The sequence below is a fragment of the Azospirillum sp. UENF 112521 genome (genome assembly GCF_058780665.1).
The window spans coordinates 285,670-341,327 of record NZ_JBSNCI010000005.1; the positions used below are offsets into that span (position 1 = coordinate 285,670).

The 55,658-nt window shown below is 67.8% G+C and carries 52 protein-coding genes (1 of these 52 running past the window's edge); 21 read left to right on the forward strand and 31 right to left on the reverse strand.

Features of this window, described 5'->3' with window-relative positions; all coding sequences use genetic code 11:
• The 3 genes in view from ACWPN8_RS26230 to ACWPN8_RS26240 are tightly spaced (at most 52 nt apart) and all read right to left on the reverse strand, a layout consistent with a single transcriptional unit that may run on beyond the window.
• Positions 1-319: the 5' portion of an ABC transporter ATP-binding protein gene (locus ACWPN8_RS26230; protein ID WP_492242876.1), read on the reverse strand. Its footprint begins 500 nt before the window's first position; only the first 319 of its 819 coding nucleotides appear in the window; its start codon is at positions 317-319; the stop codon falls past the left edge of the window.
• Between the two features lie 4 nt (positions 320-323).
• Positions 324-1,145, reverse strand: coding sequence for an ABC transporter permease (locus ACWPN8_RS26235; RefSeq protein WP_492242877.1), 822 nt, complete (start codon positions 1,143-1,145; stop codon positions 324-326).
• Between the two features lie 52 nt (positions 1,146-1,197).
• Positions 1,198-2,214 (reverse strand): ABC transporter substrate-binding protein, encoded by a 1,017-nt coding sequence (locus ACWPN8_RS26240; RefSeq protein WP_492242878.1) that lies wholly within the window; start codon positions 2,212-2,214, stop codon positions 1,198-1,200.
• A 223-nt stretch (positions 2,215-2,437) separates the two neighbouring features.
• Here ACWPN8_RS26240 and ACWPN8_RS26245 point away from each other — a divergent pair, with 223 nt between their 5' ends.
• The gene (locus tag ACWPN8_RS26245; protein WP_492242879.1) at positions 2,438-3,139 is read left to right on the forward strand and encodes a GntR family transcriptional regulator; all 702 of its coding nucleotides are present in this window, start codon (positions 2,438-2,440) and stop codon (positions 3,137-3,139) included.
• A gap of 29 nt (positions 3,140-3,168) precedes the next feature.
• Here ACWPN8_RS26245 and mnhG read toward each other — a convergent pair whose 3' ends face one another.
• The 8 genes from mnhG to ACWPN8_RS26285 all read right to left on the reverse strand — a co-directional run bounded on the left by mnhG (position 3,169) and on the right by ACWPN8_RS26285 (position 10,755).
• Entirely contained in the window at positions 3,169-3,585 is a 417-nt protein-coding gene (gene mnhG / locus ACWPN8_RS26250) for a monovalent cation/H(+) antiporter subunit G (protein ID WP_492242880.1), read from the reverse strand.
• A complete protein-coding gene (locus ACWPN8_RS26255) occupies positions 3,582-3,863 on the reverse strand; it encodes a K+/H+ antiporter subunit F (RefSeq protein ID WP_174469222.1) in 282 nt (93 codons plus the stop codon). The genes mnhG and ACWPN8_RS26255 overlap by 4 nt, the downstream gene beginning before the upstream one ends.
• Entirely contained in the window at positions 3,860-4,360 is a 501-nt protein-coding gene (locus ACWPN8_RS26260; RefSeq protein ID WP_492242881.1) for a Na+/H+ antiporter subunit E, read from the reverse strand. Before ACWPN8_RS26260 ends, ACWPN8_RS26255 begins: the two co-directional genes overlap by 4 nt.
• A complete protein-coding gene (locus tag ACWPN8_RS26265; RefSeq protein WP_492242882.1) occupies positions 4,357-5,985 on the reverse strand; it encodes a monovalent cation/H+ antiporter subunit D in 1,629 nt (542 codons plus the stop codon). The genes ACWPN8_RS26260 and ACWPN8_RS26265 overlap by 4 nt, the downstream gene beginning before the upstream one ends.
• The gene (locus tag ACWPN8_RS26270) at positions 5,982-6,326 is read right to left on the reverse strand and encodes a Na+/H+ antiporter subunit C (protein ID WP_098738499.1); all 345 of its coding nucleotides are present in this window, start codon (positions 6,324-6,326) and stop codon (positions 5,982-5,984) included. The genes ACWPN8_RS26265 and ACWPN8_RS26270 overlap by 4 nt, the downstream gene beginning before the upstream one ends.
• On the reverse strand, positions 6,326-9,292 hold the full coding sequence (locus ACWPN8_RS26275; protein ID WP_492242883.1) for a monovalent cation/H+ antiporter subunit A: 2,967 nt from the start codon (positions 9,290-9,292) through the stop codon (positions 6,326-6,328). Before ACWPN8_RS26275 ends, ACWPN8_RS26270 begins: the two co-directional genes overlap by 1 nt.
• Positions 9,293-9,354: 62 nt before the next feature.
• Positions 9,355-9,852, reverse strand: coding sequence for a PTS sugar transporter subunit IIA (locus ACWPN8_RS26280; protein WP_109452495.1), 498 nt, complete (start codon positions 9,850-9,852; stop codon positions 9,355-9,357).
• Between the two features lie 21 nt (positions 9,853-9,873).
• A complete protein-coding gene (locus ACWPN8_RS26285) occupies positions 9,874-10,755 on the reverse strand; it encodes a universal stress protein (protein WP_492242884.1) in 882 nt (293 codons plus the stop codon).
• A 235-nt stretch (positions 10,756-10,990) separates the two neighbouring features.
• On the opposite strand from ACWPN8_RS26285, the gene ACWPN8_RS26290 reads away from it, so the two are divergent.
• Complete coding sequence (locus ACWPN8_RS26290) at positions 10,991-12,652, forward strand: ATP-binding protein (protein WP_492242885.1); 1,662 nt, start codon at positions 10,991-10,993, stop codon at positions 12,650-12,652.
• The gene (locus ACWPN8_RS26295; protein ID WP_492242886.1) at positions 12,649-13,287 is read left to right on the forward strand and encodes a response regulator transcription factor; all 639 of its coding nucleotides are present in this window, start codon (positions 12,649-12,651) and stop codon (positions 13,285-13,287) included. The genes ACWPN8_RS26290 and ACWPN8_RS26295 overlap by 4 nt, the downstream gene beginning before the upstream one ends.
• 10 nt (positions 13,288-13,297) lie before the next feature.
• Here the strand turns inward: ACWPN8_RS26295 and ACWPN8_RS26300 are convergent, their stop codons facing one another.
• From ACWPN8_RS26300 to ACWPN8_RS26330, 7 genes are all read right to left on the reverse strand, one after another.
• Entirely contained in the window at positions 13,298-14,047 is a 750-nt protein-coding gene (locus tag ACWPN8_RS26300) for a hypothetical protein (RefSeq protein WP_492242887.1), read from the reverse strand.
• A gap of 55 nt (positions 14,048-14,102) precedes the next feature.
• A complete protein-coding gene (locus tag ACWPN8_RS26305) occupies positions 14,103-15,485 on the reverse strand; it encodes an L-serine ammonia-lyase (RefSeq protein WP_492242888.1) in 1,383 nt (460 codons plus the stop codon).
• Between the two features lie 63 nt (positions 15,486-15,548).
• Positions 15,549-16,823 carry a serine hydroxymethyltransferase gene (glyA, locus tag ACWPN8_RS26310; RefSeq protein WP_492242889.1) on the reverse strand — a complete coding sequence of 425 codons (1,275 nt, stop codon included), beginning with the start codon at positions 16,821-16,823 and terminating at the stop codon, positions 15,549-15,551.
• A gap of 15 nt (positions 16,824-16,838) precedes the next feature.
• Complete coding sequence (locus ACWPN8_RS26315) at positions 16,839-17,393, reverse strand: sarcosine oxidase subunit gamma (protein ID WP_492242890.1); 555 nt, start codon at positions 17,391-17,393, stop codon at positions 16,839-16,841.
• A gap of 11 nt (positions 17,394-17,404) precedes the next feature.
• A complete protein-coding gene (locus tag ACWPN8_RS26320) occupies positions 17,405-20,404 on the reverse strand; it encodes a sarcosine oxidase subunit alpha (protein ID WP_492242891.1) in 3,000 nt (999 codons plus the stop codon).
• Positions 20,401-20,745 (reverse strand): sarcosine oxidase subunit delta, encoded by a 345-nt coding sequence (locus ACWPN8_RS26325; protein WP_492242892.1) that lies wholly within the window; start codon positions 20,743-20,745, stop codon positions 20,401-20,403. The genes ACWPN8_RS26320 and ACWPN8_RS26325 overlap by 4 nt, the downstream gene beginning before the upstream one ends.
• A 10-nt stretch (positions 20,746-20,755) precedes the next feature.
• Complete coding sequence (locus ACWPN8_RS26330) at positions 20,756-22,009, reverse strand: sarcosine oxidase subunit beta family protein (protein ID WP_492242893.1); 1,254 nt, start codon at positions 22,007-22,009, stop codon at positions 20,756-20,758.
• A 114-nt stretch (positions 22,010-22,123) separates the two neighbouring features.
• Between ACWPN8_RS26330 and ACWPN8_RS26335 the strand changes: the two genes are divergently transcribed.
• The 6 genes from ACWPN8_RS26335 (at position 22,124) to ACWPN8_RS26360 (ending at position 27,175) form a co-directional block, all read left to right on the forward strand.
• Complete coding sequence (locus tag ACWPN8_RS26335; protein ID WP_492242894.1) at positions 22,124-23,137, forward strand: GlxA family transcriptional regulator; 1,014 nt, start codon at positions 22,124-22,126, stop codon at positions 23,135-23,137.
• A 191-nt stretch (positions 23,138-23,328) separates the two neighbouring features.
• Positions 23,329-23,859 (forward strand): YbaK/EbsC family protein, encoded by a 531-nt coding sequence (locus tag ACWPN8_RS26340; RefSeq protein ID WP_492242895.1) that lies wholly within the window; start codon positions 23,329-23,331, stop codon positions 23,857-23,859.
• A 41-nt stretch (positions 23,860-23,900) separates the two neighbouring features.
• The gene (purU, locus tag ACWPN8_RS26345) at positions 23,901-24,764 is read left to right on the forward strand and encodes a formyltetrahydrofolate deformylase (RefSeq protein ID WP_492242896.1); all 864 of its coding nucleotides are present in this window, start codon (positions 23,901-23,903) and stop codon (positions 24,762-24,764) included.
• 19 nt (positions 24,765-24,783) lie between these two features.
• Positions 24,784-24,960: a hypothetical protein gene (locus tag ACWPN8_RS26350; protein ID WP_492242897.1), complete on the forward strand. Its 177-nt coding sequence runs from the start codon at positions 24,784-24,786 to the stop codon at positions 24,958-24,960.
• Between the two features lie 73 nt (positions 24,961-25,033).
• Positions 25,034-26,308 (forward strand): MFS transporter, encoded by a 1,275-nt coding sequence (locus ACWPN8_RS26355; RefSeq protein WP_492242898.1) that lies wholly within the window; start codon positions 25,034-25,036, stop codon positions 26,306-26,308.
• 201 nt (positions 26,309-26,509) lie between these two features.
• Positions 26,510-27,175 carry a substrate-binding periplasmic protein gene (locus ACWPN8_RS26360; RefSeq protein WP_492242899.1) on the forward strand — a complete coding sequence of 222 codons (666 nt, stop codon included), beginning with the start codon at positions 26,510-26,512 and terminating at the stop codon, positions 27,173-27,175.
• 137 nt (positions 27,176-27,312) lie between these two features.
• On the opposite strand, the gene fae (ACWPN8_RS26365) is transcribed toward ACWPN8_RS26360, so the two are convergent.
• From fae (ACWPN8_RS26365) to ACWPN8_RS26375, 3 genes are all read right to left on the reverse strand, one after another.
• The gene (gene fae, locus ACWPN8_RS26365) at positions 27,313-27,846 is read right to left on the reverse strand and encodes a formaldehyde-activating enzyme (RefSeq protein ID WP_109096720.1); all 534 of its coding nucleotides are present in this window, start codon (positions 27,844-27,846) and stop codon (positions 27,313-27,315) included.
• Positions 27,847-27,884: 38 nt separating this feature from the next.
• On the reverse strand, positions 27,885-29,600 hold the full coding sequence (locus ACWPN8_RS26370) for a methyl-accepting chemotaxis protein (protein WP_492242900.1): 1,716 nt from the start codon (positions 29,598-29,600) through the stop codon (positions 27,885-27,887).
• A 146-nt stretch (positions 29,601-29,746) separates the two neighbouring features.
• Positions 29,747-30,637 carry a glycine betaine ABC transporter substrate-binding protein gene (locus ACWPN8_RS26375; protein WP_109096722.1) on the reverse strand — a complete coding sequence of 297 codons (891 nt, stop codon included), beginning with the start codon at positions 30,635-30,637 and terminating at the stop codon, positions 29,747-29,749.
• A 596-nt stretch (positions 30,638-31,233) separates the two neighbouring features.
• Here ACWPN8_RS26375 and ACWPN8_RS26380 point away from each other — a divergent pair.
• The 11 genes from ACWPN8_RS26380 to pabB all read left to right on the forward strand — a co-directional run bounded on the left by ACWPN8_RS26380 (position 31,234) and on the right by pabB (position 45,551).
• Positions 31,234-32,514, forward strand: a complete 1,281-nt coding sequence (locus tag ACWPN8_RS26380) for an aromatic ring-hydroxylating oxygenase subunit alpha (RefSeq protein ID WP_492242901.1) — start codon at positions 31,234-31,236, stop codon at positions 32,512-32,514.
• A 44-nt stretch (positions 32,515-32,558) separates the two neighbouring features.
• Positions 32,559-33,680 carry an FAD-binding oxidoreductase gene (locus ACWPN8_RS26385; protein WP_492242902.1) on the forward strand — a complete coding sequence of 374 codons (1,122 nt, stop codon included), beginning with the start codon at positions 32,559-32,561 and terminating at the stop codon, positions 33,678-33,680.
• A 65-nt stretch (positions 33,681-33,745) separates the two neighbouring features.
• Positions 33,746-34,942: a GlxA family transcriptional regulator gene (locus ACWPN8_RS26390; RefSeq protein WP_492242903.1), complete on the forward strand. Its 1,197-nt coding sequence runs from the start codon at positions 33,746-33,748 to the stop codon at positions 34,940-34,942.
• A 167-nt stretch (positions 34,943-35,109) separates the two neighbouring features.
• Positions 35,110-37,155: an oxidoreductase gene (locus ACWPN8_RS26395; RefSeq protein WP_492242904.1), complete on the forward strand. Its 2,046-nt coding sequence runs from the start codon at positions 35,110-35,112 to the stop codon at positions 37,153-37,155.
• Between the two features lie 50 nt (positions 37,156-37,205).
• The gene (locus ACWPN8_RS26400) at positions 37,206-39,122 is read left to right on the forward strand and encodes a DUF3483 domain-containing protein (protein WP_492242905.1); all 1,917 of its coding nucleotides are present in this window, start codon (positions 37,206-37,208) and stop codon (positions 39,120-39,122) included.
• Positions 39,119-40,348 carry an electron transfer flavoprotein subunit alpha/FixB family protein gene (locus ACWPN8_RS26405; RefSeq protein WP_492242906.1) on the forward strand — a complete coding sequence of 410 codons (1,230 nt, stop codon included), beginning with the start codon at positions 39,119-39,121 and terminating at the stop codon, positions 40,346-40,348. Before ACWPN8_RS26400 ends, ACWPN8_RS26405 begins: the two co-directional genes overlap by 4 nt.
• A complete protein-coding gene (locus ACWPN8_RS26410; protein WP_492242907.1) occupies positions 40,341-41,138 on the forward strand; it encodes an adenine nucleotide alpha hydrolase family protein in 798 nt (265 codons plus the stop codon). Before ACWPN8_RS26405 ends, ACWPN8_RS26410 begins: the two co-directional genes overlap by 8 nt.
• A 67-nt stretch (positions 41,139-41,205) precedes the next feature.
• Positions 41,206-42,489: a glycine betaine/L-proline ABC transporter ATP-binding protein ProV gene (proV, locus tag ACWPN8_RS26415; RefSeq protein ID WP_492242908.1), complete on the forward strand. Its 1,284-nt coding sequence runs from the start codon at positions 41,206-41,208 to the stop codon at positions 42,487-42,489.
• A 3-nt stretch (positions 42,490-42,492) separates the two neighbouring features.
• Positions 42,493-43,377, forward strand: coding sequence for an ABC transporter permease (locus ACWPN8_RS26420; protein WP_492242909.1), 885 nt, complete (start codon positions 42,493-42,495; stop codon positions 43,375-43,377).
• 116 nt (positions 43,378-43,493) lie between these two features.
• Entirely contained in the window at positions 43,494-44,096 is a 603-nt protein-coding gene (locus tag ACWPN8_RS26425; protein ID WP_492242910.1) for a GNAT family N-acetyltransferase, read from the forward strand.
• A 3-nt stretch (positions 44,097-44,099) separates the two neighbouring features.
• The gene (gene pabB / locus ACWPN8_RS26430) at positions 44,100-45,551 is read left to right on the forward strand and encodes an aminodeoxychorismate synthase component I (RefSeq protein ID WP_492242911.1); all 1,452 of its coding nucleotides are present in this window, start codon (positions 44,100-44,102) and stop codon (positions 45,549-45,551) included.
• A gap of 104 nt (positions 45,552-45,655) precedes the next feature.
• On the opposite strand, the gene ACWPN8_RS26435 is transcribed toward pabB, so the two are convergent.
• The 4 genes from ACWPN8_RS26435 to ACWPN8_RS26450 form a co-directional block, all read right to left on the reverse strand.
• Positions 45,656-46,729 carry an HAD family hydrolase gene (locus ACWPN8_RS26435; protein ID WP_492242912.1) on the reverse strand — a complete coding sequence of 358 codons (1,074 nt, stop codon included), beginning with the start codon at positions 46,727-46,729 and terminating at the stop codon, positions 45,656-45,658.
• A 236-nt stretch (positions 46,730-46,965) separates the two neighbouring features.
• On the reverse strand, positions 46,966-47,448 hold the full coding sequence (locus ACWPN8_RS26440) for a GreA/GreB family elongation factor (protein WP_492242913.1): 483 nt from the start codon (positions 47,446-47,448) through the stop codon (positions 46,966-46,968).
• Positions 47,449-47,458: 10 nt separating this feature from the next.
• Entirely contained in the window at positions 47,459-48,523 is a 1,065-nt protein-coding gene (locus ACWPN8_RS26445; RefSeq protein ID WP_492242914.1) for a hydantoinase/oxoprolinase family protein, read from the reverse strand.
• The gene (locus ACWPN8_RS26450) at positions 48,516-49,508 is read right to left on the reverse strand and encodes an ATP-grasp domain-containing protein (RefSeq protein ID WP_492242915.1); all 993 of its coding nucleotides are present in this window, start codon (positions 49,506-49,508) and stop codon (positions 48,516-48,518) included. The genes ACWPN8_RS26445 and ACWPN8_RS26450 overlap by 8 nt, the downstream gene beginning before the upstream one ends.
• Here ACWPN8_RS26450 and ACWPN8_RS26455 point away from each other — a divergent pair.
• Positions 49,507-50,250 (forward strand): HisA/HisF-related TIM barrel protein, encoded by a 744-nt coding sequence (locus ACWPN8_RS26455; protein ID WP_492242916.1) that lies wholly within the window; start codon positions 49,507-49,509, stop codon positions 50,248-50,250. The genes ACWPN8_RS26450 and ACWPN8_RS26455 overlap by 2 nt on opposite strands.
• Here the strand turns inward: ACWPN8_RS26455 and fae (ACWPN8_RS26460) are convergent.
• From fae (ACWPN8_RS26460) to ACWPN8_RS26485, 6 genes are read right to left on the reverse strand one after another with little or no spacing between them, the layout of a single operon-like run.
• Positions 50,229-50,717, reverse strand: coding sequence for a formaldehyde-activating enzyme (gene fae, locus ACWPN8_RS26460; protein ID WP_244592669.1), 489 nt, complete (start codon positions 50,715-50,717; stop codon positions 50,229-50,231). The two genes, ACWPN8_RS26455 and fae (ACWPN8_RS26460), sit on opposite strands and share 22 nt — an antisense overlap.
• Positions 50,612-51,688: a triphosphoribosyl-dephospho-CoA synthase gene (locus ACWPN8_RS26465; protein WP_492242917.1), complete on the reverse strand. Its 1,077-nt coding sequence runs from the start codon at positions 51,686-51,688 to the stop codon at positions 50,612-50,614. The genes fae (ACWPN8_RS26460) and ACWPN8_RS26465 overlap by 106 nt, the downstream gene beginning before the upstream one ends.
• A complete protein-coding gene (locus ACWPN8_RS26470; protein ID WP_492242918.1) occupies positions 51,685-52,602 on the reverse strand; it encodes an ATP-grasp domain-containing protein in 918 nt (305 codons plus the stop codon). Before ACWPN8_RS26470 ends, ACWPN8_RS26465 begins: the two co-directional genes overlap by 4 nt.
• Before the next feature lie 13 nt (positions 52,603-52,615).
• The gene (gene mch, locus ACWPN8_RS26475; RefSeq protein ID WP_492242919.1) at positions 52,616-53,581 is read right to left on the reverse strand and encodes a methenyltetrahydromethanopterin cyclohydrolase; all 966 of its coding nucleotides are present in this window, start codon (positions 53,579-53,581) and stop codon (positions 52,616-52,618) included.
• Entirely contained in the window at positions 53,556-54,734 is a 1,179-nt protein-coding gene (locus ACWPN8_RS26480; protein ID WP_492242920.1) for an ATP-grasp domain-containing protein, read from the reverse strand. Before ACWPN8_RS26480 ends, mch begins: the two co-directional genes overlap by 26 nt.
• Positions 54,716-55,618: an NAD(P)-dependent methylenetetrahydromethanopterin dehydrogenase gene (locus tag ACWPN8_RS26485; protein ID WP_492242921.1), complete on the reverse strand. Its 903-nt coding sequence runs from the start codon at positions 55,616-55,618 to the stop codon at positions 54,716-54,718. Before ACWPN8_RS26485 ends, ACWPN8_RS26480 begins: the two co-directional genes overlap by 19 nt.
• Positions 55,619-55,658 lie beyond the last annotated feature (40 nt).

Below are 55,658 nucleotides of genomic sequence, written 5' to 3' on the forward strand. Positions count from 1 at the left end.
CCTTCAGCCGCAGGTGGAAGGCGACATTCTCCCACACCGGCAGCCAGGGCATCAGGTTGGCCTGCTGGAAGACCATGCCGCGGTCGGCGCCCGGGCCGTCCACCGGCTTGCCGCCGACCGTCACGCTGCCGCCGGTCGGCTTCTCGAAGCCGGCGATCATGTTGAGCAGCGTGGACTTGCCGCAGCCCGACGAGCCCAGCAGGCACAGGAACTGGTTGGGTTCCACCGACAGGCTGACGTCGTCGATGGCCAGCAGGTCGCGCTTGCGCTTGGCATCGCGGAAGATCTTGGTGATGTTCTTCAGCTCGATGGAGGCCATGGCGTCAGCCCTCCCGGCTTTGCAGGGTGGATCCGTGCTGCCAGTGCAGCGCCACGGACATCAGGAGCTTGATGAGGCCGTCGGTCGCGTAGCCGAGCAGGCCGATGCTGGCCATGGCGGCGAGCACGAGGTCGTAGCGCAGGAAATAGTAACTGTCCCACAGCACGTACCCGAGCCCGCTCTTGACCGCGACCATCTCGGCGGTGACGGTCAGCATCCAGGCGGCGCCGATGCCGATGCGCAGGCCGGCGAAGATGCTGGGCAGGGCCGCCGGGAACACCACATGGCGCAGAAGCTGCTGTTCGGTGGCGCCCATCATCGCGGCGGCGCGGATCAGGTTGCGGTCGGCCGTCTTCACCCCGTGGATGGTGTTCATCAGGATGGGGAAGAAGGCGCCGAGGAAGACCAGGAAGATGGCCGGCTTGTTGGCAATGCCGAACCAGATGATCGCCACCGGAATCCACGACACCGGTGGAACCGGGCGCAGCATCTGGATCGTCGGCTCCACCGTCCGCTCGACCCAGCGCCACCAGCCGATGGCGATGCCCAGCAGGATGCCGCTGGCCGCCGCGATGGCATAGCCGGCGGCAACCCGCATGGCGCTGGACAGCGCATCGGCGAACCAGCGCCCGCTGTTGGCCTGTGCGGTCTCGTCGAAGCCGAAGACCCAGTCGCCCCACGCATGCAGGACCACCGTCGGCGGCGGCAGCAGCGCCGCGGGCAGAAGGCCGGACCGCGACACGGCCTCCCAGACCACGAGGATGACGAGGGGAACGACCGCCCTTTCCCAGGCGAACCGCTCCCAGATTTTTCCTATCGCCGTCATGAACCGGACTCCTGTCCCATGAAATACCTGACCGGGTGCAACCGGCCGCCGATCAGAAGCCCAGCTCGGTCTTCGGCTTGGCCGTGACGGTTTCCAGGAAGCTGTAATCGAGGTTCTTCTCGGCCGCGGCGGAGACGTCGTGGCTGATGTATTTCAGGTCACGCATCATCGCGGCGATGGCGAGCGTGCTGTCCTTGTGCATGGCATAGTCGGGCGAGGCATTCTTCAGCGCCTCCGCGGCGACGGTCTTGTCCATGCCGGTGTATTTGTTGATGGTGTCGACCCAGGCACCCCGGTCCGCCTTCAGCTTGTCGACCAGCGCCACGACGGACGCGACGGTGGCCTCGACCGCCTTGGGATGCTCCTTGATCACGTCGGAGCGGGTGACGATCAGGTTGGTCAGGTTGCCGGCGGCCTGGTCGTAGGGGAGCGTGAAGTGCCGGCCGGTCCCGCTGCTGCGGATCTGCGAGGCGAAGGGCTCCACCGTGCAGATCACGTCGACCTCGCCACGCTGGAGGGCGGCGGCATGGTCGGACGGGTTCGGGATGTTGACGAACTGCACGTCCTTGTTGGCGTCGATCCCGTTCTTCAGGAAGGCGCCGCGCATGTGGATGTCCTGCGCATTCCCGCGCGAGGCGGCGACGCGCAGCGGCTCGCCCTTCGCCTTGCGGTCGGCGATCAGCGCCTTCAGCCCGGCCCAGTCGTCCGGCTTCAGCTCGATCCCCTTGGCGGTCAGGATCTCGAATCCGCCATTCACCTGGCCGGAGATCGCCACCACGTCGAACCCCTTGTCGAGGGCGGTGATGTAGTGGAGGTAGGTGACCTGCGCCACGTCGATGCTCTTGGACACCAAAGCCGTCAGCACGTCGTTGCCGGAATTGAAGTTGATGGCCTCGATCTTCACGCCCTTCGCCAGATCGGGCGTCAGCGCCATCGGCAGGCAATGGGCGCATTTGGCGAAGCCCAGCTTCACCGCGTCGATGTCGGCGGCCTGGGCGGTCGCAGCCGCCGCGGACAGGGCGAGGACCACGCCGGTGACAGCGCCAAGCGTGAAGGATCGAAGCGACATGGGCAGGATTCCCTGATGCGATTGCGATATCCCATCAGTCGCAAGCATCGTGCCAGATTGTATACAATATGGCGATTTCAGATTTATCTATTAATATCAATGATATATGAGTTTTTGTAAATCAGAAGCGCTCCGCGACTCTCTTGCCTTATTTTTAAGCGCATGGCATCGTTTGCGCATACATGCACAATCATTCAGCACCAAGGGCATCGCCGGATCGACCATGGACACCGTGAAAACCGTCAAGCCCTCCGCCGGGCCGATCCGCCGGGAAACGCTGCATCACGGCGCCGTCGCGGAGCTGCGGGCGATGATCCTGTCCGGCGAATTGCGGCCGGGCAGCCGCGTGCCGGAGGTCCAGCTGTGCGAACAGCTCGGGGTCTCCCGAACGCCTTTGCGGGAGGCGTTGCGCGTCCTGGCGGCGGAGGGGCTGGTGGAGCTTCGCCCGCACCGTGGCGCCGTGGTGACGCCGATCGACCCCAAGGAGATTGCCGCCGTTTTCGAGGTGATGGAGGCGCTGGAGGCGCTTGCGGGCGACCTTGCCTGCCGGCGGGGCACGGTCGAGGAATTCGCCGAACTCGACCGGCTCCACAACCAGCTTCACGCCCAGTTCGATGCCGGCGACCGGCTGGCCTATTTCCTGACCAACCGGCAAATCCACGCCCGGATCGTCGCGATGGCGCGCAACCCGTCCTTGGACGCCACCTATGCCGGTTTCGCTTCCAAGATTCTCCGGGCACGGTCGCTGGCCAATTACGATGAGGAGCGCTGGCGAGACTCGCTGAACGAACATGAGGGAGTCATGGCCGCATTCCGGCAGCGCGACGCAGCGGTTGCCGGCAGCCTCCTGGCCGCCCACAGCCGGCAAACCGCAGAGGCCGTCCTCGCCGCACTGAACGGCTGCGACGCAGAACTGCAAACCTGATCAGTGCGATGCGGTCCCCGCAGGCGGCCTCACACAGCCTGCCCGCCATCCGGACCCGACTGGGACTGCGGTGTGCCGGAAGCGCGCGCGTCCTGGCCCGAGGGCGGCGGCGGCACCTCGTCGCTTCCCTCGCTGCGGTCGCGGTAGAGGGCGGCGCGGGCCAACAGCATCAGGGTGATCGGGGTGGTGACCACCATCAGGGCGGTGATCAGCACCTCGTGCAGGATCGCCCTAAATTCCAGGACGGAGAAGACCAGCATCGAGGCCAGAAGGATGCAGCCGATGCCCAGGGTCGAGCCCAGCGTCGGCGCATGGACCCGCTGGTAGAAGCTGCCGAAGCGCAGCAGCCCGACGGTTCCGATCAGGGTCAGTAAGGCGCCGGCCAGCAGCAGCAGCGCGGCGGGAATGGCAGCCCAGGCGGGGAGATCGGCCAGATGGTTGTTCATTCGATGACCTCGCCGCGCATCAGGAACTTCGCCAGCGCCGCCGTCGACACGAAGCCGAGCAGGGCGATGATCAGAGCGGCCTCGAAATAGAGGATGCTGCCGTTGCGGATGCCGAAGGTCAGCAGCAGCATGGTCGCCGTGACGTAGAGGGTGTCCAGACCCAGAACCCGGTCCTGTGCCCGCGGTCCCCGCAGCACCCGGAAGGTCGCAAAGGCCATGGCGACCACCAGCATGATCTGGGTGAGGAAGATCGTTCCCATCAGCAGGGTCAGGATCATTCGAACAGCTCCATCAACCGTGTCTCGTAGCGGCCCTTGATGGTGTCGATCCACTCCTGCTCGTCCACCAGATCGAGGATGTGCAGGAGGATGGTGTTCCGCCGCCGGTCATAGGCGACCCACACCGTGCCGGGGGTGGCGGTGACGATGCAGGCGAGCGTCGCCAGCCCGTAGGGTGCCCTCAGGTCGAGTGGGATGCGCAGGAAGCCGGACACCCGGCCGCCGCCGCCCGGCCGCAGGATGATCTTGGCGACCGCCCAGTTGGAGCGCAGGATATCGACCAGCACGACACCCAGCAGCGACAGCGCGGCCTGCGGACGGCGGAAGCGTCCGCCCGGCAGGTCGAGCACGCACAGCGTCGCGGCCGTCGCCACCGAGAGTACGCCGCCCAGAATGATGGTGCCCGGGGCCACGCTCTCGGTCAGCAGCAGCCACACCCCCAGCAGCGTCGCCGTCATCATGGGATAGGGCAGCAACCGCCTCATCAGCCGTCTCATCGGGCACCTCCGGCCGTCGGGCCTGCCGTTGGAATACCGGACAGCACGGCACCGTTGTAGTTCTGCGGAGCATGGAGCGCGCGCGCGGTGTCCTCCATGTAGCGCATGGCCGGTCCGGCCTGGATGGTCAGCGCCAGATTGAGGGCGAGCAGCAGCAGGACGGGCGCGATCTCGGCCACCCGCACCCGCGGCACCTCGGCGGCCGGCGAGGCCCAGAAGGCATCGATGCCCACCCGGGTCATCGCCACCACCGTCGCCAGTCCCGACAGCACCAGTGCCGCCAGCAGAATCCATGTGGTGACGGGAACCACCGGCCCGGCCGCCAGCAGCGGCGAGAGGATGGCGAACTTGGCGAGGAATCCCGACAGCGGCGGCAGGCCGGCCAGCAAAAGCGCGCTGGACATGAAGCCGATGCCGAGGATCGCCATCGTTGCCGGAATGGGGACGCCGGCCCCGCCGCCACCCGCGCCGTCGTCGGCATCCTCGTCGTCGCCCTCGCCGAAGGCCTCGCGGGTCACCGCCAGCACGTCGGCGCCGACGCCCCGGCCGCGCTCCACCAGTTCGATCAGCAGGAAGAAGCCGGCGACCGCCATCACGGAACTGGTCAGATAGAACAGGACCCCGCCGGTGACCGCCATCTGGCCGGCGCCGATGGCGGCCAGCAGGGTGCCGGACGACACCAGCACGGTGGCGCCGGCAAGCCGCGCCATGTTCTGCGTCGCCAGCACGGCGATGCAGCCGAAGCCGATGGTCAGCAAGCCGCCGATCAGCAGGACCGTGCCGCCGAAGCCGCTCGACGCCCCTGCCCCGTCGCCGAACACCAGCAGCCACAGCCGCAGCACGGCATAGATGCCGACCTTGCTGAGGATCGAGACTATGGCGGCCGACGCCGAGCCCAGGGTGGAATAGGTGTTGGGCAGCCAGAAGCCCAGCGGCCACATCCCCGCCTTGATCAGGAAGGCGAGCCCCAGGATCGCCGCACCGGCTTCCAGCAGCCCGCGGTCCTCGGAGGCCAAGCTGGCGACGCGGCCGGCGAGGTCTGCCATGTTGAGGGTGCCGGAAACGCCGTAGATCATGCTGACGCCGATCAGGAACAGCAGCGACGCCGACAGGTTGATCGCGACGTAATGCAGCCCCGCCCGCACCCGCGCCAGCCCGGAGCCATGCAGGGCAAGGCCGTAGGAGGCTGCCAGCATGATCTCGAAGAAGACGAACAGGTTGAACAGGTCGCCGGTCAGGAAGGCGCCGTTCAGCCCCATCAGCTGGAATTGGAACAGCGGGTGGAAATGCGCCCCCGCCTTCTGCCAGCGCGGCAGCGAGAAGGTCAGGGCGGCGACGCCCAGAATCCCGGTCAGCACCAGCATCAGGGCGGCGAAGCGGTCCAGCACCAGCACGATGCCGAAACTCGCCGGCCAGTCGCCCAGGCGGTAGACGCGGACGACGCCGGTCCCCGAATCGGCGACGGTCAGGGCCAGGATCGCCAGGCCCAGCAGCGTCAACGCCGACGCCATGCCGATCACCGCCTTCAGCGTGCGCTGCCGCTCGTCGATCAGCATCATCACCGCCCCCGCCAGCAGGGGCACGACGATGGGGGCAATCGTCAGATGGTCCATCCAGCCGCTCACCGGCCGCTCTCCTTTCCGTCGACATGGTCGGTGCCGGTCAGGCCGCGGGCGGCGAGCAGCACGACGAGGAACAGGGCGGTGGTGGCGAAGCCGATGACGATGGCGGTCAGCACCAGCGCCTGCGGCACCGGGTCGGCATGCATGGCGAGCGTTCCGGCCCGGCCGCCCTCCAGGATCGGCGCAGCGCCCGTGCGCAGGCCGCCGGTGGAGAAGATGAAGAGGTTGACGGCATAGGAGAGCAGCGACAGGCCGACGATCACCTGGAAGGTTCGGGGCCGCAGCAGCAGCCACACGCCGGAGCCGGTCAGCACGCCGATGCCGAGCGAAAGGATCAGTTCCATCAGTCGTCTCCCACGGCAGTCTGTCCCACGGCGGTGGCAGCCGGTTCGGGCACCGCCGGAACCTCCGGCGGACGGGGGGCGGCGGCGCGGTGGCCGCGCAGCGATTGGCGGGCCAGCGCGATCAGAATCAGGATGGTGGCGCCGACAACCAGGGCGAAGACGCCGATGTCGAACAGCAGGGCGCTCGCCACCGGGACCTTGCCCAGCACCGGAATCTGCGAATAGGCGAAGTAGCTGGTCAGGAACGGCCGGTCGAACATCCAGGCGCCGAACCCGGTGCCGGCGGCCAGCAGCAGGCCGATGCCCATCCAGCGCATCGGCAGCACGCGCAGCCTCGCCTCGACCCACTGGGTGCCGCCGAACATGTATTGCAGGATCATGGCGATGGCGACGGTCAGGCCGGCGGCGAAACCGCCTCCCGGCAGGTCATGGCCGCGCAGCAGCAGGAACAGCGCCACCAGCAGGATCACCGGGAACAGCAGCCGGGCGATCAGCGACGGGATGAACAGCCAGTCGGCCACGGTGTCGCCGTCCTTGCGGTCGGGCCGCGAGGCGTCGAAGGCGCTCTGGTCGCGCTGCTGCTCGGGAACGTCGACGCTGTCCGACGCCGGGCGGAAGCGGCGCAGCAGGGCATAGGCGGTCATCGCCACCACCCCCAGCACGGCGATCTCGCCCATGGTGTCGAAGCCGCGGAAATCGACGAGGATGACGTTGACGACGTTGGTGCCGCCGCCCTCGCTGTAGGCCAGCTCCAGGAAATGGCGGGCCAGCAGTTCGGGAGGGAAGCGCGTCATCACCCCGAAGGCCAGCCCGGCCATGCCGGCCCCGGCGGCGGTGGCGATGCCGAGGTCGCGCAGGCGGCGGGTCAGCGTGACCGCCTCCGACCCGCGGCTGCCGGGGATGTCCATCCGCTTGGGCAGCCAGCGCAGGCCCAACAGAAGCAGGATGGTGGTGACCACCTCCACCAGCAGCTGGGTCAAAGCGAGGTCGGGGGCCGAGAACCAGACGAAGGTGACGCAGACGACCAGCCCGGTGCCGCCGAGCAGGATCAGCGCCGCCAGCCGGTGGAACTTCGCCTGCCAGGCCGCACCCAGGGCGCAGGCGGCCCCCAGCAGCCAGATCAGCGCCAGCACCGGGTCGATGCCCGACGGCACCAGATTGCCCGGCCCCACCCCGCGGGTCCACACGGTCCAGCCGGCGGCAAGCACCGCGGCGATGACCACCAGCCGCAGCTGCGGCTGAAGGCGGCGGGTGCCGAGCACGCCCTCGGCGGTGCGGGCCAGCCGCCAGGACAGGAAGACCATCGTCCGCTCGAACATGCGCCGCCCTTCCAGGCTGCGGATCAGCGGCGGCCCCTCGATCCCCTTGGCGAGATGGCTTTGCAGCAGCCGGTAGAGAATCAGCCCGGCGGCGAAGGCGGCCATGCTCATCACCAGCGGCAGGTTGAAGCCATGCCAAACCGCGAGGCTGTATTCCGGCGTCGCAGCACCCAGGGCGGCGCGGGCGGCCATGTCGAGATAGGGGCCGACGGTGGCGGCCGGCAGGATGCCGATGACGATGCAGGCCAGCACCAGCACCTCGACCGGGAAGCGCATCCAGGCCGGCGGCTCGTGCGGCTTGTGCGGCAGGTCGACCGGGTCCGGCCCGAAGAAGGTGCCGTGGATGAAGCGCAGCGAATAGGCGACGCTGAAGGCGCTGGCCACCATCGCCGCGACCGGCAGCACGTCGAAGAAGATCGGCAGCGGGTCCTTGGCGGACAGCGCCTCGGCGAAGAACATCTCCTTGGACAGGAAGCCGTTCAGCAGCGGCACGCCCGCCATCGCGCCGGCGGCGATCAGGGCGAGGCGGGCGGTGAAGGGCATGAATCGATTCAGCCCCGACAGGCGCCGGATGTCGCGCGTTCCCGTCTCGTGGTCGATGATGCCGGCGGCCATGAACAGCGAGGCCTTGAAGGTCGCGTGGTTGATGACGTGGAAGATCGCCGCCACCATCGCCAGTTCGCTGTTCAGGCCGAGCAGCAGGGTGATCAGGCCGAGATGGCTGATCGTCGAATAGGCCAGCAGTCCCTTCAGGTCATGCTGGAAGATGGCGACATAGGCGCCGAGCAGCAGGGTGGCGAGGCCGGCGGAGCCAACGATCCAGAACCACGCCTCGGTCCCCGCCAGAACCGGCCACAGCCTCGCCATCAGGAAGATGCCCGCCTTCACCAGCGTCGCCGAATGCAGGTAGGCCGACACCGGGGTCGGCGCCGCCATGGCGTGCGGCAGCCAGAAATGGAAGGGGAACTGCGCGCTCTTGGTCAGGGCGCCGAGCAGGATCAGCACCAGGGCCGGCAGGTAGAGCGGATGGGCGCGGATGAGGTCGCCGGCCGCCAGCACGGCATCGAGTTCATAGCTGCCGACGATGTGGCCGAGGATCAGCACGCCCGCGAACAGGCAGAGGCCGCCGGTCGCCGTGACCGTCAGCGCCATGCGCGCGCCGTCGCGCGCCGCGGCGGTGTGATGCCAGTAGCCGATCAGCAGGAAGGAGAAGAGGCTGGTCAGTTCCCAGAAGAAGGCGAGCTGGATCAGGTTGCCCGACAGCACCACCCCCGTCATCGATCCCATGAAGGCGAGCAGGAAGGCGAAGAACCGCGGCACCGGATCCTCGGCCGCCATGTAATAGCGGGCGTAGACCACCACCAGCACGCCGACCCCGAACACCAGCCCGGCGAAAAGCCAGGCGAAGCCGTCCATCCGCAGGGAGAAGTCGAGGCCCAGCGACGGCATCCATCCGGCGGTGAAGCGGAGCACGCCGCCGGCCGAAACCGTCGGGTAGGCCGCCCACACCATCGCCAGCCCAAGCAGCGCCACGCCGCCGGCCAGCCACGCCGCGGCGTTGCGCGCATGGGTGGGCAGCAGTCCGGCGGCAACCGCGCCGGCGAAGGGCAAGGCGATGGCGATCAGGAGCGGAAGTGCGTCGGGCATGAAATCCTACGGCAGACTGGCGGCAGACTGGAGGCACACTGGAGCGGCGGCGATGGATGGAGTCAGAAGCCAGGCGTTCCGTCGTCGCAATCCCGGTCGTCCTCATCCTGGGCAACGGCCTGGATGACGATCTGGGCCGCGTCGTCGGCGGTCTTGGCACCGCGCAGACGGCGCAGCGACTGCGGATCGCGCAGCGCCCCGCAGATTTCCGCCATGGCCGCCAGCAGCCCCTTGCGGTTCGATGCAGGCCAAAGCGCGAGGAAGACCAGATCGACCGGCTCGTCGTCGCGCGCATCGAAATCGACCGCGCGCTGGAGACGGGCGAACAGGACGACCGGGGCCGCGAGATCGGCAAGCTCCGTGTGGGGAAGCGCCACACCCCTGCCGAGCGCGGTGGAGCCGATCTTCTCCCGCGCCTGCAAGGCCTCCAGGATCTCGGGCGCCGGACGCCCGCTGCGGCTGGCAGCCTCCGCCGCCAACTGGTCGAGCAGCGCCGCCTTGTTGCCGGGCGCGGCATCGAGGATCACGCTGGACACGGAAAAATGGTCAGTGATGGTCATCCGGTTCTCCATTCAGGCCCATCAGGGGCAATGTGTGGGTGCGGGCGCCGGGGACCAGCCGGAGCCCGCACCCATATCCACGCCACCGATCAGCACGTCGCAGGGCAGGGCGTCGATCACCTCGGACGCCGTGCTGCCCAACAGGGCACGGGCAACGCCGCTGCGCCGGGCCGAGCCCATTGCAACCAGATCGTACCGCCCCTGCCGGGCCAGACCGACGATCCGCTGTCCGGGAGAGCCGGTCAACAGGATCGTCTCCACCTCCATCCCACCCGGCGGCCCAACCGGCGGCCCTTCCCCCCGGGAGCCGAGCACGGTCCGGAAATCGTGCTCGACCTGTGCCTTGTCCAGTGCCGACGCGTCCGGCAGGTCGGCGACATGCAGCAGGTGGATGCATCCCTCCTCCATCAGCATGCGCACCGACTCCACCGATGAGCGCGACCGTTCGGAAAAATCGACCGGCACCAGCGCCCGCAGATAGGGCTGGAGCGGCTTGTCGCGCACGATCAGCATCGGCGTTCCGTCGGCAATCGCAATGCGCTCGACAGTGGAGGCCAGGAACAGGTCCGCCACACGGTCGCGCTGGTGCAGGCCGACCACCAGAAGGTCGGGTCGCCACAGGCCGGCATAGCCGGCGACCCGGTGCTCCACCGCGTCGCCGCGCACCGCGACCGCCTGTGCCCGGATGCCGGCCCCGCCGCTCGCGGCCAGGATGTGGCGCTGCAACTCCCCTTCAACATGGTGCAGCGGCAGGCAGCCATAACGGCCGCCGCTGCCGTCGACAACATGCAGCGCCGTCAGTTCCGCATCGAACCGCTGGGCGAGCTGAACGGCGCGCTCCAGGGCGCGGTCCGATTTCGGTTCCAGGTCGGTTGCCAGCAGAATGCGCTTGAGGCTTGCCATCGTGACGGTTCCGGTTGCTTGGGGTCTCCGGTCCTTTTGTTCCGGTGCGGTCCGTTGCCTGGCGGAAATCGCTCCGCAGGAAACAACTCAATGATCGGAAGTCGGCGGCAGTCTGTCCATGCCGGGAAATACGGACCCGAAGGGGCCGCACCCGATACTGTAGGATGTCCGTAGTAATACGGGCCCGGCGATTTCGCCTGATGCAGTCGGAGCGGGTTGGCGTTACCATCGCCCTATGTCGCAGATTGCCCGCCGCAAATGGATGCTCGTTCCGGCCTATCTGGCCGCCCACCTGTTCCTGGATTGGATCAGCTTCATCCATGCGGTCTCGTCCATCAACATCACGCCGTGGAACCCGCCGGCCGGGCTGATGATGGGGGTGTCCGTGCTGTTCGGCGTCCGCGCCGTGCCCCTGGTCTGGCTGGCGCTGACCGCCGCCGACCTCGTCGTCCGCGATCTGCCCATAACGCTCATGCCCATGACGCTGTGGGCCCCGTTCTTGGCCAACGGCGTCGTCGCCGCGGGCTATGGGATCGCAGGATGGCTGCTGGGCCGCGCGATCGATCCGGGGCTGTCCCGGCTGCGCGACATCGTCCTGCTGCTGGGCGGCAGCGCCGCGGCGGTGCTGGGCATCGGCCTGTGCTTCATCGCCATCCACACCGCGGCCGGGCTGTTCGAGTGGACGAACTTTCCGGAGGTGCTGCTGCGCTATTGGACGGGCGAAGTCATCGGCATCGCCGTTCTGACACCGCTGGTGCTGATCGGCCGGCGGATGCCGGCCCTGCGCTGGTCCTGGAGCGGGGCGGCGGAGACGCTGGCGCAGGGGACGCTGATCGGCTTCACCCTTTGGCTCGATTTCGGCCCGCTGGCTTCCTCGCAATACGAGCATTTCTATCTGCTGTTCCTGCCCGCCATCGGAATCGCCGTGCGGCATGGGCTGGCCGGCGCTGTGGTCGCCTCGGTCGCCACGCAGGCCGGGCTGATCGCGGCCATCCAGGCGACCGGCGTCGACACCGACCGCATGGCTCATTTCCAGCTGTTGATGCTGACTCTGGCCGTCACCATCCTGCTGCTGGGCGCCGTGGTCAGCGAGCGCCGGCGGGCGGAGGATCGGCTGCGGGTGCGGCAGTCCGACCTCGCCCACGCCTCCCGCCTGATCGAGGCGGGCGAGATGACGGCGGCACTGGCCCATGAGTTGAACCAGCCGCTGGCGGCGACCATGGGCTATGCCCGCGCCGCCCGCAAGGTGGCGCGGATCGAAGGGGCCTCTCCCCGCCTGACCGAGATCCTCGACAAGACCGTCACCCAGGCGGAGCGGGCGGACCGGGTCATCCGCAGCCTGCGCGATTTCGTGCGCAAGGGCGCCAGCGACCGCACCCCGCTGCCGGTCGCCACGCTGATCGCCGACTGCCTGACGCTGGCCGGCCCGCTGGCCAGCCGCCATGCGGTGGAGATCGTCGCTGAGGTCGACCCTGCCCTCCCCGCCATCGGCGGCGACGCGGTCCAATTGCAGCAGGCGATTCTCAACCTCGTCCGCAATGCCGCGGAAGCGATGGGCGATGGTCCGGACGGCGGGCCGTCCGCCCAGGCCTATCCGGCCCGGCGCCGCATCGTGATCTTCGCCTCCCCCGCTGCGCAGCCCGGCTTCGTCGCCATCGGCGTGCGCGACACCGGACCCGGCCTTGCCGAGGTGGTGGAGCGCAACCTGTTCGCCCCCTTCGTCACCACCAAGCCGACCGGCATGGGGCTTGGGCTGTCCATCGTCCGCACCATCGTCGAGAACCATGGCGGCACCCTGACCGCAAGAAGCGGAGCGTATGGCGGCTCCATTGACGGTACCGTGTTCCAGTTCACCATTCCCGCCCATGGCGCGGGCAAAGACGGAGAGCCCGCATGACGACCGAGACGCCCGCCGCCGGAGCCACACCGGTGGCTTTCGTGGTGGACGACGACGAGGCCGTTCGCGATGCCCTGGCACTCCATCTCGATCTGGCCGGCCTGACCGTACGCTGCTGCGCGTCGGCTGCCGAATTCCTGGAGACGGCGTCCCCCGACCAGCCGGGTTGCGCCATTCTCGACATCCGCATGCCGGGCATGGACGGGCTGGATTTGCAGCAGGAGATGATCCGACGCAGGCTGACGCTGCCGGTGATCGTCATCACCGGCCATGGCGACGTCACCGCCGCGGTGCGCGCCTTCCGGGCCGGGGCGGTGGATTTCCTGCAAAAGCCGTTCGACGAGGATCTGCTGATCGAGCGGGTGCAGGAGGCGTTCGCGCGCGACCTCGCCGCGCGCAGCGCCGATGCGGAGGTCGGCGACATCCGCCGCCGCCTCGCCCTGCTCAGCCCGCGCGAATTGGAGGTGATGGAAATGGTCGCCCAGGGCCTGCCCAACAAGACCATCGCCAGCCGCCTCGCCATCGGCATCCGCACGGTCGAAACCCACCGCGCCCGCGTGCTGGAAAAGATGGAGGCCCGCAATGCCCCGGAACTGGCGCTGATGCGGATGAAGCTGGGTGAGCGGTTGGAGTGACGCTTCGCGTTCAAAGAGCGAACAGCACGGCTCCAGGCGTATGATCGAGCAGAGCGGCCAGCCGCCACTCGAAGGCGATCTTACCCCACAAGCGGACCGGACGCTCCACCACCAGAAGGTCGTCTCCGGCGGCGAGGCTGGCGGCGCTCCGCGCATCGGCGGTCGGCCGCACCGTCGAATGCCGGACCGGACACCGGCAGTCCAGCCACCGCAGCCACTCGTCCGTCCGAGCCGGACCGGTGCGCTCGTCGAGGATCAGGTGAATTGACGCGATGGCCGGAAAGAGCCGCCGGACGATGCCAAAGGTTTTCAGCGCGCGTGGCGGCCCGTCCGCCAGGATGGCGATGCTCCGGCCCAGGCGGGACGGTGTCTCGCGCGGCGCCACCAGAACCGCGCCGAACCGCCGCGCATCGGCTGTCCAACAGGATGCTTTGCCGGACTGCGACCTGCCGACAACCAGCAGATCGAACCTCCCGAGCGGCGGATCGTGGCTCAGGTCGAGCGCTCCCTCACCGGGGAACAGGGCCGCAAGGCGGCGTGTCCGGAGAGCGGCGGCCCGCAACAGCGCGTCGCTGCCGTGGTCCTGCCTGAGGACATGAAGATCCATGAAGCCGCGTGCACACAGTCCGGCGCCCGGTCCGCGATCCGGAGGGCCGGCCGTGACGGTCACGCCCCGATTCATCGACAGCAGCCAGCCGCAGGCCAGCACCGGCTCCAACTCGCCATCCAATGCCGCAAATATCCGGATGCCGTTGCCCATGGGATCGACCTCGGCTGAAGGCTGAGAGGCTGGCGGCAAGGGGAAGCGCAGGGCGTCAGCACTCCGGCAGGTTCACAGCGAGCCCGCCCAGGCTGGTCTCCTTGAACTTGGTGCTCATTTCCTCGCCGGTCTGCCGCATCGCCTGGATGCAGTTGTCGAGCGGCATGAAGTGCTGGCCGTCGCCGCGCAGCGCCAGGGACGCCGCGGCCACCGCCTTGGTGGCGCCGATGGCGTTGCGCTCGATGCAGGGCACTTGGACCAGACCGCCAACCGGGTCGCAGGTCATGCCGAGGTGATGCTCCAGCGCGATTTCCGCGGCATTCTCCACCTGCTCCGGTGTTCCACCCAGCACGGCGCACAGCCCCGCCGCAGCCATGGCGGCGGCCGACCCGACCTCGCCCTGGCAGCCGGCCTCCGCCCCGGAGATCGACGCATTGTGCTTGATCAGGCCGCCGATGGCTGCGGCGGTCAGCAGGAAATCGGCGACCTTCGCCGGCTCCGCGCCGGCGCAATGGTCGAGGTAATAGCGGATCACCGCCGGCACGACGCCGGCCGCCCCGTTGGTCGGCGCGGTCACCACCCTGCCGCCGGCCGCATTCTCCTCGTTGACCGCCATCGCATAGATGGCGAGCCAGTCGGACGCGACGTGGGGCAAACTCGAATTGGCTCCGCGCTCGCGCAGAAGCTGCTGGTGGATGGCCTTGGCCCGCCGCTTGACCTTGAGACTGCCGGGCAACTGGCCATCCAGGCTGAGGCCGCGCTCGATGCAGCCGTTCATCGCCGCCCAGACGGCGCCGAGCTTCTCGCCCACCTCGGCGGGGGAGCGGACGACGATCTCGTTGGCGCGCTTCATCTCAGCGATGGACGCACCGCTCTCCCGCGCCATCCGCAGCATCGCCGCCGCGTTGTGGAAGGGATAGGGCCAGCCGACGCACTCGGTCTCGAACGCCGCCGGCGGAGCTTCCCGCTCCGCCGCCGTGACGACGAAGCCGCCGCCGATGGAGTAGAAGATTTCCGACAGCGTCACCTTGCCTGCACCGTCCAACGCCTGGAAAACCAGCCCGTTGGCATGGCCCGGCAGCGGCGGCCCGAAGTCGAAGACCAGATCGGTTTCCGGATCGAAGTCCAGCGCCGGCAGGCCGGCGGGGTGCAGCCTCCGGGTCCGCCACAATTCGGCGATCCGCTCCTCGGCTTCATCGACATCGAGACTGTCCGGCCGGTAATCGAGAAGCCCGAGCAGCACCGCCCGGTCCGTCGCATGGCCCTTGCCGGTGAAGGCGAGCGAACCGTGCAGCCGCACCCTGATCGCCGCGGGTGCGGCATCCGCCGACGCCCGCAGCATGTCGAGGAACCGCACCGCCGCCGTCATCGGCCCCATCGTGTGCGACGAGGACGGGCCGATGCCGATCTTGAACACATCGAAAACGCTGAGAAACATCGCGCGCCTCGTCAGGTCAAACAGTTGGCCTTAAGCAGGATTTCCCAGCGGCACGAGGCCCGGTCAACCGTAGATCGGGAAGCGCTCGCACAACTCGCGGACCTCGCCGTGGACGCGCTTCTCGACCTCGGCATTGCCCTCCGGTCCGGCGGCGGCAAGGGCGTCGACGACGGTCAGGATCAGCTCGCCGATGCGGGCGAACTCCGCCTCGCCGAAGCCGCGGGTGGTGCCCGCCGCGGTGCCGAGCCGGACGCCGGAGGTCACCGCCGGCTTTTCCGGGTCGAACGGGATGGCGTTCTTGTTGCAGGTCAGGCCGGCCCGCTCCAGCGCGCGCTCCGCGTCGCGGCCCTTCACGCCCTTCGGCCGCAGATCGACCAGCACCATGTGGCAGTCGGTGCCGCCGGACACGATGTCCAGCCCGCCCTTGACCAGCGTGTCGGACAGCACCTTGGCGTTGGCGACCACCTGCGCGGCATAGGCCTTGAATTCCGGGGTCAGCGCCTCGCCGAAGGCGACCGCCTTGGCGGCAATGACATGCATCAGCGGACCGCCCTGGTTGCCTGGGAACACCGCGGAGTTGAACTTCTTGGCCAGCGCCTCGTCGTTGGTCAGGATCATGCCGCCGCGAGGGCCTCGCAGGGTCTTGTGCGTGGTGGTGGTCACGACATGGGCATGCGGCAGCGGGTCTGGATACTGGCCGGTGGCGACCAGCCCGGCGTAATGGGCCATGTCCACCATCAGATAGGCGCCGACCTCGTCGGCGATGCGGCGGAACGCGGCGAAATCGATCACCCGTGGATAGGCCGAGGCGCCCGCTACGATCAGCTTCGGCTTCGTCTCCAGCGCCTTGGCGCGCAGGGCGTCATAGTCGATCAACTGGTCGCTCTCGCGCACCTCGTAGCTGACGATGTCGAACCACTTGCCCGACATGGTCACCGGCGAACCGTGGGTCAGATGGCCGCCATGGGCCAGCGACATGCCCATCACCCGGTCGCCCGGCTGGAGAAGCGCCAGGAACACCGCCTGGTTGGCCTGGGCACCGGAATGCGGCTGGACATTGACGAAGCCGGCGCCGAACAGCTGCTTGGCGCGGTCGATGGCGATGGTCTCCACCTCGTCCACGAACTCGCACCCGCCGTAATAGCGGCGGCCCGGATAGCCTTCGGCGTATTTGTTGGTGAGGATCGATCCCTGGGCGGCCAGCACGTCCGCCGAGACGATGTTTTCCGACGCGATCAGCTCGATCTCGTATTTCTGGCGGTTCAGTTCGCGCCCGATGGCCGCCGCAATCGCAGCGTCGGCGAGATCGGATTTCGGCAGGGACTGATGACGGGTCATGTGCGGTTCTCTCGATCAGAGGCCGAGCGCGATTTCGCGGCTGACGGCGTGCAGGATTCCCCAGACATGGTCGGCGAAGGAGCGCCAGACCTCGATCCGGAAACGGTTCTTGTCCTCGCGGATCAGGACGATCTGCGCCTTGTCGAACAGGGTCCGGCAGCCGGTGCCGACCGCCATCGCCTCGACGTCGAAGGCGATGGCCGAGCGCAGGGCGAGTGCTGCGGCCTCGCCCTCCAGCAGGATGCCGACCTCGCGATGGCCGATATCGACGAGGCTATGCGTCTCCCCAAGGGCGGCGAAGGCGTCGGCGATTGCGTCGCTTTCGGCGACCGGCGCCGTCAGCACCCACTCGTCGGGGCCGAGCTGAAGCGCCATCCGGCCGCCGGCCTCCACCACCCCGCCGATGCGGGTGGGGAGCGGCGTACCGAAGGCGGCCCCGGCCGCCTGCACGGCGGCGGGATCGATGCGCAGGCTGAAGCGGGCGACATCCTCGGCGGCACGGATGGTCAGCTTGCTTGCGGTGTCGCCGGTGATCGTCTTGCCCAGCAACGGGTGATTGGCCAGAAGCATGGGGGAGCCTCCTATGCGCTGAGACGGGTGTTCTCGGGATCGACGAACACCATGCCGGTGATGGTCGCGGAATGGACCTTGTCCGGCATCGGCACATGCACGGTCTTGCCCTGCAGGGACCGGCCGCCCTGGATCACCGCAAAGGCGATGGACCGCCCCAGCTCGGCACTCCAGTAGGACGAGGTCACATGACCGACCATGTCCATCGGCACCGGCTGGTTCGGGTCGAGGACGATCTGCGCCCCTTCCTCCAGAACGGTCTTCGGATCGCTGGTCAGCAGGCCGACCAGCTGCTTGCGGTTCGACGCCAGCATGTCCGGCCGGGACAGCGAGCGCTTGCCCACAAAGTCCGGCTTGGTCTTGCCGACGGCCCAGGACAGGCCGGCATCGTCCGGCGTCAGCGTGCCGTCCGTGTCCTGCCCGACGATGATGTAGCCCTTCTCGGCGCGCAGGACGTGCATCGTCTCGGTGCCGTAGGGGGTGATGCCGAAGCGCTGCCCGGCCTCGAACAGTTTCTCCCACACCGCGCGGCCGTAACGGGCCGGGACGTTGATCTCGAAACCGAGTTCGCCGGTGAAGGAGACGCGGAACAGCCGGGTCGGCACGCCGCAGATCTTCCCGGTTGCCACCGCCATGTGCGGGAAGGCGCCTTCCGAAAGGTCGATGCCCTCGACGAACGGTTCGATCAGCTTGCGGGCGTTCGGACCTTGCAGCGCGATCACCGACCATTGTTCGGTGGTGGAGGTCAGCCAAACCTTCAGGTCTGGCCATTCGGTCTGGAGGTAATCCTCCATCATGCCCAGCACGCGCGCCGCACCGCCGGTGGTGGTGGTGACGTGGAAGCGATCCTGGGCCAGACGCCCGATCACGCCGTCGTCGCGGATGAAGCCGTCCTCGCCCAGCAGCAGGCCGTAGCGGCAACGGCCGGGAGCCAGCTTGGTCCAGGCATTGGTGTACATGCGGTTCATGAACTCGGCGGCGTCGGGACCGACGATCTCGATCTTGCCGAGGGTGGAGGCGTCGAACATGCCCACCGAGGTGCGCACCGCCTTGCATTCGCGCGCCACCGCCGCATGCATGTCCTCGCCGACCTGCGGGAAGTACCAGGCGCGGCGCCACAGCGACACCGGCTCGTACACCGCGCCATTCTCCTCGGCCCAACCGTCGATCGGCGTCTTGCGCGTCACCTCGAACAGCGCGCCCTTGTTGTAGCCGGCGAAGGTGCCGAAGCTGGTCGGGGTATAGGGCGGGCGGAAGGTGGTCAGGCCCACGGCGGGGATCGGCCGCTTCAAGGCATCGGACGCGACGGCCAGACCGTTGATGTTGGACAGCTTGCCCTGGTCGGTCGCCATGCCGTTGGTGGTGTAGCGCTTGATGTGCTCGATGGACTTGAAGCCTTCGCGCACCGCCAGCCGGATGTCCTTGGCCATCACGTCGTTCTGGAAATCGACGAACGCCTTGGCATGGCCCGGATCGCGGTCGGTCGGCAGCTCGCGGCCGGTCACGCCGGTGAAGGACAGCTCGCCCTCTACATGGTAGGCGGCCGGCTGGGCGGCGAAGCCGGCATCCGCCGCGGCGGCGGAACCGGCGGCGGCGCCATCCTCGAAGGCGGCCTTCAGCCCGAAGCGGCCCTTGCCGGCGCCGGCCAGACGGCACTCCTCCTTGCCGCGGCCGGGCAGGAACATCTGGCCGTCCTCGTTCCAGGTCAGCGACCCCTGGGTGTGCGAGAACAGATGGATGCTGGGGGTCCAGCCGCCCGACATCAGCAGGGCGTCGCAGGCGATGGTCTCGGCGCCGCCGACCTTGCCGCCGGGGCCGACCGGATTGACCCGGACTGACGAGACGCGCAGCCGGCCCTTGGTGCCGGTGACGGTCCAGCCGATCAGCGTCCTGATGCGCAGCGCATCCGCCGCCGCCACCAGCTGGGTCGGCACGGTCCCGCGGACATCGACGATGGCCGCGACCTCCACCCCCGCCTTGGCCAGATCGAAGGCGGCATGCCAGGCGCTGTCATGGCTGGTGACCGCGACGACCCGGTTGCCGACCTTGACGCCATAGCGATTCAGGTAGGTGCGGGCGGCACCGGCCAGCATCACGCCCGGCCGGTCGTTGCCGGCGAACACCAGCGGCTTCTCGATGGCGCCCTGGGCCAGCACCACCTGCTTGGCCCGCACCTTCCACATCCGCTCGCGCGGGGCGCCGTCCGGCACGATGCGCAGATGGTCGGTCAACCGCTGGCAGAGGCCGACGAAATTCTGGTGGTAATAGCCGATGGCCGTGGTGCGCGGCAGCACGGTGACGTTCGGCATCGCCGCCAGCGCGGCGTTGGTGTCCTCCAGCCAGTCCCAGGCCAGTTGCCCGTTGATCTCGGCCGTCGGCTCCGCCAGCAGCGAGCCGCCGATTTCCGACTGCTCGTCGCACAGGATGACCGACGCGCCGCTGCGACCCGCTTCCAGCGCGGCGGCAAGACCGGCCGCGCCGCCGCCGACGACCAGCACGTCGCAATGGGCGAAGCGGCTGGCATAGGTGTCGGGATCGGGGGCGGTCGGCGCCTTGCCCAGGCCGGCGGCGTTGCGGATGACCGGCTCGTAGACCTTGTCCCAGAAGCTCTTCGGCCACATGAAGGTCTTGTAATAGAAGCCAGCCGAGAACAGCATGTAGAGCGCGTCGTTGACCGTGCCGATGTCGCGGGTCAGCGACGGCCAGCGGTTCTGGCTCTCGGTCTTCAGCCCCTCGAAGACCTCCAGCACCGTCGCCCGCGTGTTCGGTTCGAACCGCCCGTTGCCGCGGTTGCTGCCGACCAGCGCGTTCGGCTCCTCCGACCCGGCGGTCAGGATGCCGCGCGGGCGGTGGTACTTGAAAGACCGCCCGACGAGATGGACGCCGTTCGCGAGAAGAGCGGACGCCAGCGTGTCGCCTTCATATCCGGTATAGTCCACGCCGTCGAAGCTGAAGCGCAGCTGTCGGCTGCGGTTGACCCTGCCCTTGCCGGCAATGCGGAAATTGCTCATGGACGTGCATCCTTGACGCTGGCAGCGGAGTCGGCGGTGGCGCTTGAGGCAAGCGCGATCTCCTCATCGCTCGGGCACGGAGCCCCGGCCTTGTAGGTCATGGAGAATTTGTCGGTCACGGTGTCGCGCACCGCGTTGAAGAAGCGTCCGCAGCCGTGCATGTGGCGCCAGCGCTCGAAATGCCGGCCGCGCGGGTTGGTGCGGATGAACAGAAAGTCGCGCCATTCGTCGTCGGACAGGGCGGAGGGGTCCGCCGGGCGGGCGATGTGCGCCTCGCCGGCATAGGTGAACTCCACCTCCGGGCGCTCTGCTTCGCAATAGGGGCAGCGGATGAGCAGCATGGTCGTCTCCTCAATGCGCGACGGCGGCGGCGGCGGCCTCGTCGATCAGCCGGCCGGTTTTGAAGCGCTCCAGCGTGAAGGGCGCGTTGATCGGGTGCGGCTCGTCGCGGGCGATGGTGTGGGCGAAGACGTTGGCCGACCCCGGCGTCGCCTTGAAGCCGCCGGTCCCCCAACCGCAATTGACATAGAGACCGGGCACCGGCGTCTTGGCGATGATCGGCGAGCGGTCGGGCGTGACGTCGACGATGCCGCCCCATTTGCGCAGCATGCGCATGCGGTTGAAGATCGGGAACACCTCGCAGATGGCGGCGACAGTGTGCTCGATCAGCGGCAGTCCGCCGCGCTGGCTGTAGGAGGTGTATTGGTCGGTGCCGGAGCCGATGACCAGTTCGCCCTTGTCGGACTGGCTGATGTAGGCGTGCACCGTGTTGGACATTACCACGCAGGGGAAGGCCGGCTTGATCGGTTCCGACACCAGCGCCTGCAACGGATAGCTTTCCAGCGGCAGCCGGACGCCGGCGGTGTCCATCACCACCGAGGTGTTGCCGGCGGCCGACACCGCGACCTTCTTGGCCTTGATGAAGCCGCGCGCCGTCTCCACGCCGGTGACGCGGCCGGAGGCGTCGCGGCGGATGGCGGTCACCGGGCAGTTCTGGATGATGTCGACCCCACGCGCCGACGCGGCCCGTGCATAGCCCCAGGCAACCGCATCGTGGCGGGCGGTGCCGCCGCGCCGCTGCAATGCCGCACCCATCACCGGATAGCGGGCGTTGGCGGCGATGTTCAGCGGCGGGCAATAGTCCTTGGCCTGCTCCGGTGTCAGCCACTCGTTGTCGATGCCGTTCAGGCGGTTGGAGTGGATGTGGCGCTTGAAGCTCTGGATGTCATGGACCGTGTGCGCCAGCATCATCACGCCGCGCTGCGAGAACATGACGTTGTAGTTCAGCTCCTGGCTCAGCCCTTCCCACAGCTTGACCGCATGCTCGTAGAGCCGGGCACTTTCGTCATACAGATAATTGGAGCGGATGATGGTGGTGTTGCGGCCGGTGTTGCCGCCGCCGAGCCATCCCTTCTCCACCACCGCAACGTTGGTGATGCCGTGTTCCTTGGCGAGATAATAGGCCGCACCCAGACCATGCCCGCCCGCGCCGACGATCACGACGTCATATTCGGATTTCGGTTCCGCATCGGGCCATTGGGGCTGCCAGTTCTTGTTGCCGGTCAGCGCGTTGGTCAACAGCGAGGAGAATGAGAAGCGGGTCATGGCAGCACCGCGAAGTTCAATGTGCTGACAGTATCGGGAGTCGACCCTTCGTTGGACAGAATGGATGCGTCAGTTTAATGTCACCAATGCGACGGTGCGTCCGCCGGAGGTCACATGACAGTCACTGCCAGGACAAACGCCACCAAGCCGGGCCGGCTTCCGGACCGTCCCGCAGCACCGCGCCTGTCCGTCGGCTTCATCCTCGCCCACCGATTCACGCTGTGCGCATTCGCCAACTTCGTCGACGTGCTGCGGCTGGCTGCCGACGAAGGCGACCGCAGCCGGCCGATCCTCTGCGAATGGTCGGTGCTGTCGGACCAGATGCGGCCGGTCGCATCCAGTTGCGGCATGTTGATGCAGCCGACCGAACGGCTGGGTGATCCGGCCAAGTTCGACTACATCGTCGTGATCGGCGGGCTGATCGACGAGATCTCCAACCTCAGCCCCGACTACATCCGCTATCTGCGTCAGGCGGCAGCGGCGAGGATCCCGCTGGTCGGCGTCTGCACCGGCGCCTTCATCCTGCAGCGGGCCGGACTGATGGACGGATACCGCTGCTGCATCAGCTGGTTCCATCATGCCGACTTCCTGGAACAGTTCGACGGCATCACGCCGGTGTCCGACCAGATCTTCATCGTCGACCGCGACCGGCTGACCTGCTCGGGCGGCACCAGTTCGGCCCATCTCGCAGCCCATCTGGTCGAAAAGCATGTCGGGCGGGCGCAGGCGCGCAAGAGCCTGCACATCATGATCATCGACGATGCCCTGCGCGGGGAGAAGCCGCAGCCGGGGATTCCGCTCGACTTCTCCACCAACGACGAGGTGGTGCGGAAGGCGCTTCTGCTGATGCAGCAGAACATCGACGTACCCTTGTCGGTGGCGGAGATGGCCCGCCGCCTGGGCGCCGCCCGGCGCCAGATGGAGCGACATTTCCAGAATGCGCTGGGCATGACGCCGACCGAGGCCTACCGGATCATGCGGCTGGAGCACGCCGAATTCCTGCTGCGCAACACCGAGCAGTCGGTGACGGAGGTCGCCGCGGCCGTCGGCTTCTGCAATTCCTCGCACTTCGTCCGCGCCTTCAAGGAGCGGCGCGGCATGACGCCGTCCGTTTTCCGCAAGGGCTGAGACTCCGCCAGGGACTTTGCCAAGGCCGTTCCATTCAACGCCGGTGACGCACCCGTACAATCGGCGGGTGGATCCTTTCGCCATGCTGCGTCCAACGGAACGGTCGGGGGCGCAACCATCCACGGTGCCCTCGACCCTCACTGCGGCAATCCGACTTCCGTGGCTTGCCGGGCTCAACAAGGATGGCGACCATGCTCGACGACAATGACACAATGCAGTTGCACTGGCGCGAGGCCGGCATTCCCGAAGAGCTTTGCCGGGAACTCGCCCTGGCATCGACGCCGATGCGCCTGCACGCCCATCCGCCGGTGCGCACCGTCGCCGATGCGGAGGAGCATTGGCGCAGCGTTCCCGGCGTGCACACCAAGAACCTGCTTCTGAAGGACGCCAAGGGCGTGTTGTGGCTGGTGGTGCTGCCGCACGACCAGTCGGTGAACATGAAGGAACTGGCGCCGGTCATCGGCTCTGCCAAGCTGTCCTTCGCCTCGCCGGTCACGCTGGAACAGGTCCTGTCCATCGAGCCGGGCGGTGTCAGCCCGCTGGCCTTGGTGGCGGACAGGGAGCGTCGCGTCCGTCTGGTGCTGGAACGCCGCGTCCTGGCCGGCGACACCGTCAATTTCCACCCGATGACCAATCGCGCGACGCTGTCGATGCATCCCGACGACCTGTCGGCCTTCCTGGGCCGGCTCGGCTATGAGCCGATCATCGTCGACATCGCCTGACCACTCATCCCCCGGCCAAATCCCTAGGCGCGAGTGCTGCGATGCGTCCCAATCACAACCTCTTCTACATGAATGTCAGTTGCCTGAGCCGGCCGGGGATCATCTCCGCCATTTCCACCCACCTGTCCGACCGCGACTGCGACATCATCGAAAGCGCGCAATTCGTCGATCATGACGGCGAGCATTTCTTCCTGCGGATGGCTTTCGACGCTCCGGAATCGATCCGCAGCGATGCCGTCCTGATCGAAGATCTGCAACCCATCGTCAGGCGCTTCGGGATGACCCTGATGCTGCGCGATGCCCGGCGGCGGCCGAAGATCCTGATCATGGTGTCGAAGTTCGGCCATTGCCTGAACGACCTTCTGTACCGCCACAGCATCGGGGCGCTGCCCGTCGACATCGTCGGCGTCGTCTCCAACCACGATGCCTTCCGGTCGCAGGTCGAATCGCACGGCATCCCCTACCACCATCTCCCGGTTTCGTCCGGCACCAAGCAGGAGCAGGAACTCCGCCTGATGGAGATCGTGGAGGCGAGCGATGTGGAACTCGTCGTCCTCGCCCGCTATATGCAGGTTCTGTCGCAGGACCTCTGCACGCGGATGGCCGGGCGGATCATCAACATCCATCACAGCTTCCTGCCCAGCTTCAAGGGGGCCAAGCCATATCATCAGGCCTACAAGCGCGGCGTGAAGCTGATCGGCGCCACGGCACACTACGTCACCGACGATCTCGACGAAGGACCGATCATCGAACAGGAGGTGGCGCGCGTCGATCACTCGATGTCGCCCGACGATCTGGTCGCCATCGGCCGCGATGTCGAAAGCATCGTCCTGGCCCGCGCCATCCGTCTGCACATCGAAGCGCGCGTCATGCTCCACGACCACCGGGCAATCGTCCTGCGGTAACAGAAGGAGTTCACCGATCTTGCAGCTCATCGACGAAAACGCCACCCAGGCGGTTCGCCGCGCTTTCGCATCGGGTGGCCTCGCCGCCGCAGTGCAGGAATTGCGCCGGCATGTCGTGATCGAGGACGAGCGCATGGCGCTCGCCACCGTCGAGACCTTTCTTGCCAGTGTCCACAACGGCGACACCCGGCTATAAGGTCGCCGTTCCCGCCATACCGGGACTGTCGGCCCCGACATGCGGGCGTTTCTCCCCTCCGGCGGATCACGCGATGTCCCTCATCCAACCGATTGTCCCGCTGCTGCTTGCGGTGTTCCTGATGATGGGGGGTACGGGCGCGCTGACAACCATCGTCAGCGTTCGGCTGGATGCCGCAGGCGCACCGCCCATCCTGCTCGGCGCCCTGACCGCCGCCTATTATCTGGGGGTGACGGTCGGATCGACACAGGCGTTCCGTCTGGTCGCGCGGGTCGGCCATATCCGCGCCTTCAGCGCCTCCGCGACGGTTCTGGTCGCGGCGACGCTCGGGCACACGCTGGGGTCCGATCCCGCAGCCTGGATCGCCCTTCGCTTCGTGGAAGGCTGCTGCATGGCCGGCCTGTTCGTCTGCATCGAGAGCTGGCTCAACCAGAGCGCCACCTCGGCCACGCGCGGGCAGATCCTGGCCCTCTACATGATCGCGCTCTACGGCGCGCAAGGGGTCGGCCAGTACCTGATGGTCATCGACGATCCGCACGGCTTCAAGCAGTTCGTCATCGTGTCGATCCTGGTCTCGCTCGCCCTTGTCCCGGTCGCGCTGAGCCGCAAGGCTCCGCCCCTTCTACAGAAGCTGGAGTCCATCAGGATCGGCCATCTCTACCGCGCCAGTCCGCTGGGATTTGCCGGCACGGTGATCAGCGGGCTGGTCGTCGGCGCCTTCTATGGGCTGGGTCCGGTCTATGTCCGGCATCTCGGCTACGATCTGGGCCAATCCGCGACCTTCATCAGCGCCGCCATCATCGGCGGCATGCTCCTTCAATGGCCCTTCGGCAAGCTTTCGGACCTTATCGACCGGCGGCTGGTCCTGGTCGGCCTGTTCGCGGTCCTGGCCGTCATCAGCATCGGCATGACGATGCTGCCGCAGGGCAGGTTCGGCCCGCTGCTGGCCGGCATCTCCCTGTTCGGCGGGATCATCTTCGCGATCTATCCGATCTGCGTCTCGCACACCAACGACTTCCTGACGCCGGCCGAAATGGTGCCGGCCAGCGGCGGCATGGTGCTGGGCTTCTCGATGGGCGCCATCGCCGGTCCCTTCCTGGCCTCCCTGGTGATGGCGGTGTTCGAGCAGGATGGGTTGTTCCTGTTCTCGGCACTGGTCGCCATCGTCGCGCTGGCCTTCGCGCTCTGGCGGATGACGGTCCGCCCCCCGGTCCCGTTGGACCAGCGCCTCCCCTTCCTCCCCCAGGCCCCGATTCCGGGGCCCTTGGACGGCGTGACGCCAGGAGCGGAGGCTTCCGGAACCGGCATCGGAGAGGCAGCGCCCGAAGCAGAGCCTTCACGGTCTTGAAGCCCCCTTGGGTGATGGGGGCCGGCACGACCGTCGATAAGATCCCTTCCCCAACCCAAAGCCGTCGATGTACCACTCACCGGAGACGGGGATGCATGCTTCCTCCATGAAGCATGCATCCCCAAACACTCCGGCATGTTGGCGAGATCGATGGTTCCTGTTTCCAGTATTCCCAATTCCGCGAAGCGGACGGCACCGATCATGAGGGCGCTGGGCACTGTCGTGGGATGCGTCGCGACGTTGCTGGTTGCCGCGCTGATTTTCAAAGCGGTCCCGGCCCGTGCCGAGAACTGGCTCGTCGCTTCCGAGGATTTCTTCCCGCCCTATAATTTCACGTTGCGGGGCAAGCGGACGGGAATGGACACCGAGATCGTCGAAGCGATGCTGAAGGAAATCGGCGTGTATCCGGTTCACCGTCCGATGACCTGGCCGGAGGTGGTGCGCGCCCACGACGAGAACGAGGTGGATGTCGCGTTCCAGTTCTTCACCTCGCCGCGGCGTCTGGAACGCGGTCATCTGATCGGTCCCTACCGGGTCGGGGCGACCGTTCTGATGGTCCGCAGCAATTCGGACATCGGTTACACGGGTATCGAGGATCTGCGGGGGCTGCGGGTCGGTGTCGTCGAAGGCTTCGAATACACGCCCGAGTTCGACAAGTCGCAGCTCTTCGAGAGGGTTCCCAGCAGCAGCAGCGTCGTTCTCGTTCCGGCGCCTGCTTCTCGGCCGTGTCGATGCCATCGCCGGCGATTTGCAGGTGCTCAAATATCTGGCCGACAGCGAAGGCCGTACCGCGTCGGTCAAGATCCTGCCCAAGCCTCTGGCGATGGTGCCGCGCTACATTTCGGTGCCGAAGGCTCGGGCGGATAAGGCTGAACGGCTGCGTGCGGCCTATGAAAAACTCAAGACGGACGGCACCCTCGACGCCATCGTCCGCAACTGGGACCGGTAGCAGAAGCCCCGGCAGCAAAGAGCCCTCGGCTCCTTGGCCGCGTCGGGACCAGTTCTTACTCCTGCGGATCCAGCATGAAGTGGCGAACCTTGTGCCGGTTCTCGATCAGTTCTTCGATGGTGGGTTCGTTGCGCATCGCCCGGCCGATGGCGATCTTGGTCGCCTCGTAATTGGTGCGATAGAGATCGGCACGGTCGAGATTCGCGTCGGTGGCGCAGCGGGGATCGATCCAGACCATCACCAAAATGCACAGGTCGTTGATCCCGTCGCGCGGCAGAAGGCCGTCGATGACACAGTCCAGCACCGCATCGGCGGTGGCGGCCTGGACGACGCCGCCGAACAGGTCGACATAGGCGCTGGACTTCATCGTCACCTTGGACACCATCATGGTGGCCGGGCGGACCATCTGGTTGCAGTCCCGCACCGCGAACATGCGGGTATGGCCGGCGGTCTGCCCCATCATGGTGGCGAATGCATGGCCGGCCGGACCGTCGACCGTGCCGATCACGATTTCCGGCATGGCGTCGGTGAACTGGCCTTCCTTGGCGAAGACGGTGGCCTCGCCGACACGGAACAGCGGATTGCTCATGGGATTTCTGCTCTCTTGAGAAAGGGTGGTGGAACCGGTCACCCGGTGCGGATGCCGTCCAGCAACTGTTCGATGCTGCCGCGCAGCCGTACGGTCTGGCCGGCGAGGTCGGCGGCGGCGGACAGGACGTGACGCGTGGCGCTTTCGGTGTCGCGGGCGCCGCCGGTGACGTGCCGGGCGTTGCGCGCGACCACGCCGGCCCCGGATGCCGCCTGGTCGATGCTGGCATGGATGGTGGCCGACGCGGCGGCCTGCGCCTCCATCGACTTGGCGATGGCCAGCGAGATCGTGCCGATCTCCTCGATCACGGCGGTGATGCTCTGCAAGGCCTGGGCGGCGTTGCCGGTCGCGTCCTGCATCGCCTGGATGCGGAGCGAGACATCCTGCGTCGCCTTGGCGGTCTGGCTTGCCAACTGGCGCACCTCTTGCGCAACCACAGCGAAGCCCTTGCCGGCCTCGCCGGCGCGGGCGGCTTCGATGGTCGCATTCAGCGCCAGTAGATTGGTCTGTCCGGTGATCTCGTCGATGATGCGCACGACGTTGCCGATGCCGTCGGCCGATTGCCGCAGGCTGTGCACCGACTGGTCGGCCTTGCGGGCCTCCTCGACCGCCGCCAGGGCGATGCGGGTGGAATCGTCGATGCGGAGACGGATTTCCCCCAAGGACCGAAAGGTCTCGTCGGCCAATGCGGCAACGGACTGGACGTTGCTTGCGATCTGCTCCGCAGCCACCACGGTCTCGCCCGCCTGCTCGTTGGTGCGGTCGATGATGCCGGTCAGCTGGCGCGCAGTGCCGTCGAGTGCTCCCGCCGACGAATCCACCGTGTCCAACCCCTCCATCGCCGTCCGTTCAAAATGGGAAATCAGTTCCTCCAGCTGGACGGAGCGCTGGCGCTCGCGCCGCCGTGCCGCGATATCCTGGAAGGCGGAGCGGACATGGTCGTTCGCGGGGGTCTCCAGAATCTCATTTAGCGTGCCGACCTGCGCGAAGCGGCCGTTCTCCATGAAGGCGATCCGGTCCGCGATCCGCATCGCCTCGTCCGGGTCCTGCGTGGTGAACAGCACGGCAGGCCGATGCGCCCGCTGCCAGTCGAGGAATTCCGCCTCAAGCTCCAGCCGCAGGACGGGATCGACCCCGGCGAAGGGAGCATCCATCAGCAGCAAGGGCGGATCGCCGATCAGGGACCGCGCCAGTCCGATCCGCAGCCGCGCCTCGGACGGAATTTCAAGCGGACGCCGGTCGGCCAGATGGGCCAGCCCCATACGCGTCAGTACGGCCAGGGCGCGGTCCTGACGCTCACGCCGGCGCAAACCGGCGACCTCCAGCCCGAACGCCAGATTCTCCAGAACGCTGCGGTTGGGCATCAGCGCCACGGCGCCGAAGGTCATCGTCATGCTGTCGCGGCGGGCGGCCACCAGTTCGGCCGGCTTCATCGCCGCCATGTCGCGCCCGTTCAGGCACACCATGCCCGAAGTCGGTTCGACCAGACGGTTCACCATGCGGATCAGGGTGGATTTGCCGGAGTTGGACCGCCCGAGAACCGCAAGGATTTCGCCGGCCGCAAGACCGAACGAAACGTCGGCGACAGCCACCGCCGCACCGGTTTCCCGTTGAATGTCGGCGTGGCCCCTCCCGGCATGCAGCAGGGTCAAGGCGCGGACGGCATTGCCGCCATACAGCTTGCACAGTCCCGTAACCGACACCATCCCGGTGCCGGCCGGCGAGGTGCCCTGCGGGTGAGCTGGCGAGTTCATCGGCGCCCCCGATCGTGGAAGGACTGGGAAGGACTGGAAACGGGAATGGCTGGAGACGGCCGTCCGTCACGCGTTTGCGCGTTGAGAACGGACCGCCTCCATCGACAGTGCCGGGAATGGCGCGGGAAAGGGCACCCGGCTGCGGATCAGAGCTTGCCGGTTACCCAGTAGTCGATCCGGGTCTTGTTGTTCTTGATGTAATTGTCGACCGCCTTCTCATAGCTGGTCTGGCGGGCTTCCTGCATCATCGCTTCCAGATCGCCGATGGGCAGGACCATCCGGTTCAGGAACTCGTAGACTTCCGGATGATCCTGGTAGAAGCCCTTCCGGACGACGGCGTTCACGCTTTCAAGCCCACCGAGCGCGCCCTTCGGATCCTCCAGATAGCGCAGCTTCCAGTTGGCGAACATCCAGTGCGGGCTCCAGCTGGTCACGACGATCCACTCGTTGCGCTTCATGGCGCGCTCCAGAGCGGCGAGCATCGCGGCGTCGCTGGCCGACACCAGCTGCACTCCCTTCAGATCGTAGGTCTTCAGCGCCTTTTCCGACGCCTGCATCAACCCCGATCCCGGATCGATGCCCTGGATCTTGCCACCGAGCTGCTTCTGCACCTCCGGCTTCTTCAAATCCTCAATGGTCTTGACCTGATCGACGGGGATGTAGTCCGGCACCACCCAGCCCAGGCGGGCACGGGTGTAGAGCGGGCCGAGATCGACGATGTCCTTGCCGACCTTGTCGAGATAGGGCTTGTGGGTCAGCGGCTGCCAGGACATCAGCATCGCGTCCAGCTTGCCGCTGGCGATGCCCTGATACTGGATGCCGATGTCGGCCATGGTCAGTTCGACCTTGTAGCCGAACCGCTCCTCAATCACCGCTTTGGCGAGTTTCGTCACCGCCTCGGCATCCGACCAAGCGGTCCAGCCGATGTTGATCGACTTCTCCGCGGCCTGCGCCGGGATGGCGGTCACAGAGGTCCCCAGACCGACCGTCATGGCCGCCGACAGCAGCATGCCCAAGGCTTTACCGAAGATTTTCATCAAGAAGCCTCCTCGTGTTGTTTGTTAGGTCGTTTGTTTGGGCTCTTCCGCCTGGATTTGCCGATCCGCCGTGCCGGGACTTGAACCGGATGCGTGCGCGTGGCCCGGCAGGTCATCTCCGACCTACCGGTTACTGCGGTCGCGTGACGGGTTGGCATCCATGGAAACGGGTGACCGACCGCCTTCCGGCATTGAGCGGAAAGCTGTTTCCAACCGATGCGAACCTTTGCTGGCATCAGTGCTGATTGAGGAAGAATGCCGGCCTTGAAAGCAAAAAACCTTCATCACAGCGGCAGTTCGTATCGCATTTGCGACAACTCCGCACAGCGCCCGCCCGGACGAACCGACTGGCCGGCCCGACCATTCGCAGCCTGTCGCAAACCGATCATTGTCCCCAGCCCGGCATGCGCAAAAAGACAGGATGTCCTGTCGGCCTTTTTAAAGTTGATGTCGCATTCCAGAACGCGACGCGCCGCGGCCGGCGGCAGGCTGTGGGTCGTGGAATCGAGAAAATCACAACCCGTTCAAGGTTGAAGCGGCTCCACGAACGCATTGCCCAACTCCCGCTGGCCCACTCCCGCAGAAGGTCAACCACCATGGCGTCCGAGATTTCCATAGAAGCCCTGCTGAAGCGCCGAAAGAAGGGTCACAGCCTGGAGGCGCCGTTCTACACCAGCGACGAGATCTTCAAGCTGGACATGGAAATCATCTTCGGGCGCCACTGGCTGCATGTGGGTGTGGAACCGGATGTGCCGGAGCCGGGCGACGTGATGGTGGTGGACATCGGCAAGACGTCCGTCATCGTCATGCGCGACGACGACATGGAACTGCGCGCCTTTCACAATGTCTGCCGCCACCGCGGCGCGCGCATCGTCCTGAAGGAGAAGACTTCCGTCGGCAATCTGGTGTGCAGCTATCACCAGTGGACCTACGGCCAGGATGGCGAACTTCTGTTCGCCGAGCATATGGGCAACGATTTCGACCGGAAGTGCCGGAACCTGAAAAAGGTCCACATCCGCTCAGTCGGCGGCCTGATCTTCATCTGCCTGGCGGAAGAGGCGCCGGACGACATCGACCGCATGGCGGCGGCCATCGAGCCCTACATCCTTCCGCACGACCTGAAGAACTGCAAGATCGCCAAGACCGTCGACCTGATCGAGAAGGGCAACTGGAAGCTCACGATGGAGAACAATCGTGAATGCTACCACTGCGTCGGCAATCACCCCGAACTGACCATCCCGCTGTTCGAATACGGCTTCGGCTTCGCCCCCGACGGCACCAATCCGAAGCGGATGGAACATGCCGCCAAATACGATGCTCTGGTCAAATCCTGCCACACCGGCTGGGAGGCCTCGGGCTTCCCCAGCCGCGAGATCGAGCATCTGACCGACACCACCGGCTTCCGCGCCGAGCGGCTGCCGCTGGACGGTGCCGGCGAGGCCCACACCAAGGACACGCGCAGCGCCTCCAAAAAGCTGCTGGGGTCGATCGCCGAGCGCAAGCTGGGTGCCTTGTCCTTCTGGACCCAGCCGAACTCCTGGAACCACTTCATGAGCGACCACATCGTCACCTTCTCGGTGTTCCCGCTCGGTCCCGACCGCAATCTGCTGCGCACCCGCTGGCTGGTCCACAAGGACGCGGTGGAAGGCGTCGATTACGACCTGAACCGCCTGACGGAAGTGTGGGAGGCGACCAACCAGCAGGACGCCGATCTGGTCGAAATCTCGCACAACGGCGCCATCAGCCCCGCCTACGAACCGGGCCCGTATTCGCCCTACACCGAGCCGCTCGTCGAGAAGTTCACGGAATGGTACGTCGGCCGCATGGCCGAGCATCTGCTGGGCAAGCAGGCTGCGGTGAGCGTCGCCGCCGAATGACGCTGCGCAGTTTGTGACCAAGGCGACACGGCTCAGGAAGAGAGATGACGATGCAGCAGGATGCGGCTCTGCCTCCGGTCCGGAACTGGGATCCCGAAACCGACGACACGCTGGTGTGCCGGGCGGTGCGGGACGAAACGCACGATGTGAAGACCTTCATCTTCGCACCGCGGCAACCCTGCCTGTTCCGGTTCAGGCCGGGCCAGTTCATCACGCTGGAACTGCCCATCGGCGGCGAAACCATTCACCGCAGCTACACCGTCTCCTCTTCCGCTGCCCGGCCGCACCGGCTCTCGATCACCGTCAAGCGGGTGCCCGGCGGCCCGGTGTCGAACTGGCTGCACGACACCATGAAGCCGGGCGACACCATCCGCGCGGTCGGGCCGCTCGGCGAGTTCACCCCCGGCGAATCCGAGACGCCGCGCAAGTTCCTGTTCCTGTCCGGCGGCAGCGGCGTCACGCCTCTGATGTCGATGACCCGGACCTTCGACGATCTCGGCGAAGATCACGACATCGTCTTCGTCCACGCCGCCCGCACCCCGGCCGACATCGTCTTCCGCCGTGAACTGGACGCGCTGACCGGCCCCGGACGACGCCTGCGCGTCGCCCATGTCTGCGAGGGCATCGGCACCGAGGCTCATTGGGCCGGCTTCACCGGCCGGTTGTCGCTGCCGATGCTAGGCCTGATCGCGCCGGACTTCTTGGAGCGGGAAGTCTATGTCTGCGGCCCCGGTCCCTTCATGAAGGCGGTGCGCGCCTTCCTGGAAGAGGGCGGCTTCGACATGAGCCGCTACCATCAGGAGAGCTTCAATTTCCAAGAGCTGGTGGCCGACTTGGCCGCCGGGGAACCGCCCCAGGACGCACCGGTGCAAAACGCCCCAATCGAGGACGCGCTGCAAGCGGCTGGATTCCGCATCGAATTCGCCAAGACCGGCAAGGTCTTCACCTGCCTGCCGGACATGGCCGTGGCCGATGCGGCATCGGCGGCCGACATCCGCGTTCCGACATCCTGCTCGCGCGGGCTGTGCGGGACCTGCAAGACAAAGTTGATTTCCGGCACGGTGGAAATGAACCACACCGGCGGCATCCGCAAACGGGAAATCGACCAGGGGTTGATCTTGCTTTGTTGCAGCCGTCCCACCAGCGATCTGGTGGTGGAGCGTTAGAAGCATCGCCAATGAATTGTCTTCCGGGGGCAGGCCGCTGACGCTAGCATTCCGAAGGATGGAAGATGGCCGTCAAGCGGGGGCCGTCGGACTGGGAGGGTGTCCTGGTGGGGAAGACAGTGGAATATCGCCGGTTTGGCGGTAGCGGTCCCGCCCCCCGGCAGGAGGAACGCGCGCTTCTGTCGGTCGGGTTCATCCTGACCAACAATTTCACCCTGACGGCGCTTGCCCCTTTCATCGACGCCCTGCGGCTGGCGGCCGACGAGGGCGACTGGTCACGGCAGATCCGCTGCCGCTGGACCATCATGGGGTCGCGGGCCGAGCCGGTTATGTCCAGCTGCGGCATCGGCGTTGCCCGCTGGGAGCCGCTGACCGACCCCCGCCGCTTCGACTATGTGGTCGTGGTGGGTGGGTTGCTGCATGGCGGACCACAGCTGGACGACGAGACGCTGGCCTATCTGCGCGCCGCGGCATCCTATGGCGTGACCCTGGTCGGCGTCTGCACCGGCAGCTTCGTGCTGAGCCGCATCGGCCTGATGAAGAACCGGCGCTGCTGCGTCAGCTGGTATCATCACCGCGATTTCATCGAGGAATTTCCCGATCTGGTGCCGGTAGCCGACCAGCTTTATGTGGTGGACCGCGACCGCATCACCTGTTCGGGCGGCGCCGGGGTGGCCGATCTGGCCGCTTTCCTGATCGAACGCCATCTGGGCCGCGCCACCGCCCAGAAGACCATGCACATCCTGCTGATCGACAAGGCCCGTCCCGCCAGCCAGTCTCAGCCGCAGCCTCCGACCGTGGTGGAGATCACCAACGACCGGGTCCGCCGTGCCCTGCTGCTGATGGAGCAGCACATCAGCGATCCGCTGTCGGTGGAGGAAATCGTCCACCGGCTGAATGTCAGCACCCGGCAGTTCGAACGGCTGTTCCGGCTGGCGGTGGGCACCAGCCCGGCCACCTATTACCGGGCTCTTCGCCTGCGCTATGGTCATTGGCTGCTGCGCAACACCAAGCGGTCGGTCACCGCCATCGCGAACGAGGCCGGCTTCGCCGACTGCGCCCATTTCTCCCGCCAGTTCCGGGAGCTGTTCGGCGTTTCGCCGTCCGACGTGCGCCGCACCGCCGTGCCGGATGCGGAGGCCGACCCGCATGTCTCGCCTCTCGCCGCCTTCCGGCGCACCAACGCCAACTCCCTTCTGCCCGACCGTCGCCTTTTCGAAGATCCGGAGCCGATGGCGCGGGACACCGCGCAAGTCGACTGACGGGGCAGATACGCGCCAATTTTCGAGAAAATTCATATGCTTGTTCGGCCGGTGCCCTCCCGTTTCCCGCCTGTCGCAAAAAGGTAATTCCCGGTCGCGGGGGGCAACGCGACAATCGCGCCGATGGTGAATTCTTGGCAGGCTCAATACTGGGGATCGTTCCTGCCATGTCCTCACCCGCCGAAGCCCTTCTGAAGCCTCTGCAGATCAAGCATCTGACGATCCGTAACCGCGTGATGAGCACGAGCCACGCGCCGGGCTACGGGTCCGAAGGCAAACCGAAGGAACGCTACCAGCTCTACCACGAGGAAAAGGCCAAGGGCGGCATCGGCCTGACGATGTTCGGCGGCTCCTCCTCCGTCGCGGTGGACAGCCCGGCGGCGCCGTGGAACCAGATTTCAGTCGCCGACGACAGCGTCATCCCCTTTTTCCGTGAATTCTCCGACCGGGTGCACCGCCACGGCGCGGCGCTGATGATCCAGCTGACCCACATGGGCCGGCGCACCCGCTGGGACACCGAGAACTGGCTGCCCACCGTCTCCGCCTCGGCCGCCCGCGAGCCGGCGCACCGCAACACGCCAAAGGAGATGGAGGATTTCGATTTCAAGCGGATCATCGCCGGCTATGCCGCCGCCGCCCGCCGCTGCAAGGAAGGCGGGCTGGACGGTTTCGAGCTGTCAGCAGCCCACGGCCACCTGATCGACCAGTTCTGGAGCCCCTCGGCCAACCGGCGCACCGACAAGTATGGCGGCAGCCTGGAAAACCGCATGCGCTTCGGCATCGAGGTGTTCGAGGCGATCCGTGCCGAGGTCGGCGACGATTACGTCATCGGCATGCGCATGTCGGGCGACGAGCTGATCGACGACGGTCTCAGCCACGAGGACTGCATCGCCATCGCCCGCACCTATGCCGAACGCGGGCTGATCGACTTCGTGAATGTGCTGGGCGGGCAGGCGCGCGACCATCTGGCGCATGCCATCTCGTTGCCCAACATGTCCTTTCCGGTCGCCCCCTTCCTGCATCTGGCCAGCGGCATCAAGCGCGAGGCCGGCATTCCCGTCTTCCATGCCCAGCGCGTGACCGACCTCGCCACCGCCGCCCGCGCGGTGGAGGAAGGCCATGTCGACATGGTCGCCATGACCCGAGCCCACATCGCCGACCCGCATCTGGTGCGCAAGCTGATGGAAGGGCGGCTGGACGATGTGCGCCAGTGCGTCGGCGCCGGCTATTGCATCGACCGCATCTATGTCGGCGGCGACGCGCTGTGCATCCAGAACGCCGCGACGGGCCGCGAGCGCAGCATGCCGCATGTCATCCCGAAGGCGGAGCGCAAGCGCCGCGTGGTGGTGGTCGGCGGCGGCCCCGGCGGACTGGAGGCCGCCCGTGTCTGCGCCGAGCGCGGCCATTCGGTCGTGCTGCTCGAACGCAACGCCGCCCCCGGCGGCCAGATCGGCATCGCCGCCAAGGCGACTTGGCGCGAGGCGATGAGCGGCATCACCCGCTGGCTGTCCCAACAGGTCACCAAGCTGGGCGTCGATGTCCGGCTGGGGGTAGAGGCCGACCGCGCCACCGTGGAGGCCGAGAGCCCCGATGTGGTGATCCTCGCCACCGGCGGCCGTCCCAACCGCGGCGACTTCAAGGGTGCCGATCTGGCGGTGTCGACCTGGGACATCCTGACCGGCGCGGTGGAGCCGACGGGGACCGTCCTGATGTATGACGGCACCGGCCAGCATCACGGCGCCTCCTGCGCCGAGTTCATGGCGAAGCGCGGTGCTCTGGTGGAGATCGCCACCCCCGACCGCATGGTCGCGGAGGAGGTCGGCACCACCAACCAGCCGATCCATCTGCGCGAGCTGTACAAACTGAACGTGGTGATGACCACCAACCACCAGCTCGTGGAAATCTACCCGGAGGGCAACCGCCGTGTCGCCGTCCTGCGCAACGAATACACCCACGAGGAGGAGGAGCGGCTGGTCGATCAGATCGTGGTGGAGCTGGGCACCCTGCCCAACGACGGCCTCTATTTCGATCTGAAGGACCTGTCGCTGAACCGCGGCGAAACCGACCTGGACAGCCTGATCGCCGGCCGGCCGCAACCGGTGCAGGCCAACGGCCATGGCGGCTACACGTTGCATCGCATCGGCGATGCGGTCGCCGGCCGCAACATCCACGCAGCCATCTACGACGCCGCCCGTCTCTGCAAGGACATCTGACACCCCTACCCCGCCCAGCGCCCCCAGCCAAGCGACAGGAGCCGTCCGACGTGATCGCCACCGCTCTCACCACCGTCGTCCTTGCCGTCCTCGTCATCGGCGCGGCATTGGCCGTCTGGCAGTCGCGGCGCTGGCTGGCCGGACGGCCGGCGGCGGTTGGCGTGGTCGCCGGGTTGCGCGCCCTCCCTGGCCGCTATCTGGTCGATGTCCACCATGTCGTGGGGCGGACGCCGTTCAACGCCCGCTTCCATGCGCTGGTCGCCGGCGGTTTCCTCGCGGCGCTGGCGCTGCTGGTGGCGATGGGCGTCGCCTTCGGTGGATCGCGCGCGCTCTGGTTGCTGCTGGCGGTGGTGCTGGCGGTCATGCTGGCCGGCGCCCTGATGGTCCGGTATCGCCGCCGGGTCTTGCGCCCGCGCGAGCTGTCTCAGGGGCGCTTCGCCCGCCTTCCCCTGTCGCTTCTGGGGTTTTCCGGCTGCCTGCTGCTGGTGGCGCTCGACCAGGCGCTGGGCGGTGTGATGCCGGAGGCGCTGGCGCTGGTGTTGATCGCGGCTGCCGGGGTGGCGCTGGCCGATCTGGTGTGGGGCGTGTGGAAGGGGCCGCTGAAGCATGCGGTGCACGGAGCGCTGCATCTCGCCTTCCATCCCCGCCCGGCCCGTTTTCATGATGGCGCAGGCCGTGACACCGGGCTGAAGCCGCTGCCGCTCGCTCCGGCAGAGGAGACTGAGCCGGGCACGCTAGGCGTCGAGCGTCCCGTCGATTTCGCCTGGAATCGCCTGCTCGGTTTCGACGCCTGCGTCCAGTGCGGGCGCTGCGAGACGGCCTGCCCGGCCTACGCCGCCGGCCTGCCGCTGAACCCGAAGAAGCTGGTCCAGGATCTGGTCGCCGCCATGGACGGACAGGCCAGCGACGCCGCCTATGCCGGCAATCCCCATCCCGGCCGCGGCGTCGGCAAGGCCCATGGCGGGGCGGCGCTGCCGCTGGTCGGGTATGACGCGATGATCCATCCCGACACGCTGTGGTCCTGCACCACCTGCCGCGCCTGCGTGCAGGAATGCCCGATGATGATCGAGCATGTGGATGCCGTCGTCGATCTGCGCCGCTTCCAGACGCTGGAGTTGGGGGCCACTCCCGGCAAGGCCGCCGTCATGCTGGAGGAACTGCGCGCCACCGACAATCCAGGCGGCCGTGCGCTCGCCCGGCGCTGGGATTGGGCGGCCGACCTGTCGCTGCCCCGGCTGGCGGCCGGCGGGTCGTGCGACACGCTGCTGTGGGTGGGAGACGGTGCCTTCGACCTGCGGGTCCAGCGCTCGTTGCGGGCGCTGGTTGTTCTGCTGCGCCGCGCCAGGGTGGACTTCGCCGTGCTGGGCGAGGAGGAGCTGGATTGCGGCGACGTGGCCCGCCGGCTGGGCGACGAAGCGACCTTCCAGTCACTGGCGACCCGCAACGTTGCAACGCTGAACGCCCGCCGCCTCAATCGCATCGTCACCGCCGATCCCCACGCTCTGCACACGCTGCGCAACGAATATCCGGCCTTCGGCGGCAGTTGGACCGTCGTCCACCACACCGCCCTTCTGCTGGACCTGATCACCGCCGGCGCGCTGACGGTGACCAAGCCGGTCGGGCGCAGCGTCACCTTCCACGACCCCTGCTATCTCGGCCGCTACAACGGAGAGATCGAGGCGCCGCGCGTCCTGCTCGATGCCATCGGCGTGGAGCGCCGGGAAATGCTGCGCGCTGGCCTGCGGTCGAGCTGCTGTGGCGGCGGCGGCGGCGCCCCGCTGACCGACGTGTCGGGCGAGCGCCGCATCCCCGACGTCCGCATGGAGCATGCCCGCGAAACCGGTGCCTCGCTGGTCGCCGTCGCCTGCCCCAACTGCGCCCTGATGCTGGAAGGCGTCGTCGGTCCCCGGCCGGAGGTGGCGGAGATCGCCGAGCTGGTGCTCGCCGCGACGGAGACCACCCGATGACCACCACCCAAATCCGCCGCCGCGTCGATCCCCGAGCCGAGCGCGCCGCCCGCACGATCCTGACCGGCCAACGTCCGCGCCTGCTGCGCCAACCGGTCGTTGCGGCCGTCAACGAGCGCCGCCGCGATCCGCGCGCCCTTCGCTCTGCCGCATTGGTGCAGAGCCAGCCGCGCCCGCGCTACGACTGGACGCGCGACGCCACTTCGCCCACCACCGCCGCAACTGTCGGCATCGCCATAGCCGCCGCTCCCATGATCCCGCTGAAGGTGATCGCCGAGCCGGCCTATCTGGTTATCGCCATGCTCGACCGCCCCGGCGGCGAGATCGGCGAGCATGACCGGCAGGTGATCGCCGCCGCCCGCCTGCTCGCCGATGCGGGGGGCGGTGCTGTTGTGACCGTCTGCACCGGTTCCGGCGAGGCGCTGGCTGAGGCCGGCTCCGACCGCCATGTCGCCCTGCCCAACCACTGGGCCGACGATTACGTGCCGGAACGGCGCGCCGCTGCCGCTTCGGCACTGATGACCGCATTGTCGCCCCGCCACATCCTGTTCCCGGACAGCCCGGACGGCGCCGACGTGGCGCGGCGCCTCGCCGCGGCGGCGGGAGAGCGGCTGTTCACCGGTGTGCAGAGCCTCGCCCCCGACCGCGCGACCCGCCAGTCCGCCGGCGGCTCGCTGGAGACCGGGCACCGCCCCACCCGGCTGATGACGGTCGCGGCCGACGCCTTCGCCCCACTCGACGGCGTGCGGCACGAGGCCCGGCCGCTCGACCTTGAAACTTCGTCGGTGGTCGCAGAGGAGGTCCTATCCCGCCTGGGCGGCGTCCGCCGGATGTCCGTCGATCCCGACGCCCTGTCCCTGTCGGAGACCGACTTCATCCTCAGCGCCGGCAATGGCGTGACCGACTGGCACAGCTTCGCCGATCTGGGCGAAGCGCTCGGCGCCACCCGTGCCGGCAGCCGCGTGGTCTGCGATGCCGGCCATCTGCCCCGCGAACGGCAGGTCGGCGCTTCCGGCACCGTGGTCAGCGCGCGCTGCTACCTTGCCTTCGGCATTGCCGGCGCGCCGCAGCATCTTCAGGGCATCACCGGCGTCCGCCACGTGATCGCCGTCAACACCGACCTCCATGCCGAGATGATCAAGCGCGCCGACCTGTCCGTCGTCGCCGATGCACAGGCGGTCATGCCCGCCCTGATCCGGCTGATCCGGGAGCGCCGCCATGACTGAAGCCGCCACGACCGATATTGCAGTCCTGCTGTCCATCGGCCGCCACCCCGTCTCCGGCCGTGCCCGCCGCGCCACCACCGACGCGCAGGCGTTGGAGATGGCGCTGGCGCTGCGCCCGAAGCGGCTGACGGCGATTCATGCCGGGCCGGCCGCAGACGGTGAGGCGTTGCGCGCCTATCTCGGCATGGGGCTGGAGCGGCTGACGCTGCTGGTCCTGCCGGAGGGAAGCGATCCGGTCGAGCCGCTGATCGCCCATCTGTGCCGTCTCGCCCCGTCGCTGGTCCTGACCGGTCGGCAGGCGGAAGATGGGGAGGGCAGCGGCATGCTGCCCTATCTGATCGCGCGCGGCCTCGACGCCGCCGTGGTTCCCGATGTGGTTCGGGTCGGCCCGGCCGATACTTCCGACGCCACGCCGGGCAAGTCGGCCATCGTCCAGGCGCTGCCGCGCGGACAGCGGCGGGCGCTGAGCGTCACCGGCCGCTTTGTGGCGACCGTCCATCCATCCGCCGCGTCCGCCCGCGCCTCGGCCTTCGGCCCGGCGCGGCGCGGCGTCATCGAACCGGTGACGGTTGAGGCGACCGCCGATCTCTTCCTGTCGGAGTGCGAGCATCGGCCGTGGCGCCCGAAGCCCAGGCTGATGCGCGTGAAGCGCGGCGGTTCGGCCCTGGACCGGCTGAAGGCGGCGACCGAGAGCAAGAGCGGAAAGGGCCAACTGCTGGTCAACCCGACAGCTGAAGCGGGGGCGCTGGCCATCTACGACAGCCTTGTCGAACAGGGAATGCTTCCATGAAAACCATGCAAAACGACCCTCCCAGTACCACAGGTCACGCTGTCGCCAACCCGGGGGAGGCACGCCGATGAACACGATGATGCGAAGCACGGTTTCGGTCGGCGGTCCCGCCAGCCTGGGCTTTCCCCGCGGAGCGGCCAGGACGGGCATCGGCGAGGATGCGGCGGTCCGGCTGGAGGTGCGGAACGTCTACAAGGTCTTCTCCGCCGATCCGAAGCCCGCCCTGTCGATGCTGCGCCAGGGCGCCAGCAAGGCGGAGGTTCTTGAAAAGCTGAACGTCAACGTCGGTGTCCTCGACGCCAGCTTTCAGGTCCGCGCCGGCGAGATTTTCGTCATCATGGGGCTGTCGGGATCCGGCAAATCCACCATGATCCGCCTGCTGAACCGGCTGATCGAGCCCAGCAGCGGCGAAATCCTGCTCGACGGCAAGGATCTGGTCAGCATGTCGAAGGCCGAGCTGATCCAGGCCCGCCGCCGCAACATGGGCATGGTCTTCCAGTCCTTCGCCTTGATGCCGCACCTGACCGCACTGGACAACGCCGCCTTCGGCCTGGAAATCTCCGGCGCCTCCAAGGCGGAACGCCACAAGGCGGCCCAGCAGGCGCTGGAGCAGGTGGGGCTGGGCACCTACGCCCACCGCTACCCGCGCGAGATGTCGGGCGGCATGCAGCAGCGCGTCGGCCTTGCCCGCGCGCTGGCGAACGACCCGACCATCCTGCTGATGGACGAGGCCTTCTCCGCGCTGGACCCGCTGATCCGCACCGAGATGCAGGACGAGCTTCTGCGTCTGCAGCGCGAACAGCAGCGCACCATCGTCTTCATCTCCCACGACCTCGACGAGGCCATGCGCATCGGCGACCGCATCGCCATCATGGAAGGCGGGCGCATCGTCCAGGTCGGCACGCCCTATGAGATCCTGAGCCGTCCGGCCGACGATTACGTCCGCTCCTTTTTCCGCAACGTCGATGCCTCCAAGGTGCTGCGGGCCGGCGACGTGGCGCGGTTCGAGGCGACCAACACGGTCATCCGCCTGCCCGGCGAACTGGCTCCTGCCTTGCAGCAGCTGCGCGAGAACAACCACAATTTCGGCTATGTCCGCACCCCGGAAGGCCACTTCGAAGGCATCGTCTCGCGGGCGACGCTGGAACGCGAGCTGAACGGACCGCAGCCGCGCTTCGTCAATGCCTTCCTGCCCGGCGTCCGCACGGTCAACGCCGCGGCGCCGATCCATTCCCTGCTCGCCCTGGTCGCCGACAGCGAATGGCCGGTACCGGTCGTCGACGACGACGACAATTTCCTCGGCGCCATCTCGCGCGCCCTCATGCTCCACACCTTGGTTCGGGGGGATTGACCGATGGATTTTGAAATCAGAATCGGCAAATGGGTCGAGGAACTGGTCACCTTCATGCTCGACCATTTCCAGCCGACCTTCGACGCGATCGCGACGGTGGTGAACGGCTTCGGCGCCGCCATCGACTTCGTGCTGGTGGGAGCGCCCGCGTGGCTGCTGATCGGGCTGATCGTCGCGACGTCCCTCTGGCGCGTCGGCACCGGCTTCGCCGTCTTCACGGTCGCCGCCCTGTCGCTGATCGCCGGCATGGGGCTGTGGACGGAGACCGCCTCCACTCTGGGGCTGGTCCTGACCGCCACCCTGCTCAGCCTGCTGATCGGCGTGCCGCTCGGCGTGTGGATGGCGCGCAACCGCGTGGTCGAGAGCATCGTCCGCACCACGCTGGACTTCATGCAGACCATGCCGGCCTTCGTCTATCTGATCCCGGCGGTGATGTTCTTCGGTCTGGGCCGCGTGCCGGGCATCCTCGCCACCGTGATCTTTGCCATGCCGCCGGCCGTGCGCCTGACCTCGCTCGGCATCCAGCAGGTTCCGGCCGAGATCGTGGAGGCCGGCAAGGCCTTCGGCTGCCATGACCGCCAGCTTCTGTTCAAGGTACAGCTGCCGAACGCCCTGCCCTCGATCATGGCCGGGGTGAACCAGACCATGATGATGGCGCTGTCGATGATCGTCATCGCCTCGATGATCGGTGCCGGCGGCCTGGGCAATGTCGTGTTGCAGGGGATCCAGCGGCTGGACATCGCGCTCGGCTTCGAAAGCGGGCTCAGCGTCGTTCTGCTGGCGATCATCCTCGACCGCATCACCCAGAGCTTCGGCCAGACCGCCGCCGCTCCGCGCCCGGTACGCTTCGCGTTCCTGCGCCGGTTCCTGCCGGTGCCGGCACGGTGAGCGCGGGGGCTCTTCCGGAAGGGGGCTCCGCCGCCGCTCTTCCGGCGCGGCCCCTGCCTCCTCACGGGCGGCGGCGGCATGCCGATGCACAGGAGGGTCGCACAGGGCCGAGCGGGATGCAGGTGGAGCGGCTGGCCGGCGTCGCCCTGGCCGACCGGCTGGAGGAGCTGGCCGCCCTGCGGCTGGCGGTGCTGGGCGAATTCCCCTACCTCTATCGCGGATCGGCAGCGTATGAGGAGCTGTATCTTTCCGGGCTCGGCAGCCTGCCGGGCGGGCTCATCCTCGCCGCCTTCGACCGCAACCGCATGGTCGCGGCGGTCACCGGCGCGCCGCTCGACCAGGAACTGGACGCCTTGAGCGATCCCTTCACCCATGCCGGCCGCGACCCGGGCGCGATCTTCTATTTCGGCGAGGTGGTGGTCCTGCCCTCACACCGCGGGCGGGGTGTCGGGACAGCCCTGCTCGAGATCGGCGAATCCCATATCCGCGTCGATGGCCGTTTCGCCTCCGCCGCCTTCGGTGAGATCGTGCGTTCCACCGACCATCCCCGCCGCCCGAAAACCTACCGGACGCCGGATGCCGCATGGCGGCGGCTTGGCTACCGGCTGGAGCCGGACATCGGCGGCACCCTGTCCTGGTGCGACTCCTGCGACCGGGAGGAAACCGCCAAACCCCTTCGCTTCTGGGTCAAATCCCTCCTCCCTGGCACCGGAGCATGACGCATGCCGCATGACGGCCTTGTCTTCGACCTCCCCACGGGGGAGAGCGCGGGCGACGAGTGCCCGTTGCTGATCCGCGACATTCCCTACCACGATCCGGTCGCCGCCTTCGCGCCCTGGTCCGGCCAGCCTTTCGCCACACTTCTGCACAGCGCCGCGGAAGCGGGCGGTCGAGGCCGATGGAGCATCGTCGCCGTCGATCCCTTCCGAACGGTCGAAGCGCGCGGCGGCTTCGTCACGGTGGATGGCGAACCGGTTACTGGCGATCCGTTCACGGTGCTCGAACGGGAACTGGACGCCCATCGCCTGCCCCTTCCCGCCGGCCTGCCCATTCCCTTCGCCGGTGGCGCCGTCGGCTTCCTCGGCTATGAGTTGGGACAGGTGCTGGAACGGCTGCCGGCACGGCATGGCGACGACAGCGGCCTGCCCGACATGGCTTTCGGTTTCTACGACACGGTCATCGTGTTCGATGAACGGGAGCGGCGCGGTTGGATTCTGTCCAATGGCTTCCCCGAACGCAGCCCGGTCCATCGCCGCCTCAGAGCGGCAAACCGCCTTCAGTCCTTTGCCGATGCGCTGGCAGCGGCGCCCGACGATTTGCCGCCGCCCAACCCGGTCACCGCGCCCTGGCGGCCCGAGATCGCGCGCGACGAGTATTGCCGCCGGGTGGAGCGGGTGCTGGAGTACATCTGCGCGGGCGACATCTTCCAGGCCAACTTCACCGGGCGCTTCCTGGCCGACCGGCCGGCGGAGCTGTCGGTGCTCGACCTCTACCGCCGCCTGCTGACGCGTAGCCCCGCCCCCTTCGCGGCGTGCCTGTCGCTGCCCGGCGGCACCGGTCTGGCCAGCGCCTCGCCGGAGCGCTTCATCCGGCTCGACGCCGACGGCCGCATGGAAACCCGTCCGATCAAGGGAACCCGCCCGCGCGGCGCCACGGCGGAGGAAGACGAGGCGTTCGCCCGCGAGCTTGAACACAGCATCAAGGACCGGGCCGAGAACCTGATGATCACTGACCTGCTGCGCAACGACATCGGCCGCGTGGCACGCATCGGCAGCGTCAGGGTGCCGGTCCTGTGCGGGGTGGAGCGCTTCGCCTCCGTCCATCATCTGGTGTCGGTGATCGAAGGACAACTGAAGCCGGGGCTGGGGCCGGTCGATCTGCTGCGCGCCACCTTCCCCGGCGGCTCGATCACCGGCGCGCCCAAGATACGCGCCATGGAGATCATCGATGAGCTGGAAGCCTCTCGGCGCGGCGCCTATTGCGGATCGGTGGCTTGGATCGGCTTCGACGGGGCGATGGACAGCAGCATCGTCATCCGCACCCTGACCGTCACGCCCAACCGCGTCATCGCCCAGGCCGGCGGCGGGATCGTCGCCGATTCCGATCCCGGCGGCGAGCATGACGAGATGATGGTGAAGATCCGCCCGCTGCTGCGCGCGCTGGATGGCGGCTAAGCCGGCGAAGACCGGCGCGGGTGCTGGAAAAAAACCAAGGCCCCGGCCGGTTTCACGGTCGGGGCCTTCCTGTTTTGGACGATGGCGGGCATGGGCCGCCGATGTCACTGGATATCGTTCGGCTGGACAACGACCCAGTTCCGGTCGGCGAGGACCGGCAGGTTCTGGGCCGCTTGGCCCGCGGCGGCGGTTTCCCACATCTGCTTGATCTGCTTCATATACTTGTCCTTGCGGTTGACCCACACCCGCAAGCCGCCATTCGCCGCATCGGTGGAATGCAGCAGCATGTAGCCGTCGCTGGTCGGCGTGTCTCCCGCCACCAGCACCGGCTTCTTCCATTGGTCGATGTAGGTGATGATCGCCGCGTGCTTGCCGGCGAACCAGGTCAGCGGCGCCCACAGATAAGTGCCGAGTTCCAGGTCCATCGTCTTTGCCCAGTCGTATTTCCCCTCGGCGATCAGCTTGCGTGCCGTGGTCACCTCGCCGGTGGAGCGGTTCTTCAGCAGCATGGTGACGCCGATGACGTTCTGCGGCTTGACGTTGTAGCCATACTTGGGATCGGACAGGACCATCCGGACCAGTTCCTCGCTGGCGGCGGTCACCACATAGACGTCGATCCCATTGGCGGCCAGATGGTTCACCAGTTCCTGCTGGCCGGTGTAGAATCTGGGCGGGCTGACCTCGACGGTCTTGACCGCGTCGCCGTCATAGTAGGTAGCGGGGATCGGCTTGCCGTCGGCCAGCATCTCGTCGACGAAGCCCTTCAACTGGGCCAGGGTGAAGCCGGAGAAGATCTGCGCCACCCACGGATAGCACACCTGATCGTCGATCTCGCACAGCCGGTAATAGTAGCTGTTGAGGCTCTCCTTGTGTCCATTCACGTCCTTGAACGGAATGATCTTCAAGGACGGATCCATGCTCTCGCGCGACAGCGCGCCCTTGCGCTCCAGATAGGGCAGCAGGGATTCCTCGAGGTCGTAGCGGTACAGCGTGTTGTCGGCATCGAACACCGCATAGGCGCCCTTGCCGGCATTTGCGGACACCAGCGCCTTGAGGCTCGCCGCCGCCTCCGCCGGCCAATGGGCGAGCGGTTGAGCTGAGCCGGATTGAGCCAAAGCGGTCATAGGAGCCATCGCAACCATGCCCGCGAGCAGCGCGGAGCGGAAAAGCGTCTTCATCTGTGCCCTCTCTTCCCTGTTCAAAGACACGATTCTTCGAGACCGGAACCACTGTATTGAACAGTGCCGGCTGTTCTGGGGATTATCCCGAACTGTCCAAGATTTTTTCAGTTGATGGACACAGTTTATGACAGATTATTTACACTTGTCTACTGAATCTAATTTTCAGGATCAGTCGCGGATTGGCCAGAATTTGTCGCCTATACAGTAGAATTTCTTGAAACATCTGTAACCGCTCAGTTCGGCGAGACCGAACGGATGGTGAGGGACAGGGCTTTACCCCGGCGCGGCCATTCCACCACGTCGCCGACCCGTCCGCCGACCAGCGCCTCGCCCAACGGGGATTGCCAGCTGATGCGGCCGTCAGCGGGGTCGGCCTCTTCCCCGCCGACCAGTGTGAAGGTCCACCGGCGCCCGGTCTCATCCTCGGCGACGACGACGGAGCCGAAGCCGGCTTCCTCAGCCGGGCCGGATGGGCGCACCACCACGGCGGCGGCCAGCCGGGCGCGCAACAGGTCGGCGCGCCGCTTGGCGCTGCTCATCGCCTGCCGGTCCTCCGGTGCATCCGAGCCGCGCAACTGCGCGACCTCGGCGTCGGCCGCGGCAAGTTCCTCCTGCCAAGCGGCGACGGTGGCGGCGGACACATGCAGCGGCCCGTTGACCTGGGGCAGCGGCCCCTCGGTCTCGGCATCGCTTTCCTTGACGAAGGCGCGGCTCATCCCGGTTTCCTCAGCCCAGCAGTGCCATGGCCGCGGCGGGAGCGCAGCTTGCGACCCAACCCTGACCGGGGGCACCCACCACATCGCAGAAATCCACGCAGGGGCGGCCAAGCCGGGAGGCCACCTCCGTCACCACGGCACGCCCGACACCGGCCCCGACCACGGGCGCATCCTGCGGCAGGGGCGGCGCACCGGCGGACAGCACCCGCGAGGCGGCATCATGGATGCAGCGCAGCTGGCGTTCGACCAGATCGCCGGCCATCGCCCGCCAGACCGCCGGATCGTAATCGCCGGCATCATGGCCGACCATGCGGGCCAGACGGCGCAGGCTGGCCTCGACCGTCTTGGCTCCATTGTCAGCCGCCGGGTGTTGGTCCGCAGCCTCGTCCAGCCGGCCCAGCACGCGGTAGAGGTCGGCGCTGGTGGCGAAATACTCGGCCATCATCGGCAACCGCTCGCCAGCGACCAGGGCGGTGCGCTCCATCGCCATCACCGCCGTGCGGGTCAGCCCGGTATAGAGCAGTTCCTCCACCGCCATCCGGTCATGATCGGTGACGCCGCGCGCCACCACCGCGCCGTCGCACACCGGCACGATGTCGGTGGTGGTGCTGCCCATGTCGACCAGCAGCGCCGCCGGCAGGCGCTTGGCGACCACGGCGGCGGTCGCCATCCAGTTGGCCGACGCCACGTCCATCACCTGCCCACGCGCCTCCTGCGGCGACAGCAGCCCGCGCCGCCCGGCATAGACACGCAGCCGTCCCGGCGGCACGGCCGCGGCGATGCGGTCGATCAGCGTGTGCACGCCCTGGGTGCGGTCGTTGAACAGGTCGACCAGTTCGCCCGTCATCGTCACCACATGGTCGGCATCGGCCGGCAAACGTTCCAACACTGTTGACAGCGCCGTGTCCAGCTCGCCCAGCCCTTGCCAGAGCCGGCAGGGCACCTGCACGGCATCGCGCAACCTGCCATCCTCCGCCCAGGCGGCCTTGAGATGGGCACCGCCGATGTCCCAACCGATCACCACTGTTCCACTGGGGGGCACTCCACGGGAGTCCGTTCCACGGGTGTCAAGCATGCGCATCCTCCCGGCCGGCATCGGCCGATCTGGTGTGGAACAGAACCAGGATGTCGCCCGCCGGGTTCCAGCCCAGCACCCGCGACAGGCCGGAATAGCCGACGGACAGCCGCGGATTCACCTCCACCACCACAGGGCCGTTCGAATCCGGGTCATCCGGCCGGTCGATGAGGTCCACGGCGACATAGCCGCGCAAGCCCGGGATCGCGGCGGCAATGGCACGTGCCAGCGGTTCCCAGGCGGCGCGGCGGTGCTCCATTGCCCCGACATCGACGCCATGGAAGGAGAAGCTGCCGCTCCCACGCTCCACCTTCTGGCGGTTGCAGCCGAGCAGCCTGACCCCGCCGGCACCATCGACCAGCATGGACAGGCTGCACGGCTCGCCTTCGATCAGCGGCTGGACGATCCAGCGGCCGGCGTGCGGCGGCCTCCAATTGGCGATGTCGTCGACGATGAAGGTGTCGAGGCAACCGGCGCCGTCGTCCGGCTTCACCACATGGCGGGCGGCGGGCGGCGGTAGGGCGCCGAAGGGAACGGTGGGAACGGTCGCGATGCCGTGGGCGGCCAGCCGGGCCGCCGTCGCCGTCTTCGACGACGCCAAAGCGATGGCGTCGGGAGCACAGGCGACCACCGGCAGGCCGGTGTCGCGGAACAGGGCGGTCACGTGCCCCAGCAGCCCGTCGGTCTCCGGCGCAATGGGCCAGACCACATCGCACAGGGCAGCCGCGGCTCGCCAGCGCGCCTCCGGTTCCTCACCCGGCGCCACCGGGAACAGGGCGACCCGCTCCGGCGGAAAGGATGGTGGGGAAAGGCGGTTGTCCCAGCACAGCGTGACGTGCAGTCCATCCAGAGCGATCAGGTCGCCGACCAGGGCCGCGACCATCGCGTTGGCCTCCGCCATCAGGTCGGTCGGAAGCGGCCCGTTGCACAGCGCGCCGCCGGTGACATATTCGCAGACCAGAACCCGACGAAGGCTGTTTTCCATGGACATCGTTCCCGTCATCGACCTGCTGGGCGGGCAGGTGGTTCATGCCAAGCGGGGGGAGCGCGACCGCTACCGCCCCATCGAAAGCGCGCTGACCGCAGGATCGTCACCGCAGGATATCGTGGCGGCACTGCTGGCGCTGCAACCCTTCCGCGCCTGCTATGTCGCCGACCTCGACGCGATCCGCGGGCAGGGCGACCATCGCTCCACCGTCGCCGCTCTCCAGGCGCGCTGGCCGGAGGTCGCCTTCTGGGTCGATGCAGGGCTGGCGACGGCGGACGATTGCCGCCGCTGGCTGGATGCCGGGCTGCGGCATCTGGTGATCGGCAGCGAAAGCCAGACGGACGGCAAGACGTTGGAGGCGGCGCTTGCGCTGACCGGCGAGGACCGGGTGGCGCTGTCGCTGGATGTCCGGCGGGGCGAGCCGCTGGGTCCGGCGGCTTTGCACGAGGACACCGGCCTCTGGCCCTCCCGGGTGATCGCCATGACGCTGGACCGGGTCGGCTCGGGCGAGGGGCCGGACCTCGACCGCATCGCCACGCTGGCGGCCCGACGCCCGGGGATCCGGGTGTGGGGTGCCGGCGGGGTGCGCGATGCGGCGGACTTGGAGGCGCTGGCGCGGCACGGAACCGATGCCGTTCTGATGGCCAGCGCACTCCACGACCGGCGCCTCGACGCCGGAACGCTCGCCCGCTTCGTCTCCGGTCAGCCGGTTGCCGGTCAGGAGGCGGCGAAGGGGTGAACCGCGGCGGCCATGCCGTCCAGCATCTCCTTGGCGGTCGGGCTGCCGGCGATGGCGCGCTTGAGCGCCAGCTTGGTGGCCTCGTGGTTGTAGTCCTGGATTTTGCGGTCGTCCTCCGCCTGCCAGTGGATGAAGACGCCGACCGAGATGAACAGGTCGTCTGCCTCGTCCGCCGGAATGGTGCCGTCCTCGACGCATTCGGCGACCGCCAGGGCGACGGCGCGCTGGGCCGGGCCGAACATCTGCACAGCCTGCTTGGCGTTCTTGATCGTCACCTTGTTGAACATGACCGTCGAGGGCTTGACCATCAGGTTCGGCGCCAGCACGGCCAACAGGCCGTTCACCCCTTCCTTCTGGTTGGTCAGGGTCTGGCAGAAGGCGGTCTCGGCGGCGCTGCCGCGCGGGCCGACGATGAGATCGATGTGGGCGACCTCGTTGCCGTCGCCGACCAGAGCTTCGCCGACCATAACCTTGTCGATCTTAGACATTGCGCATCCCTTGCGATGGTTGGTTCGATCAGAGTCCGCCGCTTGTCGTCCGGCGGCAACGGTCCGGCCGGCAGCTCGCCGGCCAGCCGAAGCACGAACAGGCAGGCCACCGTCAGATCGGCGGACGTGCCCGGATTGAGGCCGCGGCGCTTCAGCGCACGGTCGAAAGCGAGAAGCCGGTGGGCGGTTGCCGGATGTCCGCCAAAGGCAGGACCGGTGGATAGCCGACGTTCCAACCGGAACGCCTGCTCCCGCACCCGCTCCGCCACTGCCGCGCCATGCTTGCGGGCGATGTGGGTGTCGGGGTGCAGGGCCATGAAGCCCAGATGGATGGCGCTCGCCGCTTCCGCCGGACTGGCGCCGCGACGCAGGGCCGAGCGTCCGCGCGCGACGCCGAAGGTTAAGACGTCGGCGAAGGCGGTGGCGTACTGCCGGGCGATCAGGTCGCGGCCGGCCGCCGCAGTCATCGCGGCCCGCAGGTCGACACGCGGGGCCTCGGCGACGTCATGCTGCCGGGCGTCCCCCAGCCCGGCCGGCAGAGCCAGGCGGATGGCCGCGAAGGCGTCGGCGGCATCGGCGACGCTCAGCCGGTCGAGCACGCGCGCCAGCCTCAGCCGCAGCGGCTCCCCTTTGTCACGGCACAGCGCCGCGGCGGCGAGCGGCGCCAGCAGCAGGACGATGCCGAGATTGGTGTTGCAGCCGGCGACTTCCTGCGTCGCCGCGACCGCATGCAGGATCGCCTCCCCCACCCGGCGGCCCGGTGTGGCGAGGATCGGGGCGATGGCGGCGGCACTGTCGAGGAACTGCGCCACGCTCATCCCATGGCCGTCGGCATGGATGTGGACGTTGCCGGGCTTCAGCGCCATCAACTCCAGCCGGCAGGCGGTTAACACCGCCTCCTCCACCAAGGCCCGGCAATCGTGGAGCGGGGTCGGCAGCAGGGCGCTCATCCCACCCTCCGCGCATCTGCCGGCACCGGTGAGGCCGATGCCAGACGGGCCAGGACGAGATCGGCCAGCGCCTGCGCCACGTCCACCGGCGTCACCGCCTGCAAGCCACGCCATGCCGGCATGCTGTTGACCTCCAGCACCAGGAAGCGGCCGTCGGGCGCACGGATCACATCCACCCCGGCATAATCGGCGCCGACGGCGGCGGCGGCGACCACCGCCAGATCGCCCAGCATGCCGCCCGGACTGGCGGGATGGCAGCGAGCCCCCTGCTTGACGTTGGTGATCCAGTGGTCGCCCTGGCGGACCATGGCGGCCAGCGGGCGCCCATTCACCACGAAGACCCGCCAGTCGAACCAGCCGCCATCGGCCGCACCGACATACTCCTGCAAATGGTAGACACCCGCGACCTCCTCCGGACCGGGCAGAGCCATGCCGGGATCGAGCCGGCGCAGCCCCTTGCCCTGCGACCCGAACAGCGGCTTCAGCACCACAGACCGTCCCTCGCCATGGAGGGCGGCCAGGATCGCGGTGGCCTGGACCGGATCGGCGACGCTCCAGGTGCGCGGGGTCGGCACCCCGGCCGCAACCAGCCGGTAGGCGGTGGCGCTCTTGTCGACGCAGCGTTCGATGGCCGCGGGAGTGTTGGCAACCGGCACCCCGCCATGGGCCAGCGCATGCAGCACGCCAAGCCGCAGCGTCACCTGCTCGAAACTGCCGGCGGAGATGGTGCGGACCAGACAGGCGTCGGGCAGTCCGCCATCGAAGCCCGGAATCGCCGGCCCTTCGGGACTGAAGCCGCAGGCGCTGAGCGACACCGGAACCGCCTTGGCACCCCGGCGGGCGAAGGCGGCGGTCAGCCGCCGGGTGTGCCAGTCGGCGCCGTCCACGAAGATGGCGATGCGGGTCCGCCCCATGCCCCGGCCTCCCCTACCCGCCGATGCCGAAGGAACGGTCGAGCAGCGCCGGAGCCAGCGCCCCAGCGGTGAAGCTCCGTCCGCTCTCGAAGGCGGTGACGATGACGCGGGCCGGGCTGAACAGCATCGGGTCGATCTTGAAGAAGTCGAAGCCGCTCGCCGCAAACAGGTCGGCGAAGGGTCGGCCATAGTCGGCGGAGGCCGAACTGGGCAGGCGGGCCGCCAGATCGGCCGCGTCGTCGTCCGGACCGTCGACCAGCAGATGGACGGTTCCGCCGAACAGGATGGCGTCGTTGGTCCGGCCCATCGCCTGGACGAAATCGCGCCCCGGCGGCGGCAACGGCGCGCAGCCGACGCCGTCGCGCACCCGCTCCAGCGGGAAATGGAGGGCTTGCAGCTTGTGCAACCCGACCTCCAGCACGCGGGCGACGATCTGGACCATGCCGGCCGGGCTGCGGGTCGGCGTCAGGATCAGGGTCACGCGCTCCGCCGGCACGCCGCAGTCGCGCGCCACCTTCTCCACTACCGAGACCGGCGGCCGCTTGTCCGTCTCCAGCACCAGCACGGCGCGGTCGGCCATGTCGCGATAGCCGAGTTCGGCGAACAAAGGCTCCTTCACCGCCAGGGCCCGCCCGGGACCGGAACCCAAGGCCGAGAATTTCTCGCCCGACAGGCTCCAGCCCGCATATTGGCTGCCGAGGCAGGCCAGGACCGGATCGGCGGCCGTCACCGTCACCTGCGCCGGCCAATGGACGAAGGGGGAATCCATGGCGATGCGCACGCTGCCGGCACCGCCCAGGCAAATCTCGGCGATGCGGCGCCCGGCCTCCAGGCTGCCCGGCCGGTCGATGCCGGCATCGATCACGGTGCAGCCGGCGGGATGCTGCTCCACCCCGATCCGCAGCATGGCGGCGTCCGCCACCAGGGCATGGACCAGGGGGGCGGCAAGCCGGTTAACACTGAAGGGAAGCGAGGCCATCGGCGGTTCTCTCCACAAAGCAGGCCCGCCGCGAGCAGTCCGCGACGATGCGTTTGATCCGGCAGGACAGGCGGTGACGCGCCTCCTCCTCGTCCCCGCCCCAGGCGGTTACGCTGCACAACGGTTGTCCACCCCCCACCGCGCTGCTGGCCCGAGGCAGGTCGGCGCACCAGGGGGGCCAGGAGAACACTGTCGGCACCGTCAGGGCAGAGGCGGCATAGGCCACCGCCCCGGCAATGACGCCCGGACGCGCCGCTCCCAACGTCCAACCGCGTCCGGCGGCAGCGTCGAGATGGGCGCGCATCACCCCGCCCAGCCGGTGACGTTCGAGCAGGTCGAGCGTGGCCCCCAGACGCGGGTTGACCTCCAGCACCGTCACCGAATTGCCGTCGACCAGCAGGTCCAGGCTGTTCAGCCCGACCAGCCCGAAGGCGGCGGCGATGCGCCGAGCTGCCTCCGCAAGCCGGTCGGCCAGCGACTGCGGCACCGCGGCCGGAAGCACCGCCCCGCCATAGCGGAAGGGCGCATCGGGCGCCGGATAGGTCCATTGCCGGCTGATCGCCACCGTTTCGCACCGGCCGGTACAGTCGGCGATGAAGGCGACGGAGGTTGGCCATCCCTCTGCCCGCCGTTGCAGGTAATGACCGTCCGGCAAGGGACTGCCGGCCCAGGGCACGATATGCCAGCCCCCGGCCGCTCCCGTCCGTTTGACCAGCCAGTGCCCGGGGATCGCATCGTCTGGCATTGCCAGCTGCGTTTCCGGATGCCCGATGCCCAGGTCTTCCAGGCCCAGCGTCGCCAGCCGCGCGGCGAAGCCAGCCGGATCCTTGACCGCCCGCACGATATCCGGCCCGTTGCCAAGCAGCCGGTACGGACCGGCCTGCATCAGCGCGCCAAGCATGTCGGGCGCCTGCTCGAACCCCGACCCGACGACCAGAGCGCTGCCCGGCGGAGCCAGCGTCCGGGCGGCGGCGATCAACGCCTCCCGGTCGAAGCCGGCGACGGGATCGCCGGCGACGCAACGGGCAGGCATCGGCAGATCGGCATCGCCGAACTGGTCCAGCGTCGCGACAATGGCCCCGGTGCGCGCCACCGCCTGGGCGATGGCCCGGCCCGACAGGGCGGCGACCAGGATCACGCCGCTGTCCGGCATTGGGCGCGGGCCAGGGCAAAGGCGTCGTCGAAGGCCAGATAGACCGGCTTCGCCGCCTCGCGCATCGCCTTGAACAGGCCATGCTGGGTCTTGAACTTCACATTGCCGATGGCGAGCGCGCCGATGCCAACGGCGTCCGTGCCCTCGATGGGGGCGCCGTCGCTGAAGGCGTCCACCCCCTCCACGCCGGCCGGCGGCACGGCATTGACGTCGGCCACCACCCGCACCGACGGGGTGGCGGCGATCTGCGTGCGGCTCAGCACCCGAACGCCGGCGCGGGCAACCGCCAGCACCACGTCGGTCTCCGCCAGAATGGCGGACTTGTGGGCATCGGTCGAGCCGTCGACCGCGCTCAGCGTCACGCCGAACCGCTGACGGTAGGAGGTCGCCCGCTCGGCGACGGACGCCGCACCGTCATGGCCGACCAGTTGAACGGACGCACCGGCACGCGCGGCCAGCACCGCGGCGACGCCGCCAACCGGCCCCTTGCCGCCGAACACCGCGACCCGTGAGCCGGCAAGCGTCAACCCAACTTTCTCCAGCTGGGCCTCGACCTTCGCGATCATCGCCGCGGCGGTGGTGTAGGCGCCGGACGGATCGGCGAAGACCGAGATCTCGAACGGCGGGACCATGGCCCGGCGCGCCGCCTCCAGCATGTCCAGCGCCGTCAGGATGTCGCGGCCGGCGATGAACAGACCGGTCCGCTTGGCGTCGCCCGGAGCGCGGGAAAAAATCATATCCTGGACAAGACCCGGCACTTCGCCAGTCTCGACATGGGTATAAGGCACGAGGACGCCATAGCCGGCGTCACACGCCATGTTGATGTCGAATGGACTGACCGCCTTTACCGGAGTAATGGCGTGCATGACATAGGGCTTTTCCATGAAACGAAGTCCTCGGTTCGCTTCATGTCACTGTCTTTCA

Excerpts from the sequence above, each read along its gene's own strand:
- ACWPN8_RS26270 (WP_098738499.1), bottom strand. The coding sequence starts at position 6,326 with ATGGAACTGATCCTTTCGCTCGGCATCGGCGTGCTGACCGGCTCCGGC.
- ACWPN8_RS26360 (WP_492242899.1), top strand. The coding sequence starts at position 26,510 with ATGAGGGCGCTGGGCACTGTCGTGGGATGCGTCGCGACGTTGCTGGTT.
- ACWPN8_RS26275 (WP_492242883.1), bottom strand. The coding sequence starts at position 9,292 with ATGCCCGACGCACTTCCGCTCCTGATCGCCATCGCCTTGCCCTTCGCC.
- ACWPN8_RS26435 (WP_492242912.1), bottom strand. The coding sequence starts at position 46,729 with ATGAAGACGCTTTTCCGCTCCGCGCTGCTCGCGGGCATGGTTGCGATG.
- ACWPN8_RS26300 (WP_492242887.1), bottom strand. The coding sequence starts at position 14,047 with ATGGGCAACGGCATCCGGATATTTGCGGCATTGGATGGCGAGTTGGAG.
- ACWPN8_RS26470 (WP_492242918.1), bottom strand. The coding sequence starts at position 52,602 with ATGGGGCGGACCCGCATCGCCATCTTCGTGGACGGCGCCGACTGGCAC.
- ACWPN8_RS26420 (WP_492242909.1), top strand. The coding sequence starts at position 42,493 with ATGGATTTTGAAATCAGAATCGGCAAATGGGTCGAGGAACTGGTCACC.
- ACWPN8_RS26485 (WP_492242921.1), bottom strand. The coding sequence starts at position 55,618 with ATGGAAAAGCCCTATGTCATGCACGCCATTACTCCGGTAAAGGCGGTC.
- ACWPN8_RS26325 (WP_492242892.1), bottom strand. The coding sequence starts at position 20,745 with ATGCTGCTCATCCGCTGCCCCTATTGCGAAGCAGAGCGCCCGGAGGTG.
- fae (WP_244592669.1), bottom strand. The coding sequence starts at position 50,717 with ATGGTCGGCGAAGCTCTGGTCGGCGACGGCAACGAGGTCGCCCACATC.
- fae (WP_109096720.1), bottom strand. The coding sequence starts at position 27,846 with ATGAGCAATCCGCTGTTCCGTGTCGGCGAGGCCACCGTCTTCGCCAAG.
- ACWPN8_RS26395 (WP_492242904.1), top strand. The coding sequence starts at position 35,110 with ATGTCCTCACCCGCCGAAGCCCTTCTGAAGCCTCTGCAGATCAAGCAT.
- ACWPN8_RS26425 (WP_492242910.1), top strand. The coding sequence starts at position 43,494 with ATGCAGGTGGAGCGGCTGGCCGGCGTCGCCCTGGCCGACCGGCTGGAG.
- ACWPN8_RS26240 (WP_492242878.1), bottom strand. The coding sequence starts at position 2,214 with ATGTCGCTTCGATCCTTCACGCTTGGCGCTGTCACCGGCGTGGTCCTC.
- ACWPN8_RS26260 (WP_492242881.1), bottom strand. The coding sequence starts at position 4,360 with ATGAGACGGCTGATGAGGCGGTTGCTGCCCTATCCCATGATGACGGCG.
- ACWPN8_RS26385 (WP_492242902.1), top strand. The coding sequence starts at position 32,559 with ATGACGATGCAGCAGGATGCGGCTCTGCCTCCGGTCCGGAACTGGGAT.
- mch (WP_492242919.1), bottom strand. The coding sequence starts at position 53,581 with ATGGCCTCGCTTCCCTTCAGTGTTAACCGGCTTGCCGCCCCCCTGGTC.
- ACWPN8_RS26405 (WP_492242906.1), top strand. The coding sequence starts at position 39,119 with ATGACCACCACCCAAATCCGCCGCCGCGTCGATCCCCGAGCCGAGCGC.
- ACWPN8_RS26245 (WP_492242879.1), top strand. The coding sequence starts at position 2,438 with ATGGACACCGTGAAAACCGTCAAGCCCTCCGCCGGGCCGATCCGCCGG.
- ACWPN8_RS26480 (WP_492242920.1), bottom strand. The coding sequence starts at position 54,734 with ATGCCGGACAGCGGCGTGATCCTGGTCGCCGCCCTGTCGGGCCGGGCC.
- ACWPN8_RS26455 (WP_492242916.1), top strand. The coding sequence starts at position 49,507 with ATGGACATCGTTCCCGTCATCGACCTGCTGGGCGGGCAGGTGGTTCAT.
- ACWPN8_RS26440 (WP_492242913.1), bottom strand. The coding sequence starts at position 47,448 with ATGAGCCGCGCCTTCGTCAAGGAAAGCGATGCCGAGACCGAGGGGCCG.
- ACWPN8_RS26410 (WP_492242907.1), top strand. The coding sequence starts at position 40,341 with ATGACTGAAGCCGCCACGACCGATATTGCAGTCCTGCTGTCCATCGGC.
- ACWPN8_RS26315 (WP_492242890.1), bottom strand. The coding sequence starts at position 17,393 with ATGCTTCTGGCCAATCACCCGTTGCTGGGCAAGACGATCACCGGCGAC.
- ACWPN8_RS26375 (WP_109096722.1), bottom strand. The coding sequence starts at position 30,637 with ATGAAAATCTTCGGTAAAGCCTTGGGCATGCTGCTGTCGGCGGCCATG.
- glyA (WP_492242889.1), bottom strand. The coding sequence starts at position 16,823 with ATGACCCGTCATCAGTCCCTGCCGAAATCCGATCTCGCCGACGCTGCG.
- ACWPN8_RS26445 (WP_492242914.1), bottom strand. The coding sequence starts at position 48,523 with ATGCTTGACACCCGTGGAACGGACTCCCGTGGAGTGCCCCCCAGTGGA.
- ACWPN8_RS26340 (WP_492242895.1), top strand. The coding sequence starts at position 23,329 with ATGCTCGACGACAATGACACAATGCAGTTGCACTGGCGCGAGGCCGGC.
- ACWPN8_RS26330 (WP_492242893.1), bottom strand. The coding sequence starts at position 22,009 with ATGACCCGCTTCTCATTCTCCTCGCTGTTGACCAACGCGCTGACCGGC.
- ACWPN8_RS26280 (WP_109452495.1), bottom strand. The coding sequence starts at position 9,852 with ATGACCATCACTGACCATTTTTCCGTGTCCAGCGTGATCCTCGATGCC.
- ACWPN8_RS26235 (WP_492242877.1), bottom strand. The coding sequence starts at position 1,145 with ATGACGGCGATAGGAAAAATCTGGGAGCGGTTCGCCTGGGAAAGGGCG.
- ACWPN8_RS26465 (WP_492242917.1), bottom strand. The coding sequence starts at position 51,688 with ATGAGCGCCCTGCTGCCGACCCCGCTCCACGATTGCCGGGCCTTGGTG.
- ACWPN8_RS26320 (WP_492242891.1), bottom strand. The coding sequence starts at position 20,404 with ATGAGCAATTTCCGCATTGCCGGCAAGGGCAGGGTCAACCGCAGCCGA.
- purU (WP_492242896.1), top strand. The coding sequence starts at position 23,901 with ATGCGTCCCAATCACAACCTCTTCTACATGAATGTCAGTTGCCTGAGC.
- ACWPN8_RS26290 (WP_492242885.1), top strand. The coding sequence starts at position 10,991 with ATGTCGCAGATTGCCCGCCGCAAATGGATGCTCGTTCCGGCCTATCTG.
- ACWPN8_RS26390 (WP_492242903.1), top strand. The coding sequence starts at position 33,746 with ATGGCCGTCAAGCGGGGGCCGTCGGACTGGGAGGGTGTCCTGGTGGGG.
- ACWPN8_RS26370 (WP_492242900.1), bottom strand. The coding sequence starts at position 29,600 with ATGAACTCGCCAGCTCACCCGCAGGGCACCTCGCCGGCCGGCACCGGG.
- ACWPN8_RS26450 (WP_492242915.1), bottom strand. The coding sequence starts at position 49,508 with ATGGAAAACAGCCTTCGTCGGGTTCTGGTCTGCGAATATGTCACCGGC.
- ACWPN8_RS26380 (WP_492242901.1), top strand. The coding sequence starts at position 31,234 with ATGGCGTCCGAGATTTCCATAGAAGCCCTGCTGAAGCGCCGAAAGAAG.
- mnhG (WP_492242880.1), bottom strand. The coding sequence starts at position 3,585 with ATGAACAACCATCTGGCCGATCTCCCCGCCTGGGCTGCCATTCCCGCC.
- ACWPN8_RS26295 (WP_492242886.1), top strand. The coding sequence starts at position 12,649 with ATGACGACCGAGACGCCCGCCGCCGGAGCCACACCGGTGGCTTTCGTG.
- ACWPN8_RS26255 (WP_174469222.1), bottom strand. The coding sequence starts at position 3,863 with ATGATCCTGACCCTGCTGATGGGAACGATCTTCCTCACCCAGATCATG.
- ACWPN8_RS26285 (WP_492242884.1), bottom strand. The coding sequence starts at position 10,755 with ATGGCAAGCCTCAAGCGCATTCTGCTGGCAACCGACCTGGAACCGAAA.
- ACWPN8_RS26305 (WP_492242888.1), bottom strand. The coding sequence starts at position 15,485 with ATGTTTCTCAGCGTTTTCGATGTGTTCAAGATCGGCATCGGCCCGTCC.
- ACWPN8_RS26335 (WP_492242894.1), top strand. The coding sequence starts at position 22,124 with ATGACAGTCACTGCCAGGACAAACGCCACCAAGCCGGGCCGGCTTCCG.
- pabB (WP_492242911.1), top strand. The coding sequence starts at position 44,100 with ATGCCGCATGACGGCCTTGTCTTCGACCTCCCCACGGGGGAGAGCGCG.
- ACWPN8_RS26355 (WP_492242898.1), top strand. The coding sequence starts at position 25,034 with ATGTCCCTCATCCAACCGATTGTCCCGCTGCTGCTTGCGGTGTTCCTG.
- proV (WP_492242908.1), top strand. The coding sequence starts at position 41,206 with ATGAACACGATGATGCGAAGCACGGTTTCGGTCGGCGGTCCCGCCAGC.